51 protein-coding genes (1 of these 51 running past the window's edge) are annotated in these 57671 nt (G+C 40.1%); 17 read left to right on the forward strand and 34 right to left on the reverse strand.

The features are described from left to right. Positions 1–319: 319 nt before the first annotated feature. Positions 320–1201 (reverse strand): ROK family protein, encoded by an 882-nt coding sequence (locus VB711_RS14820; protein WP_323286883.1) that lies wholly within the window; start codon positions 1199–1201, stop codon positions 320–322. Positions 1202–1286: 85 nt separating this feature from the next. Here VB711_RS14820 and pyrF point away from each other — a divergent pair, with 85 nt between their 5' ends. Together pyrF and VB711_RS14830 are read left to right on the forward strand one after the other, a co-directional pair. Next, positions 1287–2195 carry an orotidine-5'-phosphate decarboxylase gene (gene pyrF, locus VB711_RS14825; RefSeq protein ID WP_323286884.1) on the forward strand — a complete coding sequence of 303 codons (909 nt, stop codon included), beginning with the start codon at positions 1287–1289 and terminating at the stop codon, positions 2193–2195. A 102-nt stretch (positions 2196–2297) separates the two neighbouring features. Beyond that, complete coding sequence (locus VB711_RS14830; RefSeq protein WP_323286885.1) at positions 2298–4352, forward strand: glycosyltransferase 61 family protein; 2055 nt, start codon at positions 2298–2300, stop codon at positions 4350–4352. On the opposite strand, the gene VB711_RS14835 is transcribed toward VB711_RS14830, so the two are convergent. Together VB711_RS14835 and VB711_RS14840 are read right to left on the reverse strand one after the other, a co-directional pair. After that, positions 4349–4549 (reverse strand): hypothetical protein, encoded by a 201-nt coding sequence (locus tag VB711_RS14835; RefSeq protein ID WP_323286886.1) that lies wholly within the window; start codon positions 4547–4549, stop codon positions 4349–4351. The genes VB711_RS14830 and VB711_RS14835 overlap by 4 nt on opposite strands. Positions 4550–4576: 27 nt before the next feature. Continuing rightward, positions 4577–5467, reverse strand: coding sequence for an ABC transporter permease (locus VB711_RS14840; protein WP_323286887.1), 891 nt, complete (start codon positions 5465–5467; stop codon positions 4577–4579). Between the two features lie 105 nt (positions 5468–5572). On the opposite strand from VB711_RS14840, the gene VB711_RS14845 reads away from it, so the two are divergent. Further along, a complete protein-coding gene (locus VB711_RS14845; RefSeq protein WP_416233583.1) occupies positions 5573–6163 on the forward strand; it encodes a Uma2 family endonuclease in 591 nt (196 codons plus the stop codon). A gap of 8 nt (positions 6164–6171) precedes the next feature. Here VB711_RS14845 and VB711_RS14850 read toward each other — a convergent pair whose 3' ends face one another. Together VB711_RS14850 and trxB are read right to left on the reverse strand one after the other, a co-directional pair. Then, positions 6172–6933 carry a DUF4058 family protein gene (locus VB711_RS14850; protein ID WP_323286889.1) on the reverse strand — a complete coding sequence of 254 codons (762 nt, stop codon included), beginning with the start codon at positions 6931–6933 and terminating at the stop codon, positions 6172–6174. A 63-nt stretch (positions 6934–6996) separates the two neighbouring features. Continuing rightward, on the reverse strand, positions 6997–8346 hold the full coding sequence (gene trxB / locus VB711_RS14855; protein ID WP_323286891.1) for a thioredoxin-disulfide reductase: 1350 nt from the start codon (positions 8344–8346) through the stop codon (positions 6997–6999). 531 nt (positions 8347–8877) lie between these two features. Here trxB and VB711_RS14860 point away from each other — a divergent pair. From VB711_RS14860 to VB711_RS14870, 3 genes are all read left to right on the forward strand, one after another. Beyond that, the gene (locus VB711_RS14860) at positions 8878–10206 is read left to right on the forward strand and encodes a class I SAM-dependent methyltransferase (RefSeq protein ID WP_323286893.1); all 1329 of its coding nucleotides are present in this window, start codon (positions 8878–8880) and stop codon (positions 10204–10206) included. 400 nt (positions 10207–10606) lie between these two features. Next, on the forward strand, positions 10607–11929 hold the full coding sequence (locus VB711_RS14865; protein ID WP_416233584.1) for a hypothetical protein: 1323 nt from the start codon (positions 10607–10609) through the stop codon (positions 11927–11929). Positions 11930–12354: 425 nt separating this feature from the next. Next, entirely contained in the window at positions 12355–12777 is a 423-nt protein-coding gene (locus tag VB711_RS14870) for a DUF29 domain-containing protein (RefSeq protein ID WP_323286894.1), read from the forward strand. 324 nt (positions 12778–13101) lie between these two features. On the opposite strand, the gene VB711_RS14875 is transcribed toward VB711_RS14870, so the two are convergent. Continuing rightward, complete coding sequence (locus VB711_RS14875) at positions 13102–15126, reverse strand: flavin-dependent dehydrogenase (protein ID WP_323286895.1); 2025 nt, start codon at positions 15124–15126, stop codon at positions 13102–13104. Positions 15127–15288: 162 nt separating this feature from the next. Here VB711_RS14875 and VB711_RS14880 point away from each other — a divergent pair, with 162 nt between their 5' ends. Next, positions 15289–15522: a hypothetical protein gene (locus VB711_RS14880; RefSeq protein ID WP_323286896.1), complete on the forward strand. Its 234-nt coding sequence runs from the start codon at positions 15289–15291 to the stop codon at positions 15520–15522. A 408-nt stretch (positions 15523–15930) separates the two neighbouring features. Here the strand turns inward: VB711_RS14880 and VB711_RS14885 are convergent, their stop codons facing one another. From VB711_RS14885 to kdpA, 9 genes are all read right to left on the reverse strand, one after another. After that, positions 15931–16605, reverse strand: coding sequence for a rhomboid family intramembrane serine protease (locus tag VB711_RS14885; RefSeq protein WP_323286897.1), 675 nt, complete (start codon positions 16603–16605; stop codon positions 15931–15933). A gap of 68 nt (positions 16606–16673) precedes the next feature. Further along, positions 16674–18317, reverse strand: coding sequence for a serine/threonine-protein kinase (locus tag VB711_RS14890; RefSeq protein ID WP_323286898.1), 1644 nt, complete (start codon positions 18315–18317; stop codon positions 16674–16676). A 20-nt stretch (positions 18318–18337) separates the two neighbouring features. Beyond that, complete coding sequence (locus VB711_RS14895; protein ID WP_323286899.1) at positions 18338–18778, reverse strand: hypothetical protein; 441 nt, start codon at positions 18776–18778, stop codon at positions 18338–18340. Between the two features lie 27 nt (positions 18779–18805). Then, on the reverse strand, positions 18806–19954 hold the full coding sequence (locus tag VB711_RS14900; protein ID WP_323286900.1) for an anhydro-N-acetylmuramic acid kinase: 1149 nt from the start codon (positions 19952–19954) through the stop codon (positions 18806–18808). A gap of 333 nt (positions 19955–20287) precedes the next feature. Next, positions 20288–20887 carry a K(+)-transporting ATPase subunit C gene (gene kdpC / locus VB711_RS14905; RefSeq protein WP_323286955.1) on the reverse strand — a complete coding sequence of 200 codons (600 nt, stop codon included), beginning with the start codon at positions 20885–20887 and terminating at the stop codon, positions 20288–20290. Between the two features lie 27 nt (positions 20888–20914). Then, positions 20915–21292: an STAS domain-containing protein gene (locus tag VB711_RS14910; RefSeq protein WP_323286901.1), complete on the reverse strand. Its 378-nt coding sequence runs from the start codon at positions 21290–21292 to the stop codon at positions 20915–20917. A 103-nt stretch (positions 21293–21395) separates the two neighbouring features. Next, positions 21396–23657: a SpoIIE family protein phosphatase gene (locus VB711_RS14915; protein ID WP_323286902.1), complete on the reverse strand. Its 2262-nt coding sequence runs from the start codon at positions 23655–23657 to the stop codon at positions 21396–21398. 17 nt (positions 23658–23674) lie between these two features. Beyond that, a complete protein-coding gene (kdpB, locus tag VB711_RS14920; RefSeq protein WP_323286956.1) occupies positions 23675–25768 on the reverse strand; it encodes a potassium-transporting ATPase subunit KdpB in 2094 nt (697 codons plus the stop codon). Between the two features lie 383 nt (positions 25769–26151). Next, positions 26152–27837, reverse strand: coding sequence for a potassium-transporting ATPase subunit KdpA (gene kdpA / locus VB711_RS14925; protein ID WP_323286903.1), 1686 nt, complete (start codon positions 27835–27837; stop codon positions 26152–26154). 284 nt (positions 27838–28121) lie between these two features. Here kdpA and VB711_RS14930 point away from each other — a divergent pair, with 284 nt between their 5' ends. Both VB711_RS14930 and VB711_RS14935 read left to right on the forward strand, forming a co-directional pair. Further along, a complete protein-coding gene (locus tag VB711_RS14930; protein WP_323286904.1) occupies positions 28122–29150 on the forward strand; it encodes an AI-2E family transporter in 1029 nt (342 codons plus the stop codon). A gap of 442 nt (positions 29151–29592) precedes the next feature. Continuing rightward, positions 29593–30024 carry a DUF29 domain-containing protein gene (locus tag VB711_RS14935; RefSeq protein WP_323286905.1) on the forward strand — a complete coding sequence of 144 codons (432 nt, stop codon included), beginning with the start codon at positions 29593–29595 and terminating at the stop codon, positions 30022–30024. 187 nt (positions 30025–30211) lie between these two features. Here the strand turns inward: VB711_RS14935 and pyk are convergent, their stop codons facing one another. Further along, positions 30212–31981: a pyruvate kinase gene (gene pyk / locus VB711_RS14940; RefSeq protein ID WP_323286906.1), complete on the reverse strand. Its 1770-nt coding sequence runs from the start codon at positions 31979–31981 to the stop codon at positions 30212–30214. 440 nt (positions 31982–32421) lie between these two features. Here pyk and crtR point away from each other — a divergent pair, with 440 nt between their 5' ends. Continuing rightward, positions 32422–33303, forward strand: coding sequence for a beta-carotene hydroxylase (crtR, locus tag VB711_RS14945; RefSeq protein ID WP_323286907.1), 882 nt, complete (start codon positions 32422–32424; stop codon positions 33301–33303). Between the two features lie 69 nt (positions 33304–33372). Here crtR and VB711_RS14950 read toward each other — a convergent pair whose 3' ends face one another. The 5 genes from VB711_RS14950 to VB711_RS14970 all read right to left on the reverse strand — a co-directional run bounded on the left by VB711_RS14950 (position 33373) and on the right by VB711_RS14970 (position 40322). Then, positions 33373–34338, reverse strand: a complete 966-nt coding sequence (locus VB711_RS14950) for an AEC family transporter (RefSeq protein ID WP_323286908.1) — start codon at positions 34336–34338, stop codon at positions 33373–33375. Positions 34339–34778: 440 nt separating this feature from the next. Continuing rightward, a complete protein-coding gene (locus VB711_RS14955; protein ID WP_323286909.1) occupies positions 34779–35501 on the reverse strand; it encodes a DevA family ABC transporter ATP-binding protein in 723 nt (240 codons plus the stop codon). Between the two features lie 287 nt (positions 35502–35788). Then, positions 35789–36964 carry an ABC transporter permease DevC gene (devC, locus tag VB711_RS14960; protein WP_323286910.1) on the reverse strand — a complete coding sequence of 392 codons (1176 nt, stop codon included), beginning with the start codon at positions 36962–36964 and terminating at the stop codon, positions 35789–35791. A gap of 71 nt (positions 36965–37035) precedes the next feature. After that, entirely contained in the window at positions 37036–38229 is a 1194-nt protein-coding gene (locus tag VB711_RS14965) for an ABC exporter membrane fusion protein (RefSeq protein WP_323286911.1), read from the reverse strand. A gap of 497 nt (positions 38230–38726) precedes the next feature. Next, entirely contained in the window at positions 38727–40322 is a 1596-nt protein-coding gene (locus VB711_RS14970; RefSeq protein ID WP_323286912.1) for a serine/threonine-protein kinase, read from the reverse strand. A 537-nt stretch (positions 40323–40859) separates the two neighbouring features. Between VB711_RS14970 and VB711_RS14975 the strand changes: the two genes are divergently transcribed. Further along, positions 40860–41021 carry a metallothionein gene (locus VB711_RS14975; protein ID WP_323286913.1) on the forward strand — a complete coding sequence of 54 codons (162 nt, stop codon included), beginning with the start codon at positions 40860–40862 and terminating at the stop codon, positions 41019–41021. Between the two features lie 176 nt (positions 41022–41197). On the opposite strand, the gene hemL is transcribed toward VB711_RS14975, so the two are convergent. Next, the gene (gene hemL, locus VB711_RS14980; RefSeq protein WP_323286914.1) at positions 41198–42496 is read right to left on the reverse strand and encodes a glutamate-1-semialdehyde 2,1-aminomutase; all 1299 of its coding nucleotides are present in this window, start codon (positions 42494–42496) and stop codon (positions 41198–41200) included. Between the two features lie 120 nt (positions 42497–42616). Between hemL and VB711_RS14985 the strand changes: the two genes are divergently transcribed. The 3 genes from VB711_RS14985 to VB711_RS14995 all read left to right on the forward strand — a co-directional run bounded on the left by VB711_RS14985 (position 42617) and on the right by VB711_RS14995 (position 44091). Further along, positions 42617–42826, forward strand: coding sequence for a ChaB family protein (locus tag VB711_RS14985; RefSeq protein ID WP_323286915.1), 210 nt, complete (start codon positions 42617–42619; stop codon positions 42824–42826). An 88-nt stretch (positions 42827–42914) separates the two neighbouring features. Next, positions 42915–43565 (forward strand): bifunctional phosphoribosyl-AMP cyclohydrolase/phosphoribosyl-ATP diphosphatase HisIE, encoded by a 651-nt coding sequence (gene hisIE, locus VB711_RS14990; RefSeq protein WP_323286917.1) that lies wholly within the window; start codon positions 42915–42917, stop codon positions 43563–43565. A 328-nt stretch (positions 43566–43893) separates the two neighbouring features. Continuing rightward, positions 43894–44091, forward strand: a complete 198-nt coding sequence (locus VB711_RS14995; RefSeq protein ID WP_323286918.1) for a DUF2811 domain-containing protein — start codon at positions 43894–43896, stop codon at positions 44089–44091. Between the two features lie 217 nt (positions 44092–44308). Here the strand turns inward: VB711_RS14995 and VB711_RS15000 are convergent, their stop codons facing one another. Next, a complete protein-coding gene (locus tag VB711_RS15000) occupies positions 44309–45031 on the reverse strand; it encodes a response regulator transcription factor (RefSeq protein WP_323286919.1) in 723 nt (240 codons plus the stop codon). Positions 45032–45789: 758 nt separating this feature from the next. Between VB711_RS15000 and VB711_RS15005 the strand changes: the two genes are divergently transcribed. Beyond that, positions 45790–46416 (forward strand): CPP1-like family protein, encoded by a 627-nt coding sequence (locus tag VB711_RS15005; RefSeq protein WP_323286920.1) that lies wholly within the window; start codon positions 45790–45792, stop codon positions 46414–46416. A 147-nt stretch (positions 46417–46563) separates the two neighbouring features. On the opposite strand, the gene VB711_RS15010 is transcribed toward VB711_RS15005, so the two are convergent. The 7 genes from VB711_RS15010 to VB711_RS15040 form a co-directional block, all read right to left on the reverse strand. Then, positions 46564–47244, reverse strand: a complete 681-nt coding sequence (locus VB711_RS15010; protein ID WP_323286921.1) for an HAD family hydrolase — start codon at positions 47242–47244, stop codon at positions 46564–46566. Then, a complete protein-coding gene (locus tag VB711_RS15015) occupies positions 47244–47360 on the reverse strand; it encodes an alpha/beta hydrolase (RefSeq protein ID WP_323286922.1) in 117 nt (38 codons plus the stop codon). Before VB711_RS15015 ends, VB711_RS15010 begins: the two co-directional genes overlap by 1 nt. A 150-nt stretch (positions 47361–47510) precedes the next feature. Next, positions 47511–48563 (reverse strand): 4-hydroxyphenylpyruvate dioxygenase, encoded by a 1053-nt coding sequence (gene hppD, locus VB711_RS15020; protein WP_323286923.1) that lies wholly within the window; start codon positions 48561–48563, stop codon positions 47511–47513. A gap of 98 nt (positions 48564–48661) precedes the next feature. Continuing rightward, a complete protein-coding gene (locus tag VB711_RS15025) occupies positions 48662–49366 on the reverse strand; it encodes an SDR family oxidoreductase (RefSeq protein WP_323286924.1) in 705 nt (234 codons plus the stop codon). A 378-nt stretch (positions 49367–49744) separates the two neighbouring features. Next, positions 49745–50713, reverse strand: coding sequence for a hypothetical protein (locus tag VB711_RS15030; protein WP_323286925.1), 969 nt, complete (start codon positions 50711–50713; stop codon positions 49745–49747). A gap of 130 nt (positions 50714–50843) precedes the next feature. After that, a complete protein-coding gene (locus VB711_RS15035; protein WP_323286926.1) occupies positions 50844–51485 on the reverse strand; it encodes a response regulator transcription factor in 642 nt (213 codons plus the stop codon). Further along, positions 51482–52729 (reverse strand): sensor histidine kinase, encoded by a 1248-nt coding sequence (locus VB711_RS15040; protein ID WP_323286927.1) that lies wholly within the window; start codon positions 52727–52729, stop codon positions 51482–51484. The genes VB711_RS15035 and VB711_RS15040 overlap by 4 nt, the downstream gene beginning before the upstream one ends. 40 nt (positions 52730–52769) lie before the next feature. On the opposite strand from VB711_RS15040, the gene VB711_RS15045 reads away from it, so the two are divergent. Further along, positions 52770–53045 (forward strand): hypothetical protein, encoded by a 276-nt coding sequence (locus tag VB711_RS15045; protein ID WP_323286928.1) that lies wholly within the window; start codon positions 52770–52772, stop codon positions 53043–53045. Here VB711_RS15045 and bchI read toward each other — a convergent pair. From bchI to VB711_RS15060, 3 genes are all read right to left on the reverse strand, one after another. Further along, entirely contained in the window at positions 53038–54156 is a 1119-nt protein-coding gene (bchI, locus tag VB711_RS15050; protein ID WP_323286931.1) for a magnesium chelatase ATPase subunit I, read from the reverse strand. The two genes, VB711_RS15045 and bchI, sit on opposite strands and share 8 nt — an antisense overlap. Before the next feature lie 96 nt (positions 54157–54252). Continuing rightward, the gene (locus tag VB711_RS15055; protein ID WP_323286932.1) at positions 54253–54927 is read right to left on the reverse strand and encodes a Ycf66 family protein; all 675 of its coding nucleotides are present in this window, start codon (positions 54925–54927) and stop codon (positions 54253–54255) included. A 25-nt stretch (positions 54928–54952) separates the two neighbouring features. Continuing rightward, positions 54953–56056, reverse strand: a complete 1104-nt coding sequence (locus VB711_RS15060; protein WP_323286933.1) for a serine/threonine-protein kinase — start codon at positions 56054–56056, stop codon at positions 54953–54955. Between the two features lie 139 nt (positions 56057–56195). Here VB711_RS15060 and VB711_RS15065 point away from each other — a divergent pair, with 139 nt between their 5' ends. Further along, positions 56196–56618: a TOBE domain-containing protein gene (locus tag VB711_RS15065; protein ID WP_323286934.1), complete on the forward strand. Its 423-nt coding sequence runs from the start codon at positions 56196–56198 to the stop codon at positions 56616–56618. Positions 56619–57246: 628 nt separating this feature from the next. On the opposite strand, the gene VB711_RS15070 is transcribed toward VB711_RS15065, so the two are convergent. Then, a protein-coding gene (locus VB711_RS15070; RefSeq protein WP_323286937.1) for a translocation/assembly module TamB domain-containing protein crosses the window boundary here: on the reverse strand, positions 57247–57671 show its 3' portion. 5020 nt of this gene lie beyond the right edge of the window; the window shows 425 of its 5445 coding nt (coding positions 5021–5445); the start codon falls outside the window, past its right edge; it ends in the stop codon at positions 57247–57249.

The raw sequence follows: 57671 nt of genomic DNA on the forward strand, positions 1-57671 counted from the left end.
GTAGGGTGCGTCAGACCCGACAATTTATCACACAACAGATTTTCTCTATCTGACGCACCGCACTAATATACAATAGACATCCCCAGAAACTAAATATGCGTGACCTAAAACCCCCGTAGAGCCGAGAATCCCTACCCATGGAACGTCTCTACAATCTTTACCGGAGATGTCTATTAATTAGTTCTTGACGGACTACTACTTTACACAGAACAAGATCAAACTAAGTAATGAGATAGGATTAATTATACAACTGATTTTTCCGTTCCCTGATCCTTCCTGTTCCCTCTCTCAACGAATAAATTTAATTTTGTCCGACTACTTATAAAAGACTTTGAGCTAATTTAGCCGCCCCTACCATCCCCGCAGAGTTACCTAACTGTGCAGGTAATATCTGTAAATCCAAACGAGATGTAGGTAACACCCGTTGTTCAATTTCTGCTTTCATCGCTGGTAAAAAAAACTCAAAACTCGCACTAACACCACCACCAAGGACGATCGCTTGGGGTGTGAGGACATAAATTAAACTTGTCAACCCAATCCCTAAATATCTACCATATTCGTCCCAAAAACTCAAAGCCTCGGTATTTCCAGCTTGAGCAAGTGCGCCTATTTCTGCTGGTTCTTTCCCTGTCTGGCGACGAATGGCTGTAACTGAAGTATACTGTTCTAATGAGCCGGAATTACCACTATTACACATTGGTCCTTGGGGATTTAAGGTAATTAAACCCAGTTCTCCCGCTGCACCTAGATGTCCAACAAATAATTTACCATCAAGAATAATTGCACCACCAACCCCAGTTCCCAAAGTCAGCAAAATCAAATTTTGAAAGTTCCGTCCTGCACCTAACCAAGCTTCTCCCAAACCTGCACAGTTTGCGTCGTTGGCTAAAATTGTGGGTTTATTGGTTTTGCTTTCTAACCAATCGGCTAAGGGTATATCCTGCCATCCTACCAAATTAATGGCTACTTTGGCAATCCTTCCAGTTGCGTCCGTGGGTCCTGGAGTACCGACACCAATAGCTACAGTTAGATTATCTGGGTCAACAAGAGCGATCGCATCCACTATGATAGCTAACACATTTTCTGGTGTTGCTGGTTGGGGAGTGGGTACAGTTAATGATTGCAAACAACTACCATCAGCCCCAAATCGCCCTAATTTAATCGCTGTTCCCCCTAAATCAACCCCAATTACTTGATTCACAATACTTTGATTTCATTTATTTGCCGTCAATGATAACATACAGCAGTGAATGAAGAATATTTTTAATTAGGATTTTATTGAAGATATGCACTTTAGCGATCGCCTTACTGAACAGCAAAGCCAAAAAAGCGACTTAGTAGTTGGAATCGATCCAAATTTTGATTTGATGCCAGAATTTCTACTTCCTACAAGCAATAACTCCCAGGAAATTACCACAGCCTTAACTAGCTTTTCACAAGTCGTTATTGAAAGTTTATCAGATTTAATTCCAGCCGTAAAGTTTCAATCGGCATACTTTGAGCAGTTTGGAAGTAGTGGTATCAATGCTTTGGTTGCATCTATCAAATATGCTAAAGCCCACAACCTTTTAGTAATTTTAGATGCAAAAAGAGGAGATATTGATTCAACTTCACTTGCTTATGCTCAGGCTTATTTAGAAGGAGAAACCAGACTTAAAAATGGCATAGTGGTAAATTCAGATTTAGCAGTTGATTGTCTGACAATTAACCCCTTTTTAGGAGAAGATAGTCTGATGCCATTTGTAGAAGTTGCGACTAAATGTGGTAAAGGTTTATTCATTTTAGTTAAAACTTCTAATCCTGGCTCAAGTATGATTCAAGATTTATCTGTAAATGGAAAAAAAATATTTCATCAACTTGCAGAACTGGTTAATCAATTAGGTAAAGATAGCATCGGAAAATCTGGTTACAGTTGTATAGGTGCTGTTGTAGGTGCTACATTTCCTGATGAAGCAAAACAACTCAGAGAAATAATGCCAAATGCAATTTTTCTAACTCCAGGAGTAGGAAGTCAAGGAGGAAATATCGAAAGTATTCTTGATAGTCGAGGACATGATGGTAAAGGTGTAATTGTCCCTATTTCCAGAGGTATTACATATTTTAAAAATAGAGATATGTCTTTACCAGATTATCAATCAGCAGTACGAGAAAGAGCTATTCATTTTATTCAAACATTGCAAAAAAAAGAAATATAGCATTTTCTAGTCTACTAACGTACAAAATTATCAGCGTTTATCTGCGTCCATCTGCGTTTAATTATTACTGCTTGTACCTCACTTGAATGGGAATTGCTATAAATGGATATTGATCAATTTACATTTCAGGCTGACAGTTATTTGGAACAGGGTAATTTTACAGAAGCGATTAGATTTTATGAGCAATGTATTATTCAATTTCCTGATGTAGTTTCTGTCTATTGGTATTTAGGATTATCTTGGTTATTGCAAGGTGAAAATGAACAGGCACATACAATTTGGTTATCAGTTTTTACAGAAGGAAATCTAGATTTTGAACCTGAATATTTGGTGGAATTTTTAAAAAACCAAGCTAAAAAATATTTGTCTTTGCGAAAACCTGAATTTGCCCAATTAATTTATGAAGCTATTTTAGAATGGGATGATAGTCAACCTGAAATTTACTATAATTTGGCTGATTCTGTAGCAATTCAAGGGAATTTAGAGTTAGCGATCGCACATTGGCAAACTGCTATTGAACTTGAGCCTAATTGGGTTGATGCTTATCTTCATCAAGCTCATATTTGGCATAAATTAGGGGAATTTACCTCAGCGATTGATTGTTATCAGCACATACTAGAAATTCAACCTAATTATTTAGTCTATTACGAAATTGGTCTATGTTACACCCAAATTAAACAATGGGAATTAGCTATTAATTGTTTTCATAATTCCCTACAAATACAAGGTAATCATGCTCCCAGTTATAGTGATTTAGCTCTTTCTTTAATCCAACTAGGATATTTAGATCAAGGAATTGAATATTTACGCAAATCTCTGGAAATAGAACCTGAATTTGCTCAAGTTTTAATTAATCTCCTGGAAACAGCAAATTTATCATTGACTAATATTAATGAAAATGGGATTAAATTCATTCAATTACTTTTAGATCATCACGCAAATAAACAAGATTTATATTTAGCTTTAAATAACTTTCTCACTCATCTGCAAAAAGCACCAGAACTAAGTGAAATCACACCAAATCAAACTTACCTTCATCCTCCCACTAAATTTTATGAATCGACTCAACAATGGATAAAAGACAATCCTTCTATTCAAACTAACTATCAACAAATTCATCCAGAAATTGATATAAACTTAACTCATCCTCAAACCTTAGATAATTCTCTACATTTTAGCTTTAGATTTGGTAAAAAGGTTACATTACCCCCTTCATTTGTAGTCACAATTCCTCAAGGTCGATTTTGGCTAAATTCACCACAAACCCAATCTGTAATTATGACAGATGAAAATACATTTTTAGCTGATCTTTCTCCAGATTTTCCCATTCTCAGTCCTAATCATCCTGATAAACATCCAAGTAAACACAGTATTTTTTCTGTTGACAAATTACCTCCAATTCAATTTTTTACAGGAAGAGTTGCTGTTTTAGCTGGACTTGCAAACCATATTTATTTTCATTGGATGTTAGATGTTTTACCAAGATTTGAATTATTAAAAATAGCTAATATAGATTTAATAGATTACTTTATTGTCGATAATCATTTACCCTTTCAAAAAGAAACTTTAAAACTACTACAAATTCCCGAACATAAGCAAATTAATATCCGTGATCTTCATCATGTACAAGCAACTGAATTAATAGTTCCTTCTTTTGCTGGTTGCGTGTCCTGGATGCCAAAATGGACTTGTGACTTCTTAAAATCGCATTTTCTAAAATCAGCACATCTTAAAAAAAGGATTTACATCACTCGAAAACTAGCTAAAGGTAGGAGAATTTTAAACGAAGTTGAACTACAGCAATTACTTCAAACAAAAGGCTTTGAAACAGTAGCTTTAGAGTCAATGTCAGTAATAGAACAAGCAGCGTTATTTTCTCAAGCTGAAATTATTATTTCTCCCCACGGTAGCGGATTAACAAATTTAGCCTTTTGTCAACCAGGAACGCAAATAATTGAGCTATTTTCTCCAAATTACGTTTATCACTGTTATTGGTGGATTAGTAATTTATTAAATTTAGACTACTACTATTTAATCGGTCAAACACTTCCTGGTTGGCATTTACAACATCTTATTTATCCACAAATATTTTCTGAAGATATTTTAATTAGTCTCCAAGATATTTCTCAAATTCTCCAAATAGCAGGTATCACTTAATTATCAATAAAAACACTCTTGTTGTGGATATTTTTACCTTTTGGCTGTTCAAGAACAGTTTGTACATTAGCAATTTGAGAAGAACTAATTCTTTTTTCCCAACTGATAATCGGTGAACCTTTTAAAATACCAGTAAGGGCAAAAGAAAGCATTAACCCACCAGTAGCAGCAGCAATTAAAGAAATATTATCTTTCACGTAATTCTCACATTTCATAACTTACAACTATTTTCTATTTTGTCTTCTGAGGCGAGGATCAACAAACTCATTTAACCCCTCACCAAGTAGTGATAACCCTACAACCATCAAAGTCATAGCCAACCCTGGAAACAAAGTAGTCCACCAGATGCCAGTAGGTAAAGCTTCTAAAGCCTGTTTTAAATCATATCCCCATTCAGGAACATCTTCCGGCAATCCTAACCCTAAAAATCCTAAACCGCCCAAAACCAAAATCGCATCAGCAGAGTTGAGTGTAAATATTACGGGTACACTTTGAATCACATTAAAAAACAGATAACGGGAAAGTATAACCCAATTAGAAGCACCCATAGCTTGAGCAGCTTCAATGTAAACTTCCGTTTTTACACTGATTGTGTGATTGCGAACAACGCGATAATATTGGGGTATGTAGGCAATGCTGATAGCGATCGCTGCATTCAATATCCCCCTCCCCACCACAAAAGCCAGTGTCACAGAAAGTAGTAATCCTGGTAAAGTGTAAATACTATCCATCAAAAATAGCAACACCTTATCCAACCTACCACCCAAATAACCGCTTACCATCCCCAAAGGCACACCAACAGTCATACTCAACACCGTAGCTAAAATTACCACTTGTAGAGCAGCTTGAGCGCCGAATATCGTCCGGGAAAACACATCATACCCCAAACGACTTGTTCCAAACCAATGTGTAGCCGTAGGTGGTTGATGAATCGGGTTAGATAAAAACTCTTTAGGATTTTGTAGCCATCCCCAATTTTGAAAAACTGGCGAAAAGAAGGCTAAGAAGATAAAAACAAGAGTCATAGCCAACCCAATCAACATTAATCTTCCAGATAAAGTGGGATTTTTGGCAAATAGGAGAAATTTCGGGAGTTGCCTTTTTGTAATGGTCATGTATAGCCCAGATTCAGCAAGAGACGCTGACTATTCTACCTATTATTTATCATTTTGAGTAAATTTAAAGTATAATTTTCATATTGATCTCTTTGAGCAAAATAGATGATAGAAACCCTCAACGTACCTCCATCAGTAGGTTTAACGGATGAACAGTTTTATCAACTTTGCATCGCCAATGAACCTTGGAAATTAGAATTGACTGAGGAAGGAGAATTAATCATTATGTCCCCTACTGGTGGAGAAAGTGGTGTTAGAAACTCAGATATTAACTTCCAAGTGTGTTTATGGAATCGTCAAACCAAGTTAGGAAAAGTATTTGACTCCTCAACAGAGTTTAAACTACCCACTGGTGCTTACCGTTGTCCTGATGCTGCGTGGGTAAAATTAGCACGTTGGGAAGCCTTAACCCCAGATCAAAGAAAACGTTTTCCACCTATTTGTCCAGATTTTATCATTGAACTGCGTTCCGAAACTGATTCTTTGGATAAATTGCGGAAAAAAATGCGCGACTATCAAAAAAATGGGCTAATTTTAGGATGGTTAATTGATCCTCAAACACCGTTAGTAGAAATTTATCGTTTAGGACAAGAAGTAGAAATCCTGAATTTCTCCATTGACAACCCACCACAACTTTCCGGTGAAGACATTCTACCCGGATTTATATTAGACCTAACTCCAATTTTAGTTGTTTAGCGATCGCTTTACTCACCACTTAAAATTTCCCTCACCCAATCTTCCTGTTCAAGAGATAACAGAGGTTTGAGAACTTGAGAATAATCAATTGCTAAATCAAATCTAGCCCGTTGGTAAATTTCCTGCAATAATCTCTGCAAATCAATCATAGGTTCAACTTCACCTAAACGCAAGGGAACAGGAAAACAAGGAATAGGGTCTTTTAAATTAAAAGTATAAAGGTCTGCATCAGGTCGCTGATAACTACGACTAACTAAAATGCGATAATCGCCGTTAGTTGCTCCTAAAATTGGTAAACCTTCTCCAACTCTTAACAAGTCAATTTCCACTAAATTAGTTGCAGATGATAAAACTCTTTGTCTTTTAGTTTCATAAATATTTCTACCTTCTCCAGAACGTTTATTTTTAGGTGAAAGTATCTCAATTACAGTCACCACTTCCCGATTTTGAGTTGATCTAACCTCTAAAAATCGCTCAATTACCTCTTCAGACATGGGAACTTTAACTTTACTAGGTTCAACAAATTTCGTCTTCGTTAAAGTTGTACCAGTTTCCAAATTATTTCTTTTTGCAACAGCTACATCAGCAATTCCCACCAAAAAAATATCATCTACACTTGTGTAAACTCGCTCCTCGATAGAAACCCGGTATTGTGGAGCAATTTGGGGAGTTAAATCATCAGCAATAGCGACAATTAAACGATTGTGTACCTGATGCCAAAGTTCAGGTAATTCTAAGTACGGATTCATCCCAGGAAACGGATTGTACATTACCATCTTTCCTTCTCAAACCATTACATCTTAATCCCCTGCACCTCAGCGCGAAAATATTCTCTACAAATTACTAGCAATTAATTGACGATACTCACTCTTTTGCTTCACACCCTTGATTTCCTGTAATAATTCCTTGTTTTTGAACAACTGCACCGTTGGCGTTCCTATTATCCCAGCATTTTGGGCAATATCTTGTTCTTGCTCAATATCAATTTCAATAAAGTGAATTTTCCCTTCAAACTCATCCACCACTTTATTCAAAATCGGCTTCAAAGTATGACAAGGACCACAACCAGGAGAAATGTATTTTACCATAATCAAGCGATCGCTCTCATGGAATAACTTCCGCAACGCATAACCCCCCGCATGACGTGTTGCTTGCAAATTAAACTCACCAACTTCGACTTTCTTCTCCACTAATTCATTCACTGTTACTAACTGCTGATGAAACTCCTGAATCAACCCCTGAGACGATAACCAGCGTTCAGCCAACATGGCCGCCATACAACCAGTACCCGCAGCCGTCACCGCTTGACGAAACTCGTGATCCTGCACATCTCCAGCCGCAAACACACCATCCACAGTGGTTTCCACACCACCATGTTTAGTCACAACATAACCCACCTCGTCTAATTCTAATTGTCCTTTAAATAAAAAAGTATTAGGAGTGTGACCAATAGCATAAAATAAACCCTTAGCTGGTAATTCACTCACCTCACCAGTTTGGTTATTACGGACTTTTAGCCCCGTCATTTCACCATTTCCCAGCACATCCACCGCTTCCGTATGCCAATGTACCTTAATTTTACCATTACTCAAAACCCTGTCCTGCAAAGCTTTAGAAGCCCGCATTTGCTCAGAACGCACCAGCAAATTTACCTGAGAAGCATACTTGGTTAGATATATAGCTTCTTCCGCCGCCGTATCACCCCCGCCAATTATCACCAAGTCCGCACCACGAAAAATTGGGGTTGCACCATCACAAATCGCACAAGCCGAAATTCCTCGACTCCAAAATTTATCTTCACTAGGTAAACCTAAACGTTTGGCCGTTGCACCAGTCGCAATTACCAAACTATGAGCTTTTACTTCCCTCAAGTGCGATCGTACAGTAAAAGGACGCTGACTCAAATCAACAAAGATCACATCCTCAGTATACAACTCGGCTCCCCAGCGTTCTGCTTGCGCCTTCATTTTATTCATCAGTTCCGGCCCCGTAATTCCTTCAGGAAAACCCGGAAAGTTCTCTACCTCCGTCGTAGTCATCAATTGACCACCAGGTAAACCCCCCACTTCAAACCCTTCAAAAACCACAGGTTTTAAATTCGCCCGTCCCGCATAAATCGCCGCTGTGTATCCTGCTGGACCAGAACCAATAATCACTAAATTTTCTACTGCTAAGTTAGTCATAATAATAATCTAAACTCATAACCACTACGTTTATTTTAACACAAACAATTATGTAGCAGTGAAATTTTCACATTTTTCCCAACAATATTGTTAAATGTATCCTTAATTTGGGTATTCTAAAACCAGAGGTAAACTGTCATCACACTTAAAACTACTACTTTACCACTGCTAACTCAAGTTGCTAGTTATTAATTTTTCGGACATTTTGTAGTGTGTAGGGTGTGGTTCGGCAAGCTCACCAACCACGTCAGATAGAATAATTTAGGGTAAAATCGCTAACTTTAAGTTTCTGACGCACCTTATTTGATCTAACTAGCAACTTACGTTACTAAATCAAGGGTTTGTCTGTGTAACTACTACTTTACCAATACCAAATCAAGGGTTTGAAACCCACGGAGGTGGCCTTCCCTGCGGGAAGCCGCTACGCGCCATGCCTGTATAGCCGCGACTTCTAGTCGCCAAGGCTTTTGAAAATACTTTTAATTAAAAATGATCAACCATTAAATAAAACCAATTACATAGGGAAAGAAGATGGACAATCAAGCATCTGAACTATTAGAAAAAATCCGTCAGCAATTTAATAACGCTCCCTATCCAAGAATCCCCCTGGAAGCATCTCCTAAAAATGATTTTAATTCCCTTTATACTCATAATATAGTTACTTCCTTTTATCTAAGAAATCAACAAATTATAGATCCTCAAGGAAAAATGATTTTAGATGCTGGTTGCGGAACTGGCTTCAAATCATTAATTTTATCAGAAGCAAATCCAGGAGCGAAAGTTGTTGGTATTGACATATCAGAGAAATCCATTGAATTAGCTCGTAAACGCTTAGATTATCACGGATTTGACCAGGCAGAATTTCATACTTTATCAATTCACGACTTAGCAAAATTAGGTTATCAGTTTGATTATATTAATTGCGATGAAACCCTATATCTTTTACCAGATCCCATCACCGCACTAAAAGCGATGAAATCAGTGTTAAAGCCTAATGGGATTATTCGAGCCAACCTGCATAATTCCACACAAAGAGCCGAAGTTTACCGCGCTCAAAAAGTCTTTACAATGATGGGTTTGAGAGATGAATCTCCAGGAGATTTAGAAGTAGAACTTGTCATTGAAATGATGCAAGCTTTAAAAAATAACGTCAACATCAAAGATACAACTTGGAACTTTAACTACCAAGGCGAAGAACTCAAAGGCATGGTTTTAATTAATTATTTATTACAAGGAGATAAAGGCTATACTATCCCTGAAATGTTTACATTTTTAAACTTAGCAGAATTAGAATTTATCAATATGGTTGACTGGCGTAAATGGGACTTAATGACCTTATTTAAAGAACCAGATAATTTACCTGCCTTTTTAGGAATGAGTTTACCAGAAATATCTCTAGAAGAAAAACTACAGATATTTGAATTATTACATCCTGTACATCGTCTGCTAGACTTTTGGTGTGGACATCCCCAAGAAGCACAGATTTTTGTCTCACCTGCTGAATGGACTCACTCAGATTGGCAGGAGGTAACAGTATATCTACATCCTCAGTTAAAAATTCCCCAATTCAAAACAGACCTTTTAGCTTCCATAAAAGAGAGCAGGATCTTCCCGATAAGTAAATATTTATCACAAATTGAGGAATTTATCTGCATAGATAGCTCAATGGCAATTTGCCTCATAGATTTGTTAGACCACCCCCAGTCACTAATGTCGATAGTAGAGAGATGGAAACAATATAGACCGATAGATCCTGTCACATTACATTCTATGGACACAGAACAAGCGTTACCACTGGTGCAAAAGATACTTTTAACCCTAGAGGATTTTGGTTGTCTTTTACTAGAACGACAGGTTTGAGGTTGAGCATCCTTTATTTATTGGCAAAATAAAATACTCGTATTTAGAGTTTTTTAACTTTTAGAGAATTTAACCTGATGTACATTTTGAAGGTAAGAATTAATATCTAGGAAGTTTTAGGAGTTTGGTATTTATGGTATAACAGTTTACTAAATTTAAACGGGGTCTAACCCTTCATAAATATGTGACATGGTAGTGACTATCATAAATTAAAGGTTGACGAGTAACAAGAGCAAAATGCTATAACAGCATCAGGTTCTCAGTGCAGAATAACTGAATTGATCATGTTACGAGAGAGCTTAACTTGGCTTCTAGAGGAAACCCGGAATCGCAGTTAATCAAAAATGGTAACACCAGCAATGCTAAATATTTTTAGGCAGGTGGGTTAAAAGTGATAAATATGGCTGACACCTCAAACGACGGCACTTTAATTGAATCCTTCAATTCTGCTAATGTGCCACTACTCAAATCGGTACTTGAGTCGGAGTATCAAACTACTGTTGGGAAAAACTTAGAAAGTAATAACCGACAAGACTGGGTTGCAGAACCAGACAGCGAACAGCAAGCACAGATAAACTCAGAATTTCAGCAGTTGTTGGCATTGAATCAAGAGTTAAGTAGAGCAAATACTGATTTGTATAGTCAAGTAGAACAGTTAAAAACTGAATTAGCTGAAGCCGACAAGATTTTACAGTGGCAAAAAACACGTTCTAGCGTTACTGAGTCAATGCTTAATCAGCAAACTCAGGAACTTTCGGCGGCTCAAGAGCAAATTCAGTCTTTATTTAAACAATTAGAAACGGCTGTACAAACGGTTCAACATCAGGAAATTTTTGTTGAAACTCATAAATCACAGTTACAAATTAGCCAACAACGTCTAGCTCAATTAGAGCGAGAATGTTCTTTATTGCAAACTAACTATAGTGAACAGTCTCATCATCTGCTGCAATCAGAAAACACTTGTCGAGAGTTGCGTACTAGGTTAATGCGCCAGCAACGTCAGACTTTACAGTTTAAGGCGGCGTTAGAAAAATGTCTAGATCAGCCTGTTCCTAGCTATGATACTTTAGAAGATGTTGATTATATAAATAGCGAGCATTCAAGATTTTCGCAAAAAGAGCGTTGGTCTCAACCATCAGTTTTTACTAATGCACAGCCAATTAAACCTTGGTCAGCAGATTCTGGTTTTGTGAGTGATTCTATAAATCATTCTATTAAAGTTCCTGTAAATCCACCGCCATACACTAAAAAATATCCTACCCCAGAGGTTGTTGAATCAGACACCGTTGTTTCTTCTGAGTCTGTTGAGTTAGAGCAGCAATTAGATAGTTTAATTCAAAAGTTTTTTGTGCCACAACCTGTATCTTCAACTACAGAAAATCAGGTTGTAGATTTAGATATTCCAACTTTGACTGTTGAAAATGATCAACAACCAGAACAGGAGTTAGAGGTAGAAGATAGTGTGCCAGATGTACAAATTTCACTGCCTGTTCCTGAGTATAAGAAGCTAAATACTGTGGAAATAGAGGATTATTGGGCGGAAGTTCCTTTACCTAAACAGTCGCAATTACCAGTAGATGATATATCTGCTGAAGTAACAGGTGAATATCCTAGTGATTATAATTCTCCTTCCCCGTTAATTTACCCCCAACGTCCACCCAAGGGGCGCAAGTCGTTGGCATCTGTTGAATTACCTAATTTCCATACTAGGAAGCATAAATAAAGTAAGGAACGCAAATTTAATAACCTGCAATTCTGATTTAAGCTGGAATGGTGCGTTACGCTGTCGCTCTAGCGTAGCCATGCCCGAAGGGCTTTACACACCCTACTTTTGCACTTTATTTAATTCATATTCCTAACTAGGGTTTGCTGGAAAAGTTATCTGTGAGGGGAGGGAACAGGGAACAGGGAACAGGGAACAGTTTTAGCTATCTGGATATCCTCAATTTCCTATATCTGACAAAGAAAAATGCCACCGTTTTGAGACACTATTAGCCAAAACTTTGCACATTTTTGTGACAAAAACCATCGAAACCCTTATTAATAAACGGGTTTAGATTTATTCAGCAAGCCCTAACTAATCAAATCGCCTCTCTGGGATTAAAGACATATAATTGGAAAATAACGATTCAGTTTTTAGTGGATCTAATGACAACTCTTTACAACCGTGATTACGGACTTTGGGCAGAAGAAATGGCGCGTTTATTGGCGGCCGGACAATTTTCTGAGCTTGATATTGAGAATTTGGTAGAAGAGGTTAGGGATTTGTCGAAGCGTGAACGGGATAAACTATTGAGTAGTGTGCGCTTAATTTTACACCATCTTCTCAAATGGGATTATCAGGTTCAAAAACGCTCTAGAAGTTGGCGACTAACAATTGAGCGTGAACGTATTAATATTAGTCTTTATCTGAAAGACAGTCCTAGTCTTCATCGTTATTTATGTGATGAATGGTTAGATAATGCCTATCGTATTGCTAGATTGGATGCTGCTAAGGAAACAGATTTAGATTTTCCTATGGATTGTCCCTATGGAATTGAGGATGTTTTAGAGCGTTCTGTGATTTTATAGTAATTGAAGCGCTGGCGACTGGAAGTCGCGGCTATACAAACAAAGTCCACCTCCGTGGACTAATAACGTAAGTTGCTAGTTAGATTAAATAAGGTGCGTCAGAGTCTTAAAATTAGTGAGTTTAGTCTAAATTATTCTGTCTGACGCACCCTACAGACTACAAAATATCCGAAAATTAATAACTAGCAACTTGTAGTATAATACAGGACTTAGGTAAAATATCTCTCAAAATCTGATTTCTCTGTGAACTCTGTGCCTCTGTGGTTCATTTTTCAGTGACTTCTTGTCCCCGGTGAGTGGGGACTGGTAAAATTTCCTCTGTCTCTATCGCGGTTTGCCAATAGAAATGGCATAGTTAATTACTAGCATTCGTAACCATAGTCCTGGATAGCGGTTTTCTAGCCATGATTGACTTGATTTGAGAAGATGGGGAAACCATGAATTTAATAAAGCACTAATTAAAGTGTGACGACCAAAGTTGAAATAATTACCTAACCATCTAACTAAGTCTCTAAATCCTGCTAGTTGCCAAATCCATAACAACAAGGCTGGGTTTTTTGTGGCTGCTTTAATGGCTAAACGGTTAAATGTCAACCAATCGCAACGATCCTTAATAAAATTATCGGCGACTTCTAGGGGTTCATCTGCTAGTAGTCCAAAGAAGGTATTAAGCATGGAGTTTACCCGTTGGGGGGGGATAAATTTTCCTGTGGGAACCATCATGCCTTTAGAAAATAGCCAGGTGACGGAAACGTTGCTTTGGTAGGCACGAATTTGATTGAGGTGACGGAAACTCAATAGATCATGCTTGAGGGCTGTATCTAAGAGGGTTGTGAGACGTTCTAGGTTGCGAACTAGGGAGCCAAAGCCGGTAAAGATTAGGGGGGATTGCAATGAGGCAGCATCACCGATCGCTATTAATCTATCAAAGGCAATAGTGCGATCGCTACTACTAACGCTAAAATGCCCCGGTATATAACCAAAAGTTGGCTTTCTCCATACCAGTTTATCTAAATCGCAGCGACGATACTCAGGCAAAATTGTAAAAAAGTCCTCGTACATCTCCAGCAAAGAACCGGGATTTTCTGCATTTACTTCATGGTAGTGAAATAAATACACTGTTAGTTCTTCCCCCGCACCAGGAAATAATTCCCAAATCAACTGTCTACCTCTAGAAATATCCCCGTGGCTGTAAAGTACATCTCCATAATCAGAATCCCACACACCAGGATCAAATCCCTGCTCAATTACTGCCCCCACCGTCGGACAAACGCTATCAAAAGCCCTACCACCATTTAATTGCCAAGCGATAGGGGAAGCAGTTCCCATTGAATCAATTAATAATCTCCCAATTGCTTGCTGTTCTTTGCCACTAGGTAAATGCTTGACAGTAATTGCAACTTGTGTATTATTGATATCTGCCCGAATGAACTCCGTTTCGTCCCAAATGTCACCCCCTGCTGCTCGTAACTTTTGTCCGCATAATTGCAGCAATTTTTCAGAATCTAAAGCTATATTTAACACGGTGGGAGTGTGGAGAATCGGCGCTTTGAGGTGAGAGGGATTATTGGCATCAAAGAATTTATTAAATCCATCTTTGTATTCTCTGGCAATAATGGTTTCTAATTCGGCATTTGTCAACAAACCAAGATTAATTAAACATTGGATTTCATCACGAGAAATATTCCATTCTCGGTTCATCCGGCCAAAGGGCAATCTTTCCACCAACAGGACTTTATAGCCTAATTTAGCCATAACTGCCGCGTGAATTGAGCCTAAAGCACCACCGATATAGATGAGATCATATTGAATATCAGCTTGTTGGTTATTTTCCGAATAAAACAAGACCTGACGGGGCTTTTGAGGATTTCTGACTCCTTCTCGCCAACGTTGTTCCCACCAGTAAACGCGGTTAAGATCATATTCCCCATTCGACATTTTTTGAAAATATTTGACAGTTAGGGGATAATAAGATTCCAACTCTGCGAAAATCGACTTTTGGGAATCAATTGCTGGCGGTTCTGGGTATTGGTGGGGAAAGCGGTCTCTGATAGCTCTAGTTAAGCTAGATAGAATTTGCTCCTCATCAGGAAAGGGTTTATTTGCCCAGCGAAATACTTTCAGGTAGGTAGTACGCTGCACCGACCAGACAAATATTGACAGTTCATCTGCCAAATTTTCTGTAATCTGCTTACCAGTGGTTGCATTTTTAACAGTAGTTCTCAGGCGAACACCTTCTGGAGTTAGTAATTTTTCCCCATCTCCCCAGGCTAAATCTACTTCTTGCAGCCATTTACGGACAACGGCTGTGTCAGTGCTAGGGATTTCTAAATAAAGGATCTCTTTCATACTCTGCTACAATCTCCCATTGATTTACTCACTCCGACTGATTTGACTGAGGCAATAAGTAGGTTAGACTCCGCCCAATTACGTTGTTAAAGATTCCGTAAAGAAATTTTAATAGTTTGTCAAGTTTATTGTTCATTTTGTACGGTTTGTAAAACCCATGCCATGAATTATCCTATCCCAGACAGTCCACAAGAAATTTTTGCCCTACGTCAACAGCCAGTAGATGAAGAACTGGTTGCCGTAGTAATCGCCGGTGTGGTCAAAGTTGTCCGCGCTCAGGGTCAATCTTTAGAAGAGTTAACAGCCCAAGTTTTAGCAGATGACCCGATGTTAGATATACAACAACGACGCTGGTTAAGTAAAGTCATTACCCAAGTTTGGGACAGTTTTTATTAGAGGATTGGTGATTGGTGATTGGTGATTGGTGATAAATTAATTATTCCTCCCCTACTTCCCCTGCTTCCCCTGCCTCCCCTCTGACAGGTGTAGGTTTTTAATTTAGGTGTGAGTTGACACTCTCAAACGCAATTTTAAACTGTCTGAAAAGACCAAATTTCGTTCTTGAGTGGGAACTCAGAGGGGAAAGAGGAGTTTTCAATCAACGGAAAAACCCCATTTCAGATGCTTTTGTAAAATACCTACACCTGTCAGAGGAGGCAGGGGAGGCAGAAATTATTGTTCATCTCCATAGGAGAATTGTTCATCTCCACAGGAAAATCACCAATCACCAATCACCAATCACCAATCACCCATTACCAATCACCAATCACCCATTACCAATCACCAATCACCCATTACCCAAATTTATTCCCGTCTAAATGAGTCAAAAATTGGACTAAGTATCATGCCGCTCACGAAGCCACCAATGTGCGCCCAGTAAGCAACTCCTCCTGTTTCTACGCTCATGTTGGCGCTTGCTTGAAGACTAGCAAAACCAGATATGAGATTTTGAATAAAAAATAATCCAATCATGAATAATGCAGGAATATTGATTGTAGTGATGAAAAACCCTAGAAAAACTAAGGTTGTAATTCTTGCTTGGGGAAACCATAACAAATAAGCACCTAATACTCCAGAAATTGCTCCACTTGCTCCCAAGGAAGGAATACTAGAATTGATGCTGATAAACCATTGACATAACCCTGCAAAAGCACCACAAATTAAGTAGAAAATCAGATATTTTAAATGTCCTAAACGGTCTTCAATATTGTTACCAAAAACCCAAAGATAAATCATATTTGATATCAGATGCCACCAACCACCATGTAGAAATTGTGATGTAAATAACGTTGTCCATTCTCCGGCAAAGTTGTTGGTTAACTCATTGGGTATTACAGCATACAATTGTAAAAATGAATCTAGCTGTTGTGTATTTGCTAGACTGATTTCGTGCAGAAATACTAAAATATTCATACCTATTAAACCATAAGTAAAATATGGTTTAATTCGTGTTGGATTATTGTCATAGAGAGGGAACACAATTTTTTTCCTAATTATCCATTACTTGCAATATAGCTTGATTAGCTGGATTTTTAGCCGTACAAAGTTTAAAAAAAGTTGGAGGAAATATCTATCTCCGTTGTCTCTAGTTTTTCGAGAATTTGCGGTTTAATCTTTTCGTATTCCTTTTTGAGTAGGCTTTTACTCATTGAGGCATTCCCTGAAGAAGGAATCAAGTTGCTAGTTAAGAGCCACTCTTGGAATCTTTGATTTTGGGTAGAGGCAATACTAGCGGATAGGATATGGCTACAATGACTGGGGTTTTCTCTGGCAAAGAAAAATAATTGGTAATGATCTGTTTGTTGGAGTAAGCGGATAATCTGTTGTCCAAAATTAGTTTTGAGATCCAGGTAATAAGGCAACCATTTTGCTCCATGTTGACGGTTGTAGATGACTGTAATCCATAGGAGCATGGGGTGGGGAGTGGAAATGAACAAAAACTGATTATAACGAGTACAGATCAGACGCTTTTCAATTTCTGCTTGAGGTAACATCACCCATAAAGCGGCTAAAATTTGATCGTTGTAATTAATGGCTTGGGGAAAAACAATATTAGCAATTGGTTTATTAGCTGGCCAAGAGGTGAGTTGAGTGGTCTTGATGGTTGGTGGTAATAAATCAGGGGTTACTTTTTTTTCAGCTAAATTGTTGTTATTCTGTGATACTAATGGTTTAGGGTTTGGCTTTTCCTCTGGGATCAAGATTGTTGATAGATTGCTGTAGCTAATTTCTTCGGGTTTTGTCTGAGTTTTGGGGGTTGGATTTGGTAAAGTCAGATCGAGATTAATGGGGGGTGTCTGGTCTTGTGGTGATTCTACAGACTTTAATATTTCAATGATTTCACCAATATTTTGAGGGCGATCGCTAGGTTTTTTTGCTAGACAACGCATCACCAATTGATGAATCTCCTGTGGTATTTCTAGTGTAGGGTTAACCTCCATTAAAGAGCGTGGCTGTTGAGATTTATGGAGTTTATACCAAGCTCCAAAGGATTGAGTTGATGCTAAAAGTGGCATTTTGCCTGTCAGCATCTCAAACATCATCACACCCAAACTATAAATATCAGAACGACTATCTAGTTCTTTACCTTCGATTTGTTCAGGAGAGGAATAAGCTAGAGTACCTAAATAAAATTTAGTATTATCACTATTGGTCATGAGTAATTTAGCAATACCAAAGTCGAGGACTTTGACCAGTTCACCAAAACTAGAGTCTTGAATCACCAGCATATTGCTCGGTTTAATATCACGATGGATAATTGGGTAGGTTTTGCCATCTACTGCGATGCCATCGTGAGCGCATTTTAACCCCAAACAAATTTGTCGGGTCATGCTGAGGAATCTGGTTAAAGGAATATGTTGTCTGCGAATAATGGTATTCAACCCTTGTCCTTGTAGATATTCCATAACGTAGTAGGGAGTTTTATTTTCATCTACTCCATAATCCATTACACGGACAATGTGAATACTTTTTTGCCCTAGCAAGGCACAGGTTTTAGCTTCACGCTCAAAACGCTCTTGCAAGCGCATTTTTTCGTTTTCGATGGATAAACTGAGGAATTTAATAGCAACGGGTACACCTCCCAACACAATATCTTTAGCACGATATACTCGTCCCATTGCTCCTGTACCAATTAAATCCTGAATTTCGTAGCGGTTACTAAGTAAGCGACGAAGGTTGGGGTCTGACATAGAAAATTAGACTTGAATGGTCAATGTCGTTCTAGACTGGCTTCCATTGTGCTGGTTAAAAAATGACCTGCTAGGATGCCGCTTGTGAGGTAGTAATGAGTTTCGGATATTTTGTGTAGGGTTTCAAAACCGCTACGACGTTGGCGATCGCTCAATACCCAATAACGCTGGACAATGGTATCTGGACAAATCCAGCCTTCGCCTTCAACTTGTCCTAAAAGATTATGCTGGAGTAAAAAAGTGTATTGACGATCGCCGTCGTCCATCCGTCCTTTATATTGAAAGGAGATTTCTGAGCGATCGCTATCTAGAAATATTAACTTTGTGGCCATTGAGAACCAGTTATCTTGATTCCAGACTACCAAAGTCATGCCCTTAAAGGTAACTGGCATAGAATTACGTTCTAGCCAACTTCCTTGCATCAGCCAGCGTCCTGGTTCTAATAAAAAAGTGTGCGCCACCTTCTACATTCCTTGTTTTTATAACTCTCACCTAGCAATGTTCTGGTGAATTTCTCCCAAAGGCACTGCTAGATCTGCTCCTGTGACAACAGGTAAGTTGCCAGGAATGTCTCTCTGTCGCCAATAAGCTAACACGGCGAAAGCGATCGCTTCTTTAAAGGTCGCACTCAAGCCGACTTGATCTGTCGTTAAAACTGGCACTGAAGCCAATAGCAATTCTAACCTATTTTTTAGGTAAAGATTGCGACTACCACCACCACATAATAATATTTTATCTGGCATTTGGGGTAAAAAGCTATGGTAACTTTGAACAATGGAGGCGGCTGTCAGTTCTGTGATTGTTGCTAGTAGGTCGGCGGGACTAAGTTGGTATGTTTGGGCATCTTTTAAACAATCATGTAAGTAGTTGACCCCAAATAACTCCCGTCCTGTGGATTTAGGTGGGGGTAAATGAAAGTATTCCTGTGTCAGCCATTTTTCTACTAAGGCATGATAAGGGGTTCCACTGGCTGCCCAATTGCCGTTTTCATCGTAATTTTGAGCGCCGTTGGTCAAATGCTGGACGGCTAAATCTATTAAACTATTACCGGGTCCTGTATCCCAACCACGTATCTGATCTAGCCAGTTACCTTGACGGGGGGGAAGATAGGCGACGTTTCCAATACCACCTATATTTTGAATACAACGTACTTCTGTGGGATGACTGAGTAAATAGGCATCAACCCTGGGGACGAGGGGCGCGCCATGACCACCAAGGTTAATATCCGCTACACGAAAGTTACTGATGGTGGTGATGTTTGTGATTTGGGCAATTAAAGCCCCCCGACCGAGTTGCATGGTGTACCCTAATTGATTTCCTGGTGGTCGATGATACACTGTTTGACCGTGAGAGCCAAGGAGGGTTGCGGGTGGGTGATCGATTTGAATATTTTGGGCTGCTTGGGCAAAACAAAGAGCGATCGCATCGTCTATTGCTGCTAATTCTGCCATGGCAATGGGAACACCTGCACAAATCGCCAAAATCCGCTCTTGTAATTCGGCCGGATAGGGATAGGTTTCTCCCCTTAGTAATTGAACTTCTAAATCCACATCTGTACCGGATATCTCTACCAAAACGGCATCTATCCCATCAACAGATGTCCCACTCATTAACCCAATCACGCGAGTAGTTTGCATTAAAAAATAAAACTCCTATTTGATTTTTAAAATATAAGTAGGGTGGGCAATGCCCACCACAAGCAGATTTTGGTGAATATTACACAACCTACACCAATTAAAATTTTTCAGATATACTAAACACGGCTTAATCATTTGATTCTGTGGGTAAGGGTTTAGCATGCTAAACCCCTACAAATTTGGGTTTTTCGTAATTTTGTAAAAGTTCATATCCCAACCGTTCTTAGTATATCATTTGTAATTGATATAGATTCTTTTTTGATTACTTGAAATATACTTTGTACTGGGTTTTGGTGGGCATTTCCCACCCTACTTTAAGATATTTTTCAATGATTACGAATTATTTCGGTTAATATCTTGCAAATCAAGGGCATAATTTAAACGTAAAACATTGACTCCAGGCTCACCAAATATCCATAAAAATCTGGTATCAGCATATTTATTAATTAAAGGAATGATTTCACTTTCTTCAAGATTGCGTGTCCTGGCTACTCTGGGTAACTGTTGACGTGCTGCTTTCAAAGAAATATGGGGATCTAATCCTGAGCCAGAAGTATAAATTAAATCGGCTGTTGGTTGGATATTTTCATCTTCAAATTCACTTGCTTTTTCCGTAATTCTATTAATTAAGTCTGGGTTACTAGGTGCAAGATTACTAGCACCAGATATACCTGTTGGTTGAGCTTTTTTACCTTGACTATATCTGACCACACTAGGACGACTATGAAAGTATTTATCTGAAGTAAATATTTGACCAATTGCAGCCGAACCAATCGGTTCAGCATTAATATTCAAGACAATACTACCATTTGCTGTATAAGGAAAAGCAATTTGACCGACTCTGAGTATTGCTAAGGGATAAACAATTGCTGTTAATAACCAAATCACCAAAGTTATACCAACGGCTCGGATAATTTCTCGAATAAAAGTCATCATAGTTAACTTTTTTTGTATCTGGGATTATTGATTTTCTTGAGAGACTTTATTCTGCATTTTTTCCAGGTAGGCATCAATCTCCCCGACATTTTGAAAAACTTCAGAAAGCGGTACAGCTTTGACAATATCAAACACTTTTTTAACTTGGGGACTAAGATTGGTGAAATATACCATTCCTGACCTTGATTTGATCATTTTTCGGGCTTTGGCAAAAATTCGCAGACCAGCACTGGAAATAAAACTTAGATTACCAAGATCCAAAATCAGGGTTTTGATCTCGTTGTTCATCTGATCATTGATAAATTTTTCTAATTCAGGGGCGGTAATAGCGTCGAGTTTTCCATCTAAAATTAGATGTACAGTATCAATTTTGGATGTTTGGGACTGAATTTGTAAGGACATAATTTTGATCTGGATTTAAAATCTTAATTGTGATAGAAGTCTGGTTTGATCTGGGTAAACATTACAATTACCATTTAATTTTAATTTTAATCTTAATTTAAATTTAAAATGTTTTGGTAATGTTCCGATAGACCGTTAATAAATTTTTTCCGTTGCTATATTCGTATTCAATATGATCCGAAAGTTTTTGTACTAGGTATAAACCCAGTCCACCAACGCTGATTTCATCCGTTTCTACCTCCCTATTTAGTAAGTTGATTTCCAGTAGGGGGTTGAAGGGCTTACCACCATCTTCAAAGCTCATAGATAAGGTTTTATCACTAATTTTAACTCGTAGATCAATAGCTTGGTCATGGCGATTTTCGTAGCCATGTTGAATAATATTCACTAAAACTTCTTCGACGATTAACTGTGCATCTTCAATTAATTCTAATAACAGAGATTCGGACTCTAATATCTCGCTTATACGTTGTTTAACCTGTTCTAATTCTGTTAATTCACTGTTAATTGTGATTATCTGCTCCACTACTTTGATTTCTTGAGAAAATGGATTTGAGGGCAAATACTGAAGGCTAAGAATGGTCATATCATCTGATTGGGGGGCATCGGCGATAAATTGTTGATGAAAGTGTTGTATGGTACGGATGGCTCTGGCTGGATTGGTGGGAGGATGGTTGGTAATTGTGTGGATCAGATATGCTTCTGAAAATAACTCTCCCTGGGGATTCATGGCTTCAGTAATACCATCTGTATATAAAACAATTATATCGTTATTAGTAAGTAAATGTTTGGCTTGGGGAAATACTGCATCATCATATAGTCCCAGAGGGGGTCCAGTTTCCGATTCTAGGAGTTGGACTTGTCCATTTCGGATTAATAATGGGGCATCGTGTCCACCACTAGCGTAGAGTATTGTGCCGTTGTTGAGATTGATGATTCCGCAAAATAAAGTAACGAATAAGCACTCTTCATTATCACGACACAGGGCAAGGTTAACGGAGTCTAATATCTCCGTTGGGTTGATGGTAGTGGGTTTGGCGATGGTGCGAATTAAGGTAATAGTTTGTGCCATGAGTAGGGCTGCGGGTACACCTTTGTCGGCAACATCACCAATAATTATACATAGGCGATCGCTATCTAGGGAAAAAAAGTCATATAAATCGCCACCGACCATGCGGGCTGGTTGGAGTAAAGCAGAAATTTGATAACGTTGATTGGGTAGATGGGAAACGTTAATTTTTGGCAGCATGGTACGCTGGATTTGACTAGCGATCGCTAATTCACTTTCCAGTTTTTGTTTAGCGGCTGTGGTGTGTTGTAGTTTTTCGATGTGGGCTTTGAGGGAATCACGTAATAACCGAAAGGCGATCGCTAATCTGCCAACTTCGTCACGTATAGTTACAGGGGATAATGTTGTATCTAAGTTGCCTGCGGCCATATCTTCCGTACTGCTAATTAAAGCCCGGAGGGGACGGGTAGTGTGACGAGACACCAAGACAATCACTAAAAACATCAAAAGCATATCTTTAGTCATTGATATGGTGATCAACACAAAATATTTGTTTTGTAATGTCTGTAGTTCGGAGTTAGAGAAGAGGATACCCATTTTCCAGGGTAGGGAGGGTAAGGTGGTGGAGATGAGTACGTCTTGGGTAGGTTGATTGGAGTCTAAAGCCTGACTGGATAAAAATGACATTACTTGATCGGGTTTGACGGGACTAACAATCCACTCCCTTGTCGAGAGAGAAATCAAGAAGGGATCTCCTATGTCTGTTTGATTAATCCCATCTTTCAAGTTAGGCTTTTGTCTGATTAAAGGAATTAACCAATCTGAGGATAGTTCAACAGCTACAACGCCAAGGGTTTCTCGACGACGAAAAGGCACGCAGTAAATGATTGAATGGGTTTGACTCCAAAATGGCTGAGTAGTTGTGTTGTTGATGGGACAATGAGTGAGTACGGAATTAAGAGCGATCGCACTCAGATTAGTCTGTTTTTGCTGGCGATTGTAGCTAAATCCCAGGGGTGTGTTCGTTGAATTTGGTAGCCAAGCCACAGCTACAGATTTGATTTGCGATTGTTGCTCGAGCAAATTTTGAACTAAGGGGGGGATAGATTCAAGATATTGATTAGAATCTGGGATTTTTTGGGTGAGTATTTGGGTATTTGTGGAGAGCGATCGCACAATTTCTTCAATTTCTTTTGCTGTTCTGTCAATATGAGACTGAGATAGATGTTTGATCCAAACCATTAAGGTTTTCTGCACCAAAGCACGCATTTGCAAATATGACAGGGAATAAATGACCACAGCAGCGACAGCGCAACCAAATATTAGTCGATGAGTAATGCTTTTAAACCCAAACATTAATTAACTCCTAATATTTAAGCCAAACCCACAAATGTAATCACCATATCAATAAATTTAATCGCCATAAATGGGGCAACCACACCACCTAAACCATAAATAAAGATATTGCGTTGCAAAAGTTGATTAGCTGATAAAGGTCGAAACTGCACACCCTTTAAAGCTACAGGAATTAAAGCCGGAATAATTAAAGCATTGTAAATTAATGCGGCAAGTACCGCCGAATTAACACTGGTTAATTTCATGATATTCAGACTTTCTAAATTAGCTGCCGTAAAAATCACTGGGATAATGGCAAAATATTTAGCAATATCATTGGCAATGGAAAATGTGGTCAATGCCCCGCGAGTAATCAATAATTGTTTACCGATGGTGATAATATCAATGAGTTTTGTCGGGTCAGAGTCCAAATCCACCATGTTCGCTGCTTCTTTGGCCGCTTGAGTTCCCGTATTCATCGCTACACCGACATCAGCCTGGGCTAAAGCCGGAGCATCATTTGTTCCATCCCCAGTCATGGCTACCAGTTTACCTTCTGCCTGTTCTTCTTGAATAACGGTGATTTTATCTTCTGGTGTCGCCTCAGCAATAAAGTCATCAACACCAGCTTCTCTAGCAATTACAGAGGCAGTAATCCGATTATCACCAGTTAACATGACAGTGCGTACTCCCATCCGGCGAATTTGGTCAAAACGTTCACGGATACCGGGTTTCACAATATCTTTGAGATAAATGACACCATAAACTTCTCTATCTAAACAAACGGCTAGGGGTGTACCTCCTTGGCGTGAAACTTGTTCATAAGCGGCATCTAGTTCTGGGGTTTCTCGTCCATTGCGAGAACGGATAAATCCTTTAATGGCTTCAACTGCACCTTTTCGCACCTCCCGTCCACCGGGTAAGCTAGTCCCACTCATGCGGGTTCTGGCGGAAAAATCCACACTGTTAACTAATTTGAGGTCTAAATCAAACTTTGCGCCATATCTCTCGGCTAATCGAATAATAGATTTACCCTCTGGAGTATCGTCAAAAATGCTGGCTGCTAGGGCGACATTGGCGATTTCTGCCATGGAATGGCCATTGATGGGGATGAATTGTTCGGCTAAACGGTTGCCCAGGGTGATGGTTCCTGTTTTATCTAAAACTAGAGTATTGATATCTCCACAGGCTTCTACTGCCCTTCCAGAGGTGGCAATAACGTTAAATTGGGCGACTCGATCCATGCCGGCGATACCGATCGCACTCAATAAACCGCCGATGGTAGTGGGGATCAGGGCTACTAATAGGGCGATGAGGATGGGAACGCTAACTGGGCTGTTGACGTAATAGGCGAAGGACGGCAAGGTGGCAGTGACGAGTATAAACACGACGCTGAGAACTGTTAATAATATTGTTAAGGCGACTTCATTGGGTGTTTTACTGCGTTCTGCCCCTTCTACTAGGGCAATCATCCGATCTATAAAGCCTTTACCCGGATCGGCGGTGATGCGGATAATTAATTCGTCGGAGATGATCCTGGTACCACCTGTGACGGAACTGGCAATATCTGAACCTGATTCTTTCAGGACTGGTGCTGATTCTCCGGTGATTGCTGATTCATCGACGGAAGCCACACCCATAATCACTTCCCCATCGGCGGGGATCATGTCTCCGGCTACTACGTGGACTGTATCCCCTTGTTGGAGGCTGGTAGAGGGGATTTCTGTGATTGTTCCATCGAGGCCGATTTGTTTGGCAATGGTTTCTGATTTGGTCGATCGCAAGGCATCGGCTTGGGCTTTACCTCTACCTTGAGCGATCGCTTCCGCAAAGTTAGCAAACCATACGGTAAAAAATAAAACTACTGTTAATAATCCGTTAAATAGTTGGGGGTTCTTTTGGTTAACTGTCCCAAACAATGGCGGGTAAATAGTGACAGCAAGGGTAGCAATTGTCCCTAGCCACACTAAAAACATCACGGGATTTTTAATTGCATCTCTGGGATTTAGCTTCACAAAAGCATCTCGAATGGCTCTGGTATATAGTCCCTGGGCTTTAATTCGGGATTTTTTGCGTCTTTGGGGACGTTGACGGGTAAATCTATTTCTTGGGGTAGTTACCACTTGATTTATAGGTGACGGGTTACAGTTGACTAGCTTAATAGTTTGATTCTACAGTAGGGGTTTAGCGTCGCTCATTGGTGTCAACTTAGGCTCTAATCGTTGTCCCACAGCCGTTTTACCCCACCCCTTAATCCCCTCCCCTCAAGCTACCGTGTACACACAAGTCTTATCAAGATTAAATCGGCGGTTAGAAACCGCAACTACACAGGCAAAACCCACCTCCGTGGGTTAAAAATAAGTAGTTTTTCTTCAGTCCACGCAGGTGGACTTTGTTTGTGTAGCCGTGATTTCTAATCGCCAGGGCTTGTTTTGGGTAATCAGATCACTTGTGTGTACACCGTAGCTCAAGAGGGGAGGGGAGATTTTGCTGCTTCAAAAAGTCCTGATTTTTTCTAACTTCCCGTAGCTAGTTTTAAACCTTCGGCTATGGGTCCTAATGCTAAAACGGGGAAGAAGGTTAAAATTCCTAAAATTAGGGTTACGCCAGCAGTAATAATGGTAAATAGTACGGTATCGGTTCTGAGCGTTCCACGGGTTTGTGGTACTGTTTGTTTTTTTGACATACTATCAGCTAATAATATAATGGCAATTATCGGAATATAACGCCCTATTAAAATACTGCAACTTGTACTCAAGTTCCACCACTGGCTACTATCTTTTAATCCCTCTAATCCTGATCCATTGTTGGCTGCGGCTGATGCGTATTCATAAACTACTTGGGAAATACCATGAAAGCCAGGGTTACTAATTCCTGATAAAGATATGGGATATGCTAGAGCTACGCCAGCAGGAATTAAAATGGCAATGGGATGAACTAGCAGCACTGCACTGGCTAAAATAATTTCCCGTTTTTCAATTTTCCTGCCAAAAAGTTCCGGGGTACGTCCTACCATTAACCCAGTTACAAAAACTGTTAAAATTAGATAAATGAATAAGTAAGCTGTTCCTGTTCCCTGTCCTCCCCAAATAATTTGCAAAAACATATTAGATAAGGTAGAAAATGTACCTTGGGGCATTAAGGAATCGTGCATTCCGTTCACAGCACCGGACATGGTAGCTGTTGTGGTCACTGCCCATAATGCTGTTTGCGCCCAACCAAATCTTACTTCTTTCCCTTCTAAATTGGGTAGTTCTGCATTGAATAAGTTATTAACTAGAGGATTTCCTTGTAATTCTCCAAAGGCTGTTACCCAAATCATGACAACAAAGATAACGAATACCATCCAAAATAATAACCACGTTTGTTTGAGGTTGTTGAGAAATACGCCATAGGTGTAAATTAAAGATGTGGGAATGGCAAGCATGGCGATAATTTCTAGTAAATTAGACGCACCATTCGGATTTTCAAAGGGATGGGCAGAATTAGCCCCAAAAAAGCCGCCACCGTTTTCTCCTAACATTTTAATGCTTTCAAAGGAAGCAACAGGACCCCTAGCAATATATTGAGTTCCCCCTTCTAGGGTTTGGACTACTAAGGTTTCTCCTAATGTTTGGGGTACACCAGATATAATGAGAGCGATCGCCCCAACAATGGCAAGAGGTAGCAATATCCTTGTAATCGCACGGGTGAAATCAACATAATAATTTCCCAATCTTCTCCCAGTTAATCCCCTAATAAAGGCAATTCCCACTACTAAACCCGTAGCGGCTGAACTAAACATTAAAAAGCCTAAAGCTGCTGTCTGACTAAAATAGCTTAATGTGGTTTCCCCAATGTAGTGCTGTTGATCTGTATTCGTCACAAAGGCAATAGTGGTATGCAGCAATAAATCCCATCTCAATCTACCAAAGCCGTTAGGATTCCAAGGCAGAATTTTCTGAAAATAAATCAGCCCATACACAGAAGCTCCCATAATTACATTAGTGTATAATACCGCCCGGATATACTGCCAACCAGTCATATCTTCTTTTTTGCGAACCCCTGCTAGAATATAAATAATTCGCTCTATCGGGTTCATCACTACATCAAGTATTGTTTTCTCTCCCAAAAAAACATCGGCTATGTATCTTCCGAAAATGGGAGTAATAACAATGACAATAAACAACGTTAACCCAATTTGTAAAAGACCTTGTTCCATATACCCAAATAATTTTAGATTTTAGATTTTTAGAGTGACCCCACAAATAAATTTGTGAGCCGAAAAAGCCTGTAGAGACATTCCGTTGAAACTCTCTACTCCTTCACTAACTCAACAAAGTCCTGAAAATGTTGTCGTTAGGTCAAACGCCATTCACTTCAACCCCGGCTCTCTAACCTCAGCAATTTAAGGTTTTTGATTCTAACTGAACTGTATTGAATTATATTCTATATTTTACATTTTGGGTAAAAGTAATAAAAATATTGAATTAATGTTTTTAAATTATGAATGATCCAAATCTCAAACATTTATGGGGTAAGTTAAATAATACAAAACTGATTCGCTATATCTTGATATTAGCTCTTGCTTGGGGAATATTCCAGATATTCACTTATTTTCAAACGGTAATCATCATTTTTATCTTTGCGGCAATTATAGCCTTTTTACTAAACTATCCAGTGCAGTGGGCTAAAAGATTTTTACCATCTAGTATTGCAGTGATTGTAGTTTTTTTACTCAGCCTACTTATTTTACTAGGATTGATAGCTACTCTAGGTTTTGCTATTTTATCCCAGACCCAAGAACTGCTTGTACAAACTCCCCAATTCATAGATTCCATTGTCCTTATATTAGATAGATTACAAAATATTCTCACTAAGTTAAATCTACAAGTTGATTTTCAAGCCATTGAAGCACAATTACGAAATCGCTTATTAGGATTAATTACAAATGGGTTAATCAGCATTCAAGGTTTATTAACAAACTTAATAGATGTGATTTTGATCGTGGTTGTGGCTTTCTTTATGTTATTAGATGGTAAGAGAATTTGGAACTTTATGTTAAAAATTTTCCCCAGTTCCTCCCGTAATCAAATCACTAACGCAATTCAACAAAACTTTCTAGGCTTTTTCTGGGGACGTTTATTATTATCAATATTTTTTGCTGGTTCGGCCTTTATAGTATTTATAATCTTAAAAGTTCCCTATTCTTTAGTTTTGGCTGCTTTAGCAGGTGTATTTGATTTAATTCCTGGTATTGGTGCAACAATTGGGATCAGTCTTGTGTGCTTAATTCTTTTACCTCAAGGTATTTGGCTGAGTATTAAAGTATTAATTATTTGTATTATCCTCCAGCAAATCGAAGAAAATTTACTCATGCCGCGAATTATGCAAGGCTCAATTAATATGAACCCAGTTTTTATGTTTTTTGCCTTATTAGTAGGAGCAAGATTAGCCGGATTGGTGGGTGTTTTTCTATCAATTCCTATTGCTGGAGTTTTAATTAGTTTATGGGGGGTTGAAGAATTGCATTGACAGAATCTATTAAATAAGGGTTATGAATTTTATCTCTGGTAGGGTGTGGTTCGGCAAGCTCACCAACCACGTCAGACCCGATAGTTGAGCATCTAACACATTTTCTCTATCTGACGCACCGCACTAAATAACGTAAGTTGCTATAGGAATCCTATTTGAGTTTTGAACATACACTTAGGTTGGACATTGCCGAGAATCTGCGGGTTTTGTAAGGCATAGCCCTACCTACAATACTTAGATTTATTTAGAAATCATTTAGGAGTCCTATAGCAGAACTTTTAAGTGTAAAAGAGCAGCTACAAGAAGAAGTTATTTGGGATAAAGCATTTGCCCAATCTCAAGATGTTCTTGCTGAACTTGCAGCAGCATTAGCAAAAGATAAATCAGGCAAAACTTTGGAGTTAGATCGATTAAAATAGAAAAATATCACAATAAACATAAAATGAGCGCAACTTATCAGACCGACTTCAATTTGTGGATAGAAACAACATCCCAACTGTTGCTAGAAAATCGCTGGCAAGAGATTGATAAAGAACATTTAATAGAGGAGATTTCCGACTTAGGCAAAAGTGAAAAGCGAGCAATTTCTAGTCAATTAATTCGCCTATTACTACATTTGCTAAAATGGCAATATCAACCTCAACGACGCTCAGATAGTTGGCTAGATTCTATCACCGATGCTCGTACTCAAATTGAATTAACTATTAAAGATAGTCCTAGTTTGAAAAAATATCCTCAAGAACAACTACAAGAAAGTTATCAAAAAGCACGTTATCAAGCGGCCAAACAAACAGGATTGATAATTAAGGTATTTCCAGAAGAATGTCTTTATTCTTTAGAGTTGGTTTTAGATGAAGATTGGTTGCCAGAATAGAAAATGTTCTATCTACATTATTTTCTTTATAAGTAGGGTTTGCTGAAAAATCTTTTGGTTAAGGCTAGGAGTCAGGAGTCAGGAGTCAGGAGGAAGAATTAGAAGAAGAGAAGAATATACTTGAACTATCACTTAAAATTAAGGCTAAAGGATGAAAATACACTTCATCCTTCACCCTACATCCTTTCTATGAAGTTCTTACAGACCCTGAATAGACCAATCCTCGCTGGATATCCAAAGTCAGAATCGCCCCATCTTTAATCACTTTAGTTGCTTCCTTGACACCAACAATCACCGGAACACCGAGACGTAAACCAATGACTGCGGCATGACTGGTGAGGCTTTCTTCCTCAGTAATAATTCCCCCGGCTTTGCGAATTGCTTCGACAAAATCAACACCTGTGCTGGGTGCAACTAAAATATCTCCAGGGTTAAAGTTACTCGCATCTATGCCACTATGAACTACCCGCGCCCGGCCACTTACCGAACCTTGTCCTAGTCCGATTCCCTGACCTAGCACTGCTGTCACTACCTCAACCTTAATTAAATCTGTTGATCCAGAAACTCCCTGTAGAGTACCTGCGGTCATGACGACTAAATCCCCTTCAGTTAAGAGATTTTTTTCCTGAGCAACATTGATTGCCGCTTGGAATGTCTGACCTGTAGATGGCAATTCTAACACTAACAAGGGTTTTACGCCCCATACCATTTGTAACTGTCGGGCTACGTTGACGTGGGGTGTGACGGCTAAAATTGGCGTTTGGGGACGGAATTTAGACACGTTGCGAGCGGTAGCCCCTGTTTGGGTGAGGGTCATAATTGCTGCTGCACCAAGATTGTGGGCAATTTGACCAACGGCTTGACTAATGGCATTGGGAATAGAACGCCGCTTATCGCGCATCAAACGGGAGTTGGGGTTTAAGCTTTCTTCTTGTTCTATCCGTTCAGCAATACGCGCCATTGTGGCCACGGCTTCTACTGCATAGCTGCCCACAGCAGTTTCGTTAGAGAGCATGACGGCATCTGTACCATCTAAAATGGCATTGGCTACGTCAGACACTTCTGCACGGGTAGGACGGGGGTTACTCACCATGCTGTCTAACATTTGGGTAGCAGTGATGATGGGTATTCCTAAGCGGTTGGCTGTGGCAATGAGTCGCTTTTGGAGGATGGGTACATCTTCTGCTGGCAGTTCTACGCCTAAATCGCCTCTGGCAACCATTACGCCATCACACAAGGTGAGAACTTCTTCCATTTGTTCAATGGCTTCATGCTTTTCTATTTTGGCAATCACAGGGACATTTTTACCTGTGCTGGAAATTAGTTCTTTTATTTCTATGATGTCTTGGGGGTTACGGACAAAGGAAAGTGCTACCCAGTCTACACCTTGGTCTAGACCAAACATCAAATCCTCGCGGTCTTTGTCGGTCATGGCTTTGATTGAGAGGTAAACTCCGGGAAAGTTCACACCTTTATTGTTAGAGAGTTTACCAGCTACGGTGATACGGCAGTGTAAGTCACCTTTTTCGCGGTTGATATCCTCTACTACCATTTCCACTCGTCCGTCGTCGAGGAGAATTTTTGCCCCTACGGGGACTTCTTCGGCTAGGTGATCGTAGGTGACGCAGCTAATTTCCTGGGTTCCTGGTACTGGACGATTCGTTAAGGTGAAGCGATCGCCCTTTGCTAAAATAATTGAACCATTTTCAAACTTACCCAGGCGAATTTTTGGCCCTTGCAAGTCTTGTAAAATCCCCACTGGTTGATTGAGTTCAAAGGCAGTTTGCCGAATTAGGCGAATACTACGTTGATGGTCGGCATGAGTTCCATGGGAAAAGTTGAGCCTCAGCGTCGTTGCACCCGCTTCAATTATGGCCTTCAACATTTCTGGGCTGCTAGTGGCAGGGCCAATGGTAGCAACTATTTTGGTTCGGCGTAGAGAATCTCTTAATTGCATAGGGGCTGAATTTGAGGTCTATCTGGGAAGTAATCTTAATTTAAGTGGTATCTACTTTTCCGTCTCTGCTATATCAATAAACCAAGGGTAAATATACCTTTTGTCCAGAGTGGGCGCAATTTTTCTCTGTTTTTGGCTTTTACAACAGGTTTAGAATAGATGTAAGCAGTCAGAAAGGCGGCTGGGGGATAAATGGGAATCGTACACCAATCTTATCTACATCCTCCCGTTGGGAGAATTTTTTGTTTTTCACAGGGCAGAAAACCCTTACCAAACTTTACAAGATTGCCTGGTAAGCGTAAAGTTCAGTTTGGTGTCTGGGTTTTATCTCTTAACACATCTGCTAACTGCTATATCTTGTCATCCAGAACATTACATAACTTTACTATTCACTAATATTTGTCGTATATTTGTAATATTTGATAAAGAAGGAGTTAACGATGCTTACGTCGGAGGCACAAAAGCCACTGACCATACCAACTAAGGAGCTTTTAGCACCTCCCGGTGATTTTAATCCTACACTACTGCTATTTGTGGTGGTTGTAACAATGTTGGTATTGTCTAACTTTGGTTATTGGCTTTGGGAATGGCCTCATTGGCTTTGCTTTAGCATTAATACTCTGGCTTTGCATTGTTCGGGGACGGTGATTCACGATGCTTGTCACCAATCTGCCCATCGCAACCGTGTGATTAATGCCATGCTCGGACATGGTAGTGCTTTAATTTTGGCTTTTGCTTTTCCTGTATTTACACGGGTACATTTACAGCATCATGGTAATGTTAACCATCCTGAAGATGACCCCGATCATTATGTCTCTACAGGTGGTCCTTTGTGGCTGATTGCCGTGAGATTTTTATACCATGAGGTATTTTTCTTTCAACGCAAATTGTGGCGGAAATATGAACTCTTAGAATGGTTTATTAGCCGCTTAATTGTTGTTGCTATATTTTATGTTTCAGTTCAATATCATTTTTTGGGGTATTTGCTGAATTTTTGGTTTATTCCGGCGTTTTTGGTGGGGATAGCATTGGGGTTATTTTTTGATTATTTACCCCATCGTCCGTTTGTAGAGCGCGATCGCTGGAAAAATGCCCGCGTTTATCCTGGTAAAGTCCTAAATATCCTGATTCTGGGGCAAAATTACCACCTAATTCATCATTTATGGCCTTCGATTCCTTGGTATAATTACCAACCAGCCTACTACATGATGAAGCCTTTGCTAGATGCTAAAGGTAGTCCTCAAACTTCGGGTTTATTGCAGAAAAAGGACTTTTTGGAGTTCTTGTACGATATTTTCCTGGGAATCCGATTTCATCACTGAGTGTTATTCATACTTTTGTTTATGTGTACACCATAGGCTGTTTCGTGGAGGAGACACGATCTATTTCCTTTAACTAAACCAAATTAGCCACAGGGGGAGTGCTAAGAACAATCCGATAAAGGTTAGGGCAATAGTGCTGGCTAATAAATTGCGATCAAGGTCATAGACTTCTGCCAAAATCAGTACAGAAAGCCCTGTGGGTGTACCTGACATTAATACCATGATCAGACGCTGTTCACCTGTGATACCTAAATAGGTTGCGGTTAATCCCACAAACAGGGGAACAATAAACACTTTAACTGTACTGGCAATGGAGGCGATCGCTAAATTCTGCCATTCTTTCATCATTCCTAATCGCAGGCCAACCAACAACAAAGCACAGGCAATGACTACCCAAACGGCTTGTTCTAAACCAGATTCAACTATTGCTGGTAATTCTATAAACTGAGTATTTAAGCCAATAAAAAATGTCCACAAGCTGGGAACGGTGATTAAATCCCATATCTGTCTCCACCACTGGTTTTTAGTTTCTCTTTTACCAAAATAGCTGGCTATTAAAACGGCAATTCCATAAGTACCAACGACGTTGTTGGTAACGCTAAATAATACAGCCCAGTTAGTATTGTCTGGGCTAGTTAGCACTTTGGTGAGTGTTAAACCAACAAAACCCGTATTCCCTAATATTGCAGCTAATATAAAACTACCCAAAGTTGCCCGCATTAACAAGTCTGGGCTTTCTAACGGTTCTTTTTTGGGTTCTATTTTTACATTTATATACCATTGCCAACCCCACCAAGTTAACAAGGCTAAGACCAAACTCAATAACAAAACTCCTACGGATATTGCTGGAATGAGTCCACCATCAGATAAGTCTGTGTGACGGGCTAAAACTAGCAGTTGTAGTGGAACTCCAACCCAGTACAGGCTTTGACCTAACAATTTCAGAAAATTATCTGGGGTAAATCGAGATAATAACAGTCCTAAACCTATCCAGATGAACAGAGGGGTGTAGGCATGGAATAGGTTTTCAATCATAGTGAGAAACTGTCAGAATCAGGATTTCCAAGATTAACAGGGAACAGGGAACAGGGAACAGGGAACAGGGAACAGAAAAACCAGTTGTGTAATTAATTCTGTCTCATTAATTCTGTCTCATTACTTCTGTCTCATTACTTCTGTCTCATTACTTAATTTATCCTTTTCTGGTAGTTAGAACACGTTCCCCATCATGGAAAAATAATTCCCCGTTACGGAAAAATCATTCCCCGTTACGGAAAAATCATTCCCCATCATGGAAGAATCGTTCCTCATCATGGAAGAATCGTTCCTCATCATGGAAGAATCGTTCCTCATCATGGAAGAATCGTTCCCCATCATGGAAAAATCGTTCCTCATCATGGAAAAATCGTTCCTCGTCATAGGAAAATCGTTCCTCATCATGGAAGAATCGTTCCTCGTCATGGAAAAATCTTTTTTCAATGCTTGTGGACTATACCCTGTAGCCTATTGCTGATTTTGCTTTCTTCGGTAATGAGTTTACCATCTTCCATGTGAACGATGCGATCTGCGATATCGAGAATGCGGTGATCGTGAGTAACCATCAAGATAGTGCAACCTTTTTCTTGAGCGAGTTTTTGCATTAAATTGACTACTTCTCGACCTGATTGACTATCTAAAGCTGCGGTGGGTTCATCGGCCAGGAGGATTTGGGGATGACTGACTAAAGCACGAGCGATCGCAACTCGTTGTTTTTGTCCACCAGAAAGTTTGTCAGGATAGTAATATAGGCGATGTCCTAACCCTACTTGTTCTAATATCTGGGTTGAACGGTTGTGGATTTCTGGTAAATTTATATGTTGATGCAGTTCCAAACCCATTTTCACGTTTTGCAGTGCTGTTAAACTTCTATGTAAATTATGGGCTTGAAAAATATATCCATTATGTCTTCGAGTCTGTACTAATTGTTCTGCATTAGTCCCACAAAGTTCTTTTCCCAAAACTTGCAAAGTGCCACTTTGAGCAGAACGCAACCCACCAACTAAGGTTAACAAGGTTGTTTTACCAGAACCAGAGGGACCAGTCATGATAATAATTTCACCAATGTTAATTTCTAAGTTGATATTAAATAAAACTTGTCTACGCAGTTGTCCATTTCCAAAGTAGTGATTGAGATTTTTAATGCTAATAATTGGAAGCATATTAAGTTGGTAATTGGTGATTGGTGATTGGTAATTGGTAATTGGTGATTGGTAATTGGTATACTAAACACGGCTTAATCACTTGATTCTGTGGGTAAGGGTTTAGCAATGCTAAACCCCTACAAATCTGGGTTTTTCGTCATTTTGTAAAAGTCCATGTCTCAACCGTTTTTAGTATAATTGGTGATAAATTAATTATTCCTCCCCTGCTTCCCCTGCTTCCCCTGCCTCCCCTGCCTCCCGCCCCCCTGCCCCCTGCCCCCCTGCCCCCTGCCTCCCCTGCCCTTTTAAAACATATCCGCAGGATCGGCGGCTTGGAGTTTGCGAGTGGCGATCGCTCCCGAAATGGCACACATAATGATCGTTAAAATTAAAACCTGCAATGCCCTAATTAAGGTCATATACACAGGTAAATTTGTGGCTTTTCGGGTTAATTGATAAAGTCCTAAAGATACTGCCATACCAGGAATAAAGCCTAAAATTGCTAAAATTAATGCTTCTTCAAATACCACACTTAATAAATAATAATGACGATATCCAATGGCTTTAAAAGTGGCATATTCCCGAATATGGGTATTTACATCAGTCGAAAGAACCTGATAAACAATAATTACACCTACTATTAATCCCATCGAAACACCCAAACTAAAAATAAACCCAATAGGTGAATTAGCTCTCCAAAATTTATTTTCAAATTCGATAAATTCCTGACGAGTTAACACCTTGACATCATTATTCAAATGTGCATTTAATAATTTTGCTACCTCTTGAGGATCATGACCCGGTTTAACAGTAACCAAACCTAAACTAATATTACTAGATGGTCTTCTAGGAAATAGGCGCAAAAAATTCTGGTCGCTAGTCATCAAACTACCATCCGAAGCAAAAGAAGCACCAACTTTATATAATCCACCAATAGTAATAGTGCGTTGTTCAACTTCCGTCGTGACTACTTTACCTTGATCAATTTGAGCGATCGCTCTTTGATAATCTCCCCGCGCACCACGATCAAACAAAACCGTATCTGGCAATTTAATGATCTGTAATTGTTGATTAACTTCCGGCAAATCAAAAGCAGGTTTATTAGGATTAAACCCAATCACTTGTACCGATGTTTGACGACGAGTTTGAGGATTTTTCCAGATAATATTGTTAACATACATCGCCTCCGCCGATTTTACCCCCGGTATATCCATCGCTTGGTAAAGTCGTCGCCGAGAAAAAGTTGGTGTATTTTGTAAATTACGAGCTTGAGGACTAATTAAAACAATATCCGCCAATAAACTCCGATGCAATCTCGTATTACTATCATATAAAGCTGTCTGAAAACCCAACTGCATAAAAATCAGAACATCGGCAAAAGCAATACCCGACAAAGCCACCAACAAACGACTTCTTTCATGACTTAATTGCAACCATCCCAAAGAAGTTCGCCGTTGCAATTTTTCAAAAATGGCAATCATATTATCTCCAGATCAAGTATTTAAACCCACAAGTATCCTCCTCCGCGCCTCTGCGCCTCTGCGAGAAAAAATTAAACCTGAATCACTACTTTCACCTGCATATTAGTAAAACTAGCCGCCTTTCGACTAGATGCCGAATCAAGCCGAATATGAACCTTAACCACCCGATTATCAATATTACTAATCGGGTCAGTATTAACAACATTTTGCCGACGCACCTGTAAACCAATTCTTTCTACCTTTCCTTGCAATTCCACCGGCAGCACATCACCGGATATACTTACCTTTTGCCCTAATTTAACCTTGCTAATATCACTTTCGTAGACTTCAGCCACAGCGTACATCTGGCTAGTTTGTCCAATATCAGCAATACCATCACCAGAGATCAATTCCCCTGGACGGGTATGAATTTCAAAGACTTGGCCATTTTGAGGGGATGTAACGTAAGCTTGTTGAAGATTAACTACGGCTTTTTTCATCGCTGCTTCAGCACGGCTAACTTCTGCCTTAGCTGCTGTCACATCTACAGGACGAACTTCAGAAATTTGATCCAGGGTAGCACTAGCTTCGTGGAGTTCTTGCTGGCTACTTAATCGGATACGATTTAACTGGGCTTGGGCAACTTGGAGACTTTTTTTAGCAGTTTCTAAAGTTAAGCGTTTACTATCCCGTTGGGAAGCAGAAATTGCCCCCTGTGCAAATAATACCTGATAACGTTCGTCTTCAACTTGAGCATTTAACACTTCTGCTTCTAACTTAGCAACAGTAGCCTTTTGACCCTCAATATCACCTTGACGTTCTGCTGCTAGACGGGCAATAGTAGACTTTTGAGCGATGATTTCCCCACGTTTAGCACCGGCTTGGATACGAGATAGGTTAGCTTGGGCTACTTTCACCTCTTCTTGAGTTTCTTGTAATGCAGCTTGCAAGCGATCGCGATTGTCTAAAATCGCAATTACCTGTCCAGCTTTCACCCAATCTCCCTCCTGTACCAACAACTTTTCTACCCGACTCCCTTCACCAGAACCAGATGCCGATAGTTTAATCACTTCTCCCTGTGGTTCAATCCGTCCCAAAGCCGTAACTGTCTTTAAGTCTGGCATGATCACCACTGGATTTAATGCCTGGTGCGCTGCTTCTCTCAAACGCAATACAGTAATAACACTAACGCTGCCGACAGTGAATGAGGCAATTATAGATATAGCGATCGGCAACCAAAAAAAGGCATGAGAAGACAATGAATCTTGTAGCTTGGGGTTTTGCACAATAGCATACCTTTTGATCGATTCAAAATTTATTTATTGAAAAATGCTAATTTCCTAAACTTATGAGTAAATTCGGCTATAAATTCCTATTTACAAATCCCCTGGCACAAAATACTTTCGCAGGTTTATCGCCGTTGGACTGTAACGTATAACTCTATAAAAATTAAAAATCAAATTTTAAATCCTAAAAACACGAATACACAAAGCATTGAGGCGATTAAATGTCAGGATATGCTTAATTTAAAAGGAGGCAGGAGTCAGGAGTCAGGAGGCAGGAGGCAGGAGGCAGGAGGCAGGAGGCAGGAGGCAGGAGGCAGAAGGCAGAAGGCTCTGTTTCAGCGTCTCACAAAATCAATTTGCTCCCTGTTCCCTGTTACCTGTTACCTGTTCCCTGTTACCTGTTACCTGTTACCTGTTCCCTGTTCCCTGTTCCCTGTTCCCTGTTACCTGTTACCTGTTACCTGTTACCTGTTACCTGTTCCCTGTTCCCTTCTTCCTTACAACAAACCACGTTTACCATTAGGACGCACAGTTAACCAATTAGTCTTTGCTAGTGCTAATTGCTCCTCAGTCACTTTAGCACCAGTGAGATTAGCACCAGACAAATTAGCCCCCCGGAGATTAGCATTATTCAAATAAGCAAAACTGAGATCAGCACCTCTTAAATTTGCTCCTTCTAAATCAGCATGGCTCAAATAAGCTTTTTGTAAATTAGCGTCTTGAAGAATTGCACCAATCAAACTAGCCATACCAAAGTCACAATTGTTAAGTTTAGCCCCCTGAAGGTTGACTTTTTGCAATTGAGCCGCATGGAAATTCGTTCCCGATAAATCAGCACCAGCTAATCTCAACATATTTAAGTTAAATGAAGCAAAATCCCGTCTACCATTAAGATAGGCTGTTAGTAGAGTATGGGCATCTATTTTGCGTTCCTCAGCAGATATATTCTTATTACTGATACTATTAGATATTGATTTCGGTTTGGACTTCTCTGACTGCGTTATTCCAGTTCTCACCCCAGTTATATCTTTGTTTTTAGCCTTTCTAGCCCTAATTGCCGCAGCTTGTTGGGCAAAACTACTATTAGTAGCCGAATAATCAGATAAAATGGCCGAATTATCCTGGTTGTTGTTTGTAGAATCCTTTAGACCACTATTAGATTTAACTAACAATCCCTTACCTAAACTTTCTAAATATGGCTCCATCTCCAGGGCTTGGAGAACTTCTTTTGAAGACTGGTAGCGATTGCGTACTGACACATCCAACATTTGCTTCAAAACTTTGATCAAATGTGGACTCAATTCTACTAGATCCTCCCACAACATCTCACCAGTTTTTGGGTCATAATCTAAGTCGTTAGGCTTTTTACCAGTCAGTAAATAAATACACGTCACTCCCACTGCGTAAATATCACTGGCATAAACTGGACGCATAGCCATTTGTTCTGGAGGTGCAAACCCAGGTGTACCAATGGCATAGGCCGTAAAAGCTGTATGTTCTGACTGACTGCTTGGCGTTTGGCTAACTTTGTCTTTCACCGCACCAAAGTCAATCAACACCATTCTAGCATCTTGAGAACGGCGGATTAAATTAGCTGGTTTAATATCACGATGAATTACTTTTTGCTCATGAATATATTCTAGTAATGGCAATATTTCGGTCAAGAATTGCCTTACAGCTACTTCACTATAGGGTCCTTGTTTTTTTATTTCCTCTTGAATAGTATATCCACTGATGTATTCCTGAACCAAATAAAAGTGTTCATGATCTTCAAAATAATTTAATAGACTCGGAATTTGGGGATGGTTGCCAATCTTACCTAATGTTTTGGCTTCTCTCTCAAATAAATCCCGTGCCATTTGCAATGTTCTCGGGTCTTTTCCGGTAGGACGCAGTTGTTTAATTACACAAGTTGGTTCACCCGGTAAGGTCATATCTTTAGCTAAAAAGGTAGCCCCAAAGCCACCCTGTCCTAATGGTTTAAGTACCCGATAGCGATCGCACAATAATAGCCGAGAGCCACAAGCTTTACAACTTAGGCTAGATTCTGAATTTTCTGGATGGGGACAGGTTGGATTTAAGCAGTAGCTCATGCACTGTCAACTCGCTACACAAAGGAAAATCAATAGAGTTACACTCTCAATTACAATTATTCAGAATAGATTTCGGTTTTACCAGGTCAGTGTTGCTGGAACTTTCTTAAAGATTTTTTAAAGTTATACTGAATATTACCTAGACTACGGACAAGGTATTACTCCTTGTTAGATGCCATTTTCTCTTATTATCCCATTAATTGAAATCTAGCATCATACCATACATAGGATTTATTCAATATTGATCTAGTATACTCATTTGAAAGCAAAAACATATCAATCATTTTTAGAAATTTTGGCTCTACGGTACTTGTTATGCTAAATGGTCGGTAAGAGGGAACAGGGAACAGGGAACAGGAAACAGGGGAAAGAGACAATATTTTGTAATAATGGTTGACTTTAGTAGAACCGAAATTTTTTTGCCTAGTTGGTAAATAGTAAAATTACGCAACTTCATTTTTGATTGTTCTATAAAATCAACTTTATGCTAAACTAATGTGTATATGAACAACTGTTCAAGCATTAAAGGATAAAAATATGACCACCGTAACTCAAATGAAATGTGCCTGTACAAATTGCCTATGCGTTGTTTCAGTAGAGAAAGCTATCAATAAAGACGGAAAATACTACTGTTCTCAAGGCTGTGCCGAAGGTCATCAAACCATCAAAGGTTGTGGACACAATGGTTGTGGGTGTTAAATAGGATTGGTAATGGGTAATGGGTAATGGGTAATGGGTAATGGGTAATGGGTAATGGGTAATGGGTAATAGGGAATGGGGAATGGGGAATGATTTATTGATGACGGTAAACAATAATTTCTCCCCCTGCCTCCCCTGCCCCCTGCCCCCTGCCCCCTGCCCCCTACCCCTAATGCTTACAGACTAGACAATACATCCCTAGCAGCAGCTAAAGTCTGGTCAATATCTTCATCAGTGTGAGCTAGAGAAGTAAACCCAGCTTCAAATTGAGATGGCGCTAAGTAAATACCACGTTCTAACATACCGCGATGGAATCTTCCGAACTTGGCAGTATCACACTTTTTCGCATCTTCGTAATTGTGAACTGGTCCACTGGTGAAGAATAAGCCAAACATGGCACTGATATGACCGCCACAAGCAGCATGACCGGTTTCTTGGGTAATTTGCACCAACCCATCTGCTAACTTTTTAGTAATTTTTTCTAAGTAATCATAAGTACCTGGTTTTTGCAACAATTCCAGAGTCTTAATCCCGGCTGTCATAGCCAGAGGATTACCAGAAAGAGTTCCAGCTTGGTACACACTACCAGCAGGGGCAACCATTGACATGATATCGCGACGACCACCGTAAGCGCCTACTGGCAAACCACCACCGATAATTTTACCGAGAGTTGTTAAATCGGGGGTAATGCCAAACTTTTCTTGAGCGCCACCGTAGGCAATACGGAAGCCAGTCATTACTTCATCAAATACTAATAATGCACCATGCTCATGGGTAAGCTCTCGTAAACCTTCTAAAAACCCAACATCAGGGGTAATAAACCCAGCATTACCAACAACTGGTTCAAGAATGACACCAGCAATTTCGTCACGGTTTTCTTCAAATAAGGCTTTGACCGCTTCCAAATCGTTGAAGGGGGCGGTGAGAGTAGTGCTAGTTGCCGCCTTGGGAACTCCTGGGGAGTCGGGTAAACCTAGAGTCGCTACACCAGAACCAGCTTTAACCAGGAACATATCAGCGTGTCCGTGATAGCAGCCTTCAAACTTGATTAGTTTATCGCGTCCAGTAAAGGCTCTCATCAACCGGAGTACGGCCATACAAGCTTCTGTTCCAGAATTGACAAATCTGACCATTTCAATGCTAGGAACAGCATCAATTACCATTTCTGCCAAAACATTTTCTAGTACACAGGGAGCGCCAAAGCTAGTTCCTTTTTCTAAAGCTGTATGTAGTGCGGTGATCACTTCTGGATGAGCATGACCGCAAATAGCAGGTCCCCAAGTTCCAACATAGTCGATGTATTGATTACCGTCTACATCCCAAATATAAGCGCCGTTAACGCGGTCAAAAACGATGGGTTGACCACCGACAGACTTAAATGCACGAACTGGGGAACTGACTCCTCCAGGCATCAAGTTTTGGGCAGCAGTAAAAATTTCTTGTGATTTTGTGGTTTTTATTGTAGTGTTTACCAAGGTTCCCTCCCATATATTTGGGGAATAAAGAAAGCTTCTCTATCTTAGGATAGGGTGAAATACTGTCCAAAATTCCTATTCTATAGAATTAACTGAACCAACAAAGATAACAATAACAATATGTTATACAAGTCTAATCAAGAGTTGCCTTTAGATATTCAAGCTAGTTTATCTAAAGATGAGCAGGATCTTTACCGAGCGGCTTATAATTCGGCAATTCATTGGTATGGAGAACCAGATAAAGCTCACCATGTTGGGTTAAGTGCTGTTAAGATGCAGTATAGTACGAGCATTTCTGTGTTGGAAAAAGAGTTAAATTCAGCCATCTAACATCTAAATTGACAACTAATCACCAGCCGCTCTATTGAGAATGGTATCCTAAATTGATCAATCATTCTTATTAGAGCAAATTACTGGTATGTCTTCTCCCAATCTACCTTCTCTAAAATTCGCCATCCCTGTTGAGAAAGTCCGCTACGATGACAAGGGGTTAGTACCGGCCATTATCCAAGACTTTTTGGATGGAACGGTGTTGATGATGGCGTGGATGAATCAGGATTCCTTATTAAAGACTTTAGAAACTGGAGAAACTTGGTTTTGGAGTCGTTCTCGTCAGGAGTTATGGCATAAGGGGGCGACTTCTGGGCATATTCAAAAGGTGGAGAGCATTCGTTATGACTGTGATAGCGATGCTTTGTTGATTGGGGTGGAGCAAATAGGAGATATTGCTTGCCATACTGGGGAACGTAGTTGTTTCCATCAAGTAGAAGAGAAAATTGTGCCGCCACCGGGGGATATGCTATCCCAGTTGTTTCAAATAGTATGCGATCGCCGTGACCATCCCAATGAAGATTCTTATACCTGTAAGCTATTGGCGGGTGGGGATAACAAGATTTTGAAAAAGATTGGCGAAGAAAGTGCCGAGGTGGTTATGGCCTGTAAGGATGATGATCCTGATGCGATCGCTGGTGAAGTCGCAGACCTATTCTATCATACCCTCGTTGCCTTAGCCTACCATCAAGTTGATCTAAAATCAGTTTATCGCCATCTGCATAAACGCCGCCAGTGAATTTTTGTAATTCTTATCATTAACTGCTATTTTCCTCACTCATTCCACAGAGTTTCCACAGGACTATGGCAGTTTTCCACAGATGATCTACGACCCAATCGGCTCTTGCTGCTTTGTTGGGGATTTCCCGTTTTCCTCTCTACTGACCTTTGATAACTGAGTTTTCATAAAGTTATGTAACAAAAACATGACTCAAAGCCTGATTATTGCGTGAGCATTTATTCTTTTTAAAAAAATTGTTAACATTTCGCAGCATTGACAAACCCCTCCCCTGATAGCACAATAAGGCGGCTTACCTTTTAATTGATCTGAATAGAGGAAAAATTTTATGCGCGGAACAGTTAATATTTCGACGGAAGTTCCCGAAACGCTGCAAGAATCTTTAGAAAGCTATTTAGCAACCCATCCTGACTGGGACCAAAACCGGGTTTTAAAGGCGGCGTTATCACTATTTTTGCTACAAAATGGAGATAGCGATCGCCGTGCGGCTCGTGTTTATCTAGAAACTTTGTTCGAGCATTGCTAGATCACAGTAACCTGACCAGTTTTTTGACAATCCCCGGATTTAAAAAACGGGGATGCTGGAGGAGTTCAATTCTGAACTCTCAACAGCTGTTCCCTGTTCCTGGTCGGTGAGCGGAGCCGTAAAGCCTAAAGGCATAGCTGACGCTTACCGCGAAGCGTGGCGTTAGCCATACCGCTGTTCCCTCTCTCAACGAATGAATTTAATTTTGTCCGACTACTTACGATGATGGAGAGTCTGACTGTTGGGGATGAGTAGGACATTCAAATTTGTAACCTACACCACGCACAGTTTGAATTAATATTGGTTGACTAGCATCAACTTCTATTTTCTTGCGAATTTGACCAATATGGACATCTACGACCCGCTGATCACCGACATATTCATAGTCCCACACCTCTTGGATTAGTTCGGCCCGTCGCCAAACTTTACCTGGATGACTTGCTAAAAAATGCAACAGGTCAAATTCTAAGGCTGTTAAAGGTATGGGTTGATCATTAAGCGTTATTTCCCGACGTACTGGATCAATCATCAGCTTTTCAAAGACTAGACGTTTTTGTTCAGCAGTTGTTACAACCCGTTGTCTCCTCAAAATTGCAGCCACTCTGACTTCTAGTTCACCTAGACCAAATGGTTTGGTGAGATAGTCGTCAGCACCTTTAGAAAAACCACGAATCTTATCAGTTTCGTCTGTACGGCTTGTCAGCATGAGGACAAAAACGCCGTTACGACTTTGCATATCTTGACAAAGGTTAAAGCCGATGACATCTGGCAAGTTCACATCTAGAATTACCAAGTCTGGGTTAAATTGCTCAAAGATAGCTAAGGCTGTTTTGCCATCTTCAGCAGCTTCTACTTGATAGTTCTGTTTAATCAAAAAGCGTTGAATTAAATTGCGAACCGCAGGGTCGTCATCAACTACAAGTATCTTGGCAGGAGCCATGACCATCACTTTACACAAAATTTTTGATGATTAACACGAGAACTGCGTATAAACGCAGGGTTCACTGTGGGCAGTAATTAAGAATTTACAAGGCTACCGTGTGATTATCCTGATTATTCTCAACAAACTCAAACAAACTATAATCACAATAGTTAATTAGTAAAAGAGATAATGTTGTTTTTACTAACTTACCACTTTACTGTATCTACTAAATAAGTATTCTCACCTTAGTCAAGGCTGTTTGTCAAATAGAACACTTTATATTTTGGCCAAATAGGCAATGCTTAACAGGAACAGGACTTACCTACGGGGTATGGAATAAATGGGTTGGAGATTGCTTACCACCGTCCCAATGACAGGTGTAAGTCCTAAGGAATTGAATTATTCTCCCTTTCTTGCCCTTCCATTTTTCCAGGACATAATTGAGGTGCGGACAAAATCTAAAAATTAGCTGCCTAGAGAGGGAATTGCTATGTCGATTCAACGAACCCGTGCTACTATCCTGATAGAGGATAAATATCTCGTCGAGACATTTACCAACTTGAGGTTCTTTTTGTTCTAAAAAAGACTACCTAAGACTAAATATGGTTAATAGATACAAAAAAAGATTAATTCACTCATTGATGTATAGGAAAAGATTTGTAAATCGTTCAATTGCCATGCAGAAAAATATTCAAGAGATGTTTGATAATTTACTCTCCATTGTTCTCGTTGCTAATTTGAGTACGGATTTAGCTGGAGTCTCCTGGAGGTTTTAGATGAGTGATCAAAATCCTTACGAAAAACTTGGGGTATCAGAAGATGCTAGTTTTGATGAAATTCAGGATGCTCGTAATCGCTTGTTAGAGCAACAGGTTGGTGAAGGCAAAAATCTGGAAATGATTGAAGCAGCTTATGATGCTATTCTGATGGAGCGCCTACGGATGCGCCAAGAAGGTAAAATCAAAGTACCTGAACGTATCCGCTTTCCTGATTTGCCAGAACAATCTACTACTAAGGAAAATCCTATTATCTCTCAGCGCTCTCCAGCATGGCTGCAACGGATGTTAGATCAGCCGAGTCTCAGAGAGGTGCTGCTACCAGGAGTTTGGTATGCAGGTTTATCTGGTGTTACTGTATTGTACCCTGGTGGGGGAGATCAGATTTTGCAGTTGGTATTGGTGATAGGAGCAGGAATTAGCACTTATTTTCTCAATCAAAAAGAAGGCAAAATTTTTCGATCTGTTATATTCTCATTTGTGAGTTTAATTGCTGGTTTGATTGTTGGTGGATTTCTGGCTGGGTTCTTGCAGCAAGAACTACGATTGATTAATTTATCAACTAATCAGTTTTCTACGGTGTTGACGTTTATTGTGATGTGGTTGGTTAGCAGTTTTTTACGTTAGGTAATAGACATCTGGTGAAAAGGTAGAGACGTTCCATGGAACGTCTTTACAAGCATTGTAGATAACGCATATTTAGTTTCTGGAGATGTATAATGGGTGAATTTGTACAAATTTATCAAGTACAAGCACCCATTTTTAATCAGGTCTTTAGCTGTTGAGAATTACATCTACGGCAGCGTATAAGTCTTTAACTATGAAGTTTGGTTGATGAATTTCTAATTGTGTGCGATCGCGGATGCCTGATTCTACAGCTATCATGTTAATATCATGCTTTTTGGCGGCGGCAATATCAGCTTCCGTATCTCCTACCATCCAGGTATGAGTAGCAGGGGGTATTTCTGCTAAGGCCCTGGTCATTAAGAGAGGTTTATCATCAACGTCGCGGGTTTTGATGTAGTCGTTACTGAGACAATAACGGCGATCTGGGGGAAAAAATTGACCTAAGTTGTACTTATTAAAGGCATAGTCAAGTTCTCGAACCCGTCGCATGGTCATAACTACTAAGTCGATACCAGCTTTTTGAGTTCTTAGCAGTGCAGCCATGGCGATAGATACAGGGATATCATATTCAAAGTAAGGTTGTGTGTGTACTGTTTGTTTTCGCAGTTGGGAAAATTTTTCTGCTTGTTCTGGGTTGAGTCCTGATTTGAAGGCTATTTGCTGTTCAGGAGTGTGCGATCGCTTGAGTTGCCAAAATTCCGCTTTAGTGAGTTCTGTCACTGCTTGGTCAGGATATCGAGTTTTTTCTAGGCACATTTGATAAACTCGATAGTATCGCTCGGATACATCCATAATTGGTCCATCAAAGTCTGTAATTAGTCTCAGCATTAGTTGGTGATTGGTAATGGGTGATTGGTAATGGGTAATGGGTAATGGGTAATGGGTAATGGGTAATGGGTAATGGGTAATTGGTAATTGGTAATTGGTAATTGGTGATTGGTCATAAATTAATTATTCCTCCCCTGCCCCCCGGTCACTGAGCGTAGCCGTAAAGCCTAACGGCATAGCTGACGCTTACCGCGAAGCGTCTCGTAGAGAAGTGCTGCCTCCCCTGCCCCCGGTCACTGAGCGTAGCCGAAGTGCTGCCCCCTGTCTTAAATAAAACCACGTTTAATCTGTTCAATTTCAATGGCTTCAAATAAAGCGCGAAAATTGCCTTCACCAAAACCAACTGCTTGGGAACGACGTTCGATAAATTCAAAGAAAAAGGTGGGTTCACCGAAAATTGGCTGGGTGAAGATTTGTAACAATAAAGCACCGAGAGGAGCGTCTTTTTGCCAGTCTACTAGGATTTCTTGTTGAGCGATCGCTCTTAATTCTTGGGGTGAGAGGGGGAATTTTGTACGTTGCTGTAGTTCTGTGTAGTAGGTTTGAGGGACACGGAGAAAGGATAAACCAGCAGATCGAAAACGAGCGATCGCACTGACTAAATCAATTGTATGTAAAGCAATATGCTGGATTCCTGCCCCGCGATTCACCTCTAAAAACTCCTGAATTTGAGAATTGGGTGAAGTTGGTTCATTAATCGGTAATTGTACTTTACCATTGGCGGAAATCATAACTTGACTGTGTAAAGAAGAGTATTCGGTTTTAATTTGAAAAGCTTGTTGGGGTTGAAAATCGAGAATATTTTGATACCAACTGACAGCAGGTTTTAAATCACCGACTGCCACATTTAAGACTACATGATCTATAGCAGTAAATAGGTGATTGTTAGTAAATGAAGATTGAATATCTACCGTATGTCTTTCGATCAATGTATGAGTTAAACTGCCCCAAGCCGCGATTTTAGCGAATTTATAGGATAAATGATCTTGAATAGGTTGAAGGATGGTAGCTCCATTTTTTTGGGCGAGAGCGATCGCTGTTTCCACATTTTCCACCCTAAAAGCTACATCTCTCACTCCTTGTTTATACTGGCGCAAAAACTCAGCCACTGGGCTGTTAGGTAACAGTGGAGAAGACAGTAAAAAGTAGACAGTTCCACTTTTCACAACTTCAGTAACCGTGTGTGATAAACTCCCTTGATGAGAGAGAACGGGAAACTGGGAATTAACAACGGCTTGGAACCCTAGATAATTAACAAACCAATCCCGCCACACTTGGGCATCTTCTACATAGAAGTGAACGTGATCAATTTGAAGCATAATTTAATTTCTGAAAATCCAGCGCAACAGGTGATATATCTGTAAATTTTGGCTTTTTTGCTAGATTTCCATTTATTTCTTCAGCAATAATTTCCAAACTAGAAAAACAAATGGCTATCAGGTTGAATATTAATTTCCATAGGTACAGCTTGAGGTTCAGCGGACAAAGCATAAAAAATTGCATTAGCAGCCGTTTGACAACTGAGCATTTTTTTCCGGTCTACCTTTAAGCTAACATGATCCCAAAAAGCAGAATCAACCCCACCAAAGTAAAAAAGAGTGAATTTAACACCAAAGCGTTTCAACTCCTCAGCCATACACTTACTAAAACCAACAACACCAAATTTAGAAGCCGAATAAGCAGAGGCCATTGCCATGGAATGCTTACCCAAAATTCCTACTACATTACAGATATGACCAGATTTTTGTTTTTGCATCTGTTGGGCAGCAGCTTGAGTAGTGTAAAAACTGCCTTTTAAATTGACATCTAGCATTCTATCTAAATCTGCTGGTTCTAAGCTGTTGTAGGATTTGAGGATACCAGCACCGGCGGCATTTACTAAAACGTCAATTTGACCAAACTCATTTAAAGTAGCTTGAATTAAATTGTTCACTTCCTGGGGTTGAGTGATATCAGTGGGGACTGTTAACACTGGGGATGATAAACCATCAGCCAATGTTGTTAAAGCTGCCCTATTTCGCGCTGCTAATACCAATTTTGCCCCTGTGGGAGCAAGTTGACGAATTAATGCTGAACCAATCCCACCAGTAGCGCCAACAACGACAATGACTTTATCCTGCATTACACTATTTACATTTCTTTACAGACTATATTTATCATAGTCACATCAGAGCAAAATCGCTAGTTAACACCATTGGTAACAAGTTAAGATTGAATTAATTTTGTCAATTCGTAATAATCGTTAATTTTTTTATATTAATGTATCAAATATACATTTGTACTGATATTTCAGGACAAAAATGAATCTTATGTTTAAAGATTGTGCGATCGCATCCTTAAAAATAGCATTTTCCACCTGAATTTTAATTGATATTTTAGGTGATAGGAATGGCTATTATCTGCGATTGGCGATCGCTTTTCTGGCTAAAGTCTGTGAGCATTGGGTTGAAGTAGAAAACCTACGCGATCGCCGATCGAGTCTTTTATTTCTGTGCAGATCCTAAACAAAGGAAAACCCTGACGACATATCGGCCAGTGTCACACCCACGACCACCCCAATCAGTTCTGGAGTATTCAATCCTTCTATCTGATAGATCCCTGTCCCTGAGATGCCCATGCTAGAGGGAACTTCGGCTAATTGGTAGTTCGCAGCCGAGCCATGCAGTTCAATCACATCATGGTTAGCATTAAAGTCCAAAACTGCGGCAAAATCTGCCAGTCCTGCCGTCAAAACTTGGCCATCATTATAGAAAGCCCGTTGGCTATCACCCAACACAAACCGGTCTTGGCCGCCGCCACCAATCAACCAGTCCACTTCACCTACACCACCATTGGCTCCAGCCCCCGTCAGCCCGTCGTTCCCAAGTCCGCCCCAGAGGATGTCATCCCCATCGGTGCCTGTGAGATTGTCATTGGTTCTGGGCAATAGAGAAGCGTTGGCGATGTTTTGCAAATCGTAGAAAATAGTACGGGCCTCTTCGGGAGTAATCCCCACAGAAGCGACAACCTCAATAGTGTCAGTGGCGATCGCCACTAATTCCGATTGAGTCAGGGCACCATCGCTGAACGCCTCTGTTAAGGTTGTTTTCAAGTCGTCCACTAATTCTTGGTCAGGGGGAGAATCCACACTATTTTGGAGGTCTGAAATTAAGGTCTCGACATTTTGCTTTTGCTCCTGAGAAAGGGTAGGAGGTTTTTTGACCCCTGCTTCAACGGCAATTTGTTTCCAGTCTGTCAACAGGGTTTGAGCGTCTTCCTGGGAAATATCAGCCTCACGAATCATTGTCTTTATATCCTTTTGCATGGAGCGAAATTCGCCTCTGGTCAACGTTCTATCCTCCAATGTCGCTTTTACCTGTTGTCTGAATGAGGTAAAGTCAATGTCTGAACGAGAAACATTAATACTCGTTTTGATATCGTTGAACAGATTCTTGATATTTTGGCGTTGGGTTTTAGTCAGGCTGTTCATAGCAATCGCTCCTTGTGTGCTAAACGTTTATGAATCAACCCTAACTACTCTTTTGTCTTGCCAGTAGAGCGCATAGTCCTGATGTTTTGGGGACTTTAGTCCCAATCAGATAGTATTCAAAATGTTGAAATTACCGATTGGGAAATCCCACTTTAAGGGAGGCGATCGCCAGTTGGGTGCGATCGCGCAAGCCTAATTGACTTAGAATATTGGTCAGGTAATTTTTTACCGTCTTTTCAGCAATGTGGAGCGATTGAGCAATTTCCCGATTGTTATGCCCTTGAGCGACTAACCGGACGATATCTTGTTCCCGTTCAGATAACCCTAACCAAGGTTCTAGATCCCCTGAGTTTACAGGGGTGGGGTGAGTTAGAACCTGAGTGGCCAGTCCTGGTCCGATTTGGGTGTATCCTTTGTGGACAAGGGCGATCGCCTGGGTCAGTTCATCAAAGGGAGTATCTTTGAGCAAATAGCCCGATGCCCCAGCTTGGAGGGCTTGCGTGACATATTCCTGGTCATCAAATGTCGTCAGCATCAGCACTTTTGTGTCGGGAAACTGCTGACAAATTTGCTGAGTGCCAGCCACTCCATCGGTACTGGGCATTCGCACATCCATCAGCACCACATCAGGATTGAGATGAGCCACTTGTGTCACGGCCTCTTGCCCATTGGCGGCCTCACCCACCACTTCCAGGGTTGGATCAGTGCCTAGCAATGCTTTTAATCCCCGACGAATTAAATCTTGATCATCAACCAGGAGTAAGCGAATCATCCTATGTGTTCTGAGAGGGGTAATGTCGCTATTATACGACACCCTTGATTGGGTGCGGTGAAAATTTCAAGCTGACCCATAAGCGCCAATACTCGTTCTCTCATCCCTTGGAGGCCAAAGCCCGTGGCATTTTGGCTTAAATCAAATCCCTGACCATTATCTTCTATCGTAATTTGTACGTCCTGAATTGATTGAGCAATAACAATATTGACGGTTGTTGCTGCCGCATATTTGCGAACATTTGTGAGACTCTCTTGCAAAATACGATAAATCACAATGTTACGATCGTGGGACAGGGTAGCCTTGAGTTGATTATCTAAGGCGGGCAAGACACCTGTTGACTTATGGAAGTCTGTGATCAGGATAGCGATCGCCTCCTCCAAGTTTTTCTCCTGCAATGGATCGGAGCGCAATGCGCTGACGGATTCCCTCACTTCCCTTAGCGTCGTAGTATTGAGTTGTTTGATTTCCAAAAGCAGTTCCTCAGCTTGTGCTGGATCGGATTTCAATAGGCGCAATGCTCCTTCCAAATGAATTCCAAAGACGGTCAAGGAATGGCCTAAGGAATCATGAATATCACGGGCAATCCGATTGCGTTCTTGCACTGTTGCTAATTCTTCAACCCGGAGCGCATATTGCCGCAAACGAGTATTAGCGATCGCTAATTCTTTCTGCCGCTGTTGTTCTTTAAGTCCTGCATCTACTAGTAGCTGGAGAAATAAAATTCCTAGACTAAATGTTATAGACAATGCGATCCAACTCAGCACAATCTGTTCGGAATGAAAATTAAACAGCAAGATTTCATTCGATAATTTATGCGTTAATGTCCCAATTGCTCCAAAGAGGGATAATATCGTCACCCAATTGCGGTAGCCTCCCTCCCACAACAAACAATTACGAATGACCAATACCACAAATAATGCAGTCGGTAAGGCAATATTACTAACAATAGCTAAATAGAAAATAAGACAAAATTCTATCAGAGTATACATCAACTTCGAGAAAGTCTGATGTGGTTTTATTCGTCCCAGAGCAGTAAAACATCCCAATCCTAAAAGATTGATAAAAAGTAAATTTGGCAACGATGAAAACAGCGTCACAATGATTTGGGCGATCGCCACAATACCCAACAGTAGCGACTCTAGGTTTGCTAATAATGGCAATAATGATGACTGAGACTCAGACGCTTGACTCATGATAACGGTGGCGATCGCAAAGGTTCTCCATCCCAGTATATTGAACAATTGCTTACCTAGAATCAGAAACCCAAAAAAAGGACTAAGCGTGTTGATTATTTTCGATCGCTTATTTGGTACTTGTGCCGACGAACGCAGCGATCGCTCCATTTCTTACGGACTCATCCACCCCATTAAATCTCATAATCCCCTGACCATTGCCTTCCATGAATGGGGGCGGTTATTCCAGAATCTCCAAGGGGCAAAAACCTGGGGCGATCGCCCCTCACTCATCACAATTCTTTCTCCTGTATGGGCGTATTGCAATACGCCCTTTCTGGCTCTTAGCCCTAATCACAAGACTTTTTCAGCCAACCCTACTTAACTCCTACTTTCGTGGCTGCACCATTTTTTTGTACAGTATTATCTGGTAATTCTACACCAAAGACGCGACTAAAAACTTTTTCGACTTTATAGCCAGAATCAATTGACTCTAGAGGGTCTTTTCTCAATCTGTGACGCAGGGATAATGTAATTACTCGGCGGATGTCGTCAATAGTTACTTCTGTGCGTCCTTCAAAGGCAGTTAAGGCTTTAGCAGCACGGTTGGTAACGATGTCACCCCGCAACCCGTCTACATCCAATTCTGAACAAACTTCAGAAATTTTCACCCGCAAATCATAGTCAAGGTTAACTTTTGGTAATAATTCTTGGGCATTGACGATTTTTTGTTGTAATGATTCTTGCTGGGTTTGATATTTTTCGGTAAAGTCGGGGGGATTTTGGTCAAATTCTGCCCGTTGTTCGACGATTTGCACCCGTAACGCTGGTTCTTTGACAGTGTGGATTTCGGCGTGCATCCCAAAACGATCAAGTAATTGCGGACGCAGTTCCCCTTCTTCGGGGTTTCCTGAACCAACGAGAACAAAACGCGCTGGGTGACGGATAGAAATACCTTCCCGTTCCACGGTGTTCCATCCACTGGCCGCAGAATCAAGAAGTACGTCTACTAAATGGTCATCTAATAAGTTAACTTCATCAACGTAGAGAATACCCCGGTTAGCCTTGGCTAGGAGTCCTGGTTCAAAGGCTTTTACACCTTCAGATAAGGCTTTTTCGATGTCGATTGTACCACAAACCCGGTCTTCTGTCGCGCCCAGTGGCAGGTCTACCATTTGGACTTTTTTGGTAGCTATGGGAATTTCTGCCCCTTGTGCTACCTGTTGACGAACTTCATCACTCATCAAGTCTGGATCACTGGGGTCACTGTTAAAAGGGTCATTGGCAACGACGGGGATTTCTGGTAGGAGATCGGCTAGGGCGCGGATGGTTGTTGATTTGCCGGTGCCGCGATCGCCCATAATCATTACACCACCAATTTTGGGATCAATCACGTTTAACAGCAGTGCCAATTTCATTTCTTCCTGGCCGACGATCGCTGTAAACGGAAAAACAACACGACGTAAATTTGCTGTAGATTGGGCAGTTTGACTCACTAAATTACCTTAACAATATTTTTACTGGTTACAATCTTCTATTTTGCCACAGATGCGGGGTAAGGGGAAGAGAAGGGAATCTAATCCTCTCATCTATTAATCTGTCGGTGGTGCTTCTGCTGGAGGTGCTAGTATGGCATCTGGGGCAATTTCTTCCACAGGAATATTTGGTGTTTCATCGGGTTGCTGTTGTGCTGCTTCTACCAATTCAGCAGATGGTGGATTTGGGTGAACAACTGGTGGTAAAATGGCTGTTGGTTGTTCTGATGCAAGAACCGTTACCTCTTCTATTGGTGTTTCAGTTTGGCTCGGTTCTGGTGGAACGGTGGTAGTATTGTCGATAATTTCAACCACTGGTTTTTGTTTTGGGGGCTGTATCCGATCTTTTATACCGCCAAAGATACCACTCACAGCCTTTTGCCACTGACTCAATTTTTCCTGTAAAGAAAACTTAGATACTTGTTCTTGTAAACTAGATTTTACAACTTCAGGATTGGGGATTGGTGTTTGCTGTATTTGGGGTGTAAGTTGCCGACGTAATGAAAGAGTTTCCCAGCCAAACCAAACTAATAGAGCTACACTTGCTACATGACCCAGCAATAGACCTCCTGTAAGACGTGGGGCAAAAATCCACAATACCAAGGCGTAAAAAAGTCCGACTCCACTCCAAATAAAATCATTCTTGCGATGGATTTCAGGGAAGAAAAAAGCTGCTATGTAAATGGTTAAACTACCAACTGCTACGATTAACGCTAGAATATGTGCCAACATTTTTGAATACTCCTTTATTATTAAGTTAGGTAAATTGAGTTTTAATTTCTTCTAATTCTTGGTCTATTTTATCCTTAGTCTGAGGTTGGATATTGGGTGGTTGTGTGGGAATATTGCCAGGTTGGACTTTACCACCGCTAGTAAATTGAGTTTTAATTTCTTCTAATTCTCGATCAATTTGATTGGAGACTTTGCTGGGAGAGGTATTTGGTGTTTGGCTGACTGGTTTAGTAATGATAGTTGGTGGTGGCTGATGAAGATTTAAATCATTCAGAACTTGATTAACTGTTTGATAACGACGATTGGGGATGATTGCCACCATTTTGTCAATAATTTGACTCAATTGTTGACTGATAGGTGTTTTCAGGTATTGTTGCCAAAGCCAGGTGGCGTTGTCGGTGTCGTAGCTATCGAAGGGCGATCGCTCTGTTAATAGATTAATACAAGTTACACCTAAACTATAAATATCACTGGCAAAAGTCGCCTTACCTCTCATTTGTTCCGGGGCGACGTATTCAGGACTACCAATACTTGTCCCTGTATGATTGAGGTTTGTACCCGTGGCAGATTTAGCCGCACCAAAATCCACTATTACCAGTTTGTTATCACTCCCCCGCAAAATAATATTCTCCGGTTTTATATCACGGTGAATCACCTGTCTATCATGGCAAAATTGGAGAACTGGCAATAAATCATTCAGTAATTGTCGAATCTGCGTTTCCCCAAAAGCGCCTCTTTTCCCTAACTCCTGGGCTAAATTACCACCATCAATAAATTCTTGTACAAGATATTGTCTACTATCTTGGGCAAAATATGCCAAAAGTTCCGGTATTTGCGGATGTTGACCCAATTCATCCAACCGTACTGCTTCTTGGGTAAACAACTCCACAGCCTTCTGCACAGTATTAGTACCTTGGGCTTGGGGGTAAAATTGCTTAATCACACAGCGCGGTTTTGATGGTTTATCCTCATCCACTGCTAAAAAAGTTCTGCCAAAACCCCCTTGTCCTATGGGTTTGATAGCACGATAGCGTTCTTTCAGCAGCAATTTTGTCCCACAGGTCACGCAAAACTTGACATCATGGGGATTTTCTGATTTTGAACAAAGGGGATTAAGACAGTAACTCATATAACCAGGGAACAGGGAACAGAGAACAGGGAACAGGGAACTTGAACGTCTTTAAAATTTAAAATTTAAAATGATTCGTCCTTGCTAGGATCATATACAAGATAAATAAAATATACATACCAAATAAATTGGTAATATTATGCCAAGAAAAGAACAAGGTTGGGTGACATTTCAAACTTCTGAGGAAGAGAAAAAGATTTTAGAGGAGTTTTGTCAAAACTCCCAACGCACCAAAACTGAAATATTGCGTGAATTAGTGCGTGGACTGAATAAATATTCCATATCACCAACTATAGAGGAAAAAACTGAACCTAACATAGAGGAAATGGAAATTATTAGTCACAAAAAACCATTAAAAGTTAGTTCTCGCAATGTTCTGAAGGGAATAGTCAAAAAACTGAAGCCAGGAACAGTTAATACTGAAGTTACTTTAGAAATTGTACATAAAGTTGAGTTAACTTCCATTATTACCAGAGTTTCTGCCGAAGAATTAGGCTTGACTGAGGGAGAAGAAGCTTATGCTGTAATTAAATCAAATGATATTGTGATTGCCAAGGAATAGGGAAAATTAAACTCTCAAATATCAAATTTGTTCCCAATCATTTTAACACTGTGGGGGTGGGGTTTACCCCACCCTTAATTACACAGGTTTTTAGCTGAAAGTCTATTTTTGTAAAGGTTTACAAACTTTGGTTCTAATATAAAATACTAATGATTAGCTATATGTCACGTAACGGTTCACAGGGGTAATTGGTGACTTAAATACCGTGAAATAGAATGTGTGAAGTAGTTACAGCTATAAAAATCACAAGCTAATTCATCTGAAGTACAAATGAATAACTACGTAAAACACAGCAGCATTTATAACTTATTTAGGGGCAGGAACTTGTGGGAGTAGAGAAGCACTGGTTGGAGTCTGTTCCCAATCCGTGGACGGTATTTCCGTTTTATAGGTGTGGCAGATGAGGCTGATTTTTTCCATGCCTTCTACTCTACCATATCTTTCTACTTATTTTTTCTGGTAGCCTAATTCATCCTGTGAACAGTTACTAAGTAGATAGGCGTTGAAAATTATTGTTGTGGTATAGAAATCTGGGTTTTTGATAATTTTTTCAAAGTCCATGTCCCCATCGTTTTTAGTATAAATAGTCTAGGAAAACTAGAAAATCTAACTTCTCTCTACTCCTGATTTAAAATCTTCTTTCAAATTCAAATACTGCACGACTATCATCGGTGAAGTTTGTGGAAGTACGCAAGCGAAACTCTTCATTTAAGCGGTAATTAATCCCCAACTGAAAGGGATCATTAGCTGTTAAAATTTTGATAGTGGAAATTGAAAACTTAGTAGAAATATCAACACCAGCTTCTAGGGCTAATTCTAGAGTTGAATTATTTCTACCCGATTCAGGCCTATCGGAAATAATAGTCGGAAATAAACGCAATTCACTTAAACCAAAGGCATTACCAATTTGGTTAAATGCACCTTGAAAATTATTAAATACAGCCGAACCAGCTATATTAATTAACCCCAATGTACTATCGCCACCTCCTTCACCAGGGGCAAATCCACCGCCTAAAAGAGTGACGATTTCGGTTTGCGATCGCGTGGGACTGC

Source organism: Cronbergia sp. UHCC 0137 (assembly GCF_034932285.1).
GTDB lineage: Bacteria > Cyanobacteriota > Cyanobacteriia > Cyanobacteriales > Nostocaceae > Cronbergia.

Excerpts from the sequence above, each read along its gene's own strand:
- crtR (WP_323286907.1), top strand. The coding sequence starts at position 32,422 with ATGCTTACGTCGGAGGCACAAAAGCCACTGACCATACCAACTAAGGAG.
- VB711_RS15025 (WP_323286924.1), bottom strand. The coding sequence starts at position 49,366 with ATGCAGGATAAAGTCATTGTCGTTGTTGGCGCTACTGGTGGGATTGGT.
- VB711_RS14845 (WP_416233583.1), top strand. The coding sequence starts at position 5,573 with ATGATAGAAACCCTCAACGTACCTCCATCAGTAGGTTTAACGGATGAA.
- VB711_RS14850 (WP_323286889.1), bottom strand. The coding sequence starts at position 6,933 with ATGTACAATCCGTTTCCTGGGATGAATCCGTACTTAGAATTACCTGAA.
- VB711_RS15015 (WP_323286922.1), bottom strand. The coding sequence starts at position 47,360 with ATGACCAATCACCAATTACCAATTACCAATTACCAATTACCCATTACC.
- VB711_RS14910 (WP_323286901.1), bottom strand. The coding sequence starts at position 21,292 with ATGTCCTTACAAATTCAGTCCCAAACATCCAAAATTGATACTGTACAT.
- pyk (WP_323286906.1), bottom strand. The coding sequence starts at position 31,981 with ATGCAATTAAGAGATTCTCTACGCCGAACCAAAATAGTTGCTACCATT.
- VB711_RS14975 (WP_323286913.1), top strand. The coding sequence starts at position 40,860 with ATGACCACCGTAACTCAAATGAAATGTGCCTGTACAAATTGCCTATGC.
- hppD (WP_323286923.1), bottom strand. The coding sequence starts at position 48,563 with ATGCTTCAAATTGATCACGTTCACTTCTATGTAGAAGATGCCCAAGTG.
- VB711_RS14900 (WP_323286900.1), bottom strand. The coding sequence starts at position 19,954 with ATGCAAACTACTCGCGTGATTGGGTTAATGAGTGGGACATCTGTTGAT.
- VB711_RS14865 (WP_416233584.1), top strand. The coding sequence starts at position 10,607 with ATGGCTGACACCTCAAACGACGGCACTTTAATTGAATCCTTCAATTCT.
- VB711_RS15005 (WP_323286920.1), top strand. The coding sequence starts at position 45,790 with ATGAGTGATCAAAATCCTTACGAAAAACTTGGGGTATCAGAAGATGCT.
- VB711_RS14955 (WP_323286909.1), bottom strand. The coding sequence starts at position 35,501 with ATGCTTCCAATTATTAGCATTAAAAATCTCAATCACTACTTTGGAAAT.
- devC (WP_323286910.1), bottom strand. The coding sequence starts at position 36,964 with ATGATTGCCATTTTTGAAAAATTGCAACGGCGAACTTCTTTGGGATGG.
- VB711_RS14890 (WP_323286898.1), bottom strand. The coding sequence starts at position 18,317 with ATGTCAGACCCCAACCTTCGTCGCTTACTTAGTAACCGCTACGAAATT.
- VB711_RS15010 (WP_323286921.1), bottom strand. The coding sequence starts at position 47,244 with ATGCTGAGACTAATTACAGACTTTGATGGACCAATTATGGATGTATCC.
- VB711_RS14830 (WP_323286885.1), top strand. The coding sequence starts at position 2,298 with ATGGATATTGATCAATTTACATTTCAGGCTGACAGTTATTTGGAACAG.
- VB711_RS14870 (WP_323286894.1), top strand. The coding sequence starts at position 12,355 with ATGACAACTCTTTACAACCGTGATTACGGACTTTGGGCAGAAGAAATG.
- trxB (WP_323286891.1), bottom strand. The coding sequence starts at position 8,346 with ATGACTAACTTAGCAGTAGAAAATTTAGTGATTATTGGTTCTGGTCCA.
- VB711_RS14880 (WP_323286896.1), top strand. The coding sequence starts at position 15,289 with ATGAATTATCCTATCCCAGACAGTCCACAAGAAATTTTTGCCCTACGT.
- VB711_RS14950 (WP_323286908.1), bottom strand. The coding sequence starts at position 34,338 with ATGATTGAAAACCTATTCCATGCCTACACCCCTCTGTTCATCTGGATA.
- pyrF (WP_323286884.1), top strand. The coding sequence starts at position 1,287 with ATGCACTTTAGCGATCGCCTTACTGAACAGCAAAGCCAAAAAAGCGAC.
- VB711_RS15065 (WP_323286934.1), top strand. The coding sequence starts at position 56,196 with ATGCCAAGAAAAGAACAAGGTTGGGTGACATTTCAAACTTCTGAGGAA.
- VB711_RS14840 (WP_323286887.1), bottom strand. The coding sequence starts at position 5,467 with ATGACCATTACAAAAAGGCAACTCCCGAAATTTCTCCTATTTGCCAAA.
- VB711_RS15060 (WP_323286933.1), bottom strand. The coding sequence starts at position 56,056 with ATGAGTTACTGTCTTAATCCCCTTTGTTCAAAATCAGAAAATCCCCAT.
- VB711_RS14860 (WP_323286893.1), top strand. The coding sequence starts at position 8,878 with ATGGACAATCAAGCATCTGAACTATTAGAAAAAATCCGTCAGCAATTT.
- VB711_RS14875 (WP_323286895.1), bottom strand. The coding sequence starts at position 15,126 with ATGAAAGAGATCCTTTATTTAGAAATCCCTAGCACTGACACAGCCGTT.
- kdpA (WP_323286903.1), bottom strand. The coding sequence starts at position 27,837 with ATGGAACAAGGTCTTTTACAAATTGGGTTAACGTTGTTTATTGTCATT.
- hisIE (WP_323286917.1), top strand. The coding sequence starts at position 42,915 with ATGTCTTCTCCCAATCTACCTTCTCTAAAATTCGCCATCCCTGTTGAG.
- VB711_RS15055 (WP_323286932.1), bottom strand. The coding sequence starts at position 54,927 with ATGTTGGCACATATTCTAGCGTTAATCGTAGCAGTTGGTAGTTTAACC.
- VB711_RS14930 (WP_323286904.1), top strand. The coding sequence starts at position 28,122 with ATGAATGATCCAAATCTCAAACATTTATGGGGTAAGTTAAATAATACA.
- VB711_RS14970 (WP_323286912.1), bottom strand. The coding sequence starts at position 40,322 with ATGAGCTACTGCTTAAATCCAACCTGTCCCCATCCAGAAAATTCAGAA.
- VB711_RS14935 (WP_323286905.1), top strand. The coding sequence starts at position 29,593 with ATGAGCGCAACTTATCAGACCGACTTCAATTTGTGGATAGAAACAACA.
- VB711_RS14915 (WP_323286902.1), bottom strand. The coding sequence starts at position 23,657 with ATGTTTGGGTTTAAAAGCATTACTCATCGACTAATATTTGGTTGCGCT.
- VB711_RS14985 (WP_323286915.1), top strand. The coding sequence starts at position 42,617 with ATGTTATACAAGTCTAATCAAGAGTTGCCTTTAGATATTCAAGCTAGT.
- VB711_RS15035 (WP_323286926.1), bottom strand. The coding sequence starts at position 51,485 with ATGATTCGCTTACTCCTGGTTGATGATCAAGATTTAATTCGTCGGGGA.
- VB711_RS14995 (WP_323286918.1), top strand. The coding sequence starts at position 43,894 with ATGCGCGGAACAGTTAATATTTCGACGGAAGTTCCCGAAACGCTGCAA.
- VB711_RS15000 (WP_323286919.1), bottom strand. The coding sequence starts at position 45,031 with ATGGCTCCTGCCAAGATACTTGTAGTTGATGACGACCCTGCGGTTCGC.
- kdpC (WP_323286955.1), bottom strand. The coding sequence starts at position 20,887 with ATGACTTTTATTCGAGAAATTATCCGAGCCGTTGGTATAACTTTGGTG.
- VB711_RS15030 (WP_323286925.1), bottom strand. The coding sequence starts at position 50,713 with ATGAACAGCCTGACTAAAACCCAACGCCAAAATATCAAGAATCTGTTC.